At 72.7% G+C, this 55448-nt stretch carries 57 protein-coding genes (1 of these 57 running past the window's edge); 35 read left to right on the forward strand and 22 right to left on the reverse strand.

All coding sequences use genetic code 11. The features are described from left to right. Positions 1–545, forward strand: partial view of an SDR family NAD(P)-dependent oxidoreductase gene (locus tag AB0C03_RS25875; RefSeq protein ID WP_357639386.1) — the 3' portion only. Its footprint begins 370 nt before the window's first position; 545 of the gene's 915 nt are visible here — the last part of the coding sequence; its start codon lies beyond the left edge, outside the window; its stop codon occupies positions 543–545. A 74-nt stretch (positions 546–619) separates the two neighbouring features. On the opposite strand, the gene AB0C03_RS25880 is transcribed toward AB0C03_RS25875, so the two are convergent. The 3 genes from AB0C03_RS25880 to AB0C03_RS25890 all read right to left on the reverse strand — a co-directional run bounded on the left by AB0C03_RS25880 (position 620) and on the right by AB0C03_RS25890 (position 4314). Next, entirely contained in the window at positions 620–763 is a 144-nt protein-coding gene (locus AB0C03_RS25880; RefSeq protein WP_210858489.1) for a hypothetical protein, read from the reverse strand. Positions 764–822: 59 nt separating this feature from the next. After that, on the reverse strand, positions 823–3435 hold the full coding sequence (gene rph / locus AB0C03_RS25885; protein WP_210866891.1) for a rifamycin-inactivating phosphotransferase: 2613 nt from the start codon (positions 3433–3435) through the stop codon (positions 823–825). A 183-nt stretch (positions 3436–3618) separates the two neighbouring features. Next, on the reverse strand, positions 3619–4314 hold the full coding sequence (locus tag AB0C03_RS25890; RefSeq protein WP_210866892.1) for a DUF4396 domain-containing protein: 696 nt from the start codon (positions 4312–4314) through the stop codon (positions 3619–3621). 193 nt (positions 4315–4507) lie between these two features. On the opposite strand from AB0C03_RS25890, the gene AB0C03_RS25895 reads away from it, so the two are divergent. Further along, on the forward strand, positions 4508–5146 hold the full coding sequence (locus AB0C03_RS25895; protein ID WP_210858436.1) for a TMEM175 family protein: 639 nt from the start codon (positions 4508–4510) through the stop codon (positions 5144–5146). Here AB0C03_RS25895 and AB0C03_RS25900 read toward each other — a convergent pair. Next, on the reverse strand, positions 5143–6234 hold the full coding sequence (locus tag AB0C03_RS25900; protein ID WP_357639392.1) for a winged helix DNA-binding domain-containing protein: 1092 nt from the start codon (positions 6232–6234) through the stop codon (positions 5143–5145). The genes AB0C03_RS25895 and AB0C03_RS25900 overlap by 4 nt on opposite strands. A gap of 218 nt (positions 6235–6452) precedes the next feature. On the opposite strand from AB0C03_RS25900, the gene AB0C03_RS25905 reads away from it, so the two are divergent. Continuing rightward, the gene (locus AB0C03_RS25905; protein WP_210858438.1) at positions 6453–7055 is read left to right on the forward strand and encodes a hypothetical protein; all 603 of its coding nucleotides are present in this window, start codon (positions 6453–6455) and stop codon (positions 7053–7055) included. A 33-nt stretch (positions 7056–7088) separates the two neighbouring features. Next, positions 7089–7595 carry a hypothetical protein gene (locus AB0C03_RS25910; protein ID WP_357639396.1) on the forward strand — a complete coding sequence of 169 codons (507 nt, stop codon included), beginning with the start codon at positions 7089–7091 and terminating at the stop codon, positions 7593–7595. Between the two features lie 87 nt (positions 7596–7682). Here AB0C03_RS25910 and AB0C03_RS25915 read toward each other — a convergent pair whose 3' ends face one another. Next, on the reverse strand, positions 7683–8693 hold the full coding sequence (locus AB0C03_RS25915; RefSeq protein ID WP_357639398.1) for a saccharopine dehydrogenase family protein: 1011 nt from the start codon (positions 8691–8693) through the stop codon (positions 7683–7685). A gap of 94 nt (positions 8694–8787) precedes the next feature. Here AB0C03_RS25915 and AB0C03_RS25920 point away from each other — a divergent pair, with 94 nt between their 5' ends. Continuing rightward, positions 8788–9729 (forward strand): helix-turn-helix domain-containing protein, encoded by a 942-nt coding sequence (locus AB0C03_RS25920; RefSeq protein ID WP_357639401.1) that lies wholly within the window; start codon positions 8788–8790, stop codon positions 9727–9729. 30 nt (positions 9730–9759) lie between these two features. Here AB0C03_RS25920 and AB0C03_RS25925 read toward each other — a convergent pair whose 3' ends face one another. The 5 genes from AB0C03_RS25925 to AB0C03_RS25945 all read right to left on the reverse strand — a co-directional run bounded on the left by AB0C03_RS25925 (position 9760) and on the right by AB0C03_RS25945 (position 15081). Next, positions 9760–11826, reverse strand: a complete 2067-nt coding sequence (locus AB0C03_RS25925; RefSeq protein WP_435823383.1) for an amylo-alpha-1,6-glucosidase — start codon at positions 11824–11826, stop codon at positions 9760–9762. A 3-nt stretch (positions 11827–11829) separates the two neighbouring features. Next, positions 11830–12186, reverse strand: a complete 357-nt coding sequence (locus AB0C03_RS25930) for an SCP2 sterol-binding domain-containing protein (RefSeq protein WP_210866898.1) — start codon at positions 12184–12186, stop codon at positions 11830–11832. Between the two features lie 80 nt (positions 12187–12266). Then, the gene (locus tag AB0C03_RS25935; RefSeq protein ID WP_357639405.1) at positions 12267–13475 is read right to left on the reverse strand and encodes a WD40/YVTN/BNR-like repeat-containing protein; all 1209 of its coding nucleotides are present in this window, start codon (positions 13473–13475) and stop codon (positions 12267–12269) included. Beyond that, entirely contained in the window at positions 13462–13998 is a 537-nt protein-coding gene (locus AB0C03_RS25940; RefSeq protein ID WP_210866900.1) for a sigma-70 family RNA polymerase sigma factor, read from the reverse strand. The genes AB0C03_RS25935 and AB0C03_RS25940 overlap by 14 nt, the downstream gene beginning before the upstream one ends. Positions 13999–14070: 72 nt before the next feature. Then, positions 14071–15081 (reverse strand): carboxypeptidase regulatory-like domain-containing protein, encoded by a 1011-nt coding sequence (locus AB0C03_RS25945; RefSeq protein WP_357639409.1) that lies wholly within the window; start codon positions 15079–15081, stop codon positions 14071–14073. A 238-nt stretch (positions 15082–15319) separates the two neighbouring features. Here AB0C03_RS25945 and AB0C03_RS25950 point away from each other — a divergent pair, with 238 nt between their 5' ends. The 3 genes from AB0C03_RS25950 to AB0C03_RS25960 are packed head-to-tail and all read left to right on the forward strand — an operon-like array spanning position 15320 to position 18105. After that, positions 15320–16270 carry an SRPBCC family protein gene (locus AB0C03_RS25950; RefSeq protein WP_051708526.1) on the forward strand — a complete coding sequence of 317 codons (951 nt, stop codon included), beginning with the start codon at positions 15320–15322 and terminating at the stop codon, positions 16268–16270. A 27-nt stretch (positions 16271–16297) separates the two neighbouring features. Further along, positions 16298–17470 carry a zinc-dependent alcohol dehydrogenase gene (locus AB0C03_RS25955; protein ID WP_030332667.1) on the forward strand — a complete coding sequence of 391 codons (1173 nt, stop codon included), beginning with the start codon at positions 16298–16300 and terminating at the stop codon, positions 17468–17470. A 59-nt stretch (positions 17471–17529) separates the two neighbouring features. Continuing rightward, positions 17530–18105 (forward strand): GNAT family N-acetyltransferase, encoded by a 576-nt coding sequence (locus tag AB0C03_RS25960; RefSeq protein WP_357639413.1) that lies wholly within the window; start codon positions 17530–17532, stop codon positions 18103–18105. On the opposite strand, the gene AB0C03_RS25965 is transcribed toward AB0C03_RS25960, so the two are convergent. Continuing rightward, entirely contained in the window at positions 18102–19121 is a 1020-nt protein-coding gene (locus AB0C03_RS25965; RefSeq protein ID WP_357639416.1) for a S66 peptidase family protein, read from the reverse strand. The two genes, AB0C03_RS25960 and AB0C03_RS25965, sit on opposite strands and share 4 nt — an antisense overlap. A gap of 364 nt (positions 19122–19485) precedes the next feature. Between AB0C03_RS25965 and AB0C03_RS25970 the strand changes: the two genes are divergently transcribed. Beyond that, positions 19486–19872 carry a DUF2267 domain-containing protein gene (locus AB0C03_RS25970; RefSeq protein WP_051708528.1) on the forward strand — a complete coding sequence of 129 codons (387 nt, stop codon included), beginning with the start codon at positions 19486–19488 and terminating at the stop codon, positions 19870–19872. A 30-nt stretch (positions 19873–19902) separates the two neighbouring features. Here the strand turns inward: AB0C03_RS25970 and AB0C03_RS25975 are convergent, their stop codons facing one another. Next, positions 19903–21381 carry a glutamate-cysteine ligase family protein gene (locus AB0C03_RS25975; RefSeq protein ID WP_357639419.1) on the reverse strand — a complete coding sequence of 493 codons (1479 nt, stop codon included), beginning with the start codon at positions 21379–21381 and terminating at the stop codon, positions 19903–19905. A 152-nt stretch (positions 21382–21533) separates the two neighbouring features. On the opposite strand from AB0C03_RS25975, the gene AB0C03_RS25980 reads away from it, so the two are divergent. After that, positions 21534–21872 carry a DUF3817 domain-containing protein gene (locus AB0C03_RS25980; protein WP_357594204.1) on the forward strand — a complete coding sequence of 113 codons (339 nt, stop codon included), beginning with the start codon at positions 21534–21536 and terminating at the stop codon, positions 21870–21872. A gap of 34 nt (positions 21873–21906) precedes the next feature. On the opposite strand, the gene AB0C03_RS25985 is transcribed toward AB0C03_RS25980, so the two are convergent. Next, on the reverse strand, positions 21907–22455 hold the full coding sequence (locus tag AB0C03_RS25985; RefSeq protein WP_030332677.1) for a hypothetical protein: 549 nt from the start codon (positions 22453–22455) through the stop codon (positions 21907–21909). 142 nt (positions 22456–22597) lie between these two features. Here AB0C03_RS25985 and AB0C03_RS25990 point away from each other — a divergent pair, with 142 nt between their 5' ends. Genes AB0C03_RS25990 through AB0C03_RS26000 form a run of 3 tightly spaced genes read left to right on the forward strand, consistent with a single transcriptional unit; the run spans position 22598 to position 26616 of the window. Next, complete coding sequence (locus AB0C03_RS25990; RefSeq protein ID WP_030332679.1) at positions 22598–23722, forward strand: baeRF2 domain-containing protein; 1125 nt, start codon at positions 22598–22600, stop codon at positions 23720–23722. Then, the gene (locus AB0C03_RS25995; protein ID WP_357639423.1) at positions 23715–25469 is read left to right on the forward strand and encodes a thiamine pyrophosphate-binding protein; all 1755 of its coding nucleotides are present in this window, start codon (positions 23715–23717) and stop codon (positions 25467–25469) included. Before AB0C03_RS25990 ends, AB0C03_RS25995 begins: the two co-directional genes overlap by 8 nt. 49 nt (positions 25470–25518) lie before the next feature. Beyond that, positions 25519–26616, forward strand: coding sequence for an iron-containing redox enzyme family protein (locus AB0C03_RS26000; RefSeq protein ID WP_357639425.1), 1098 nt, complete (start codon positions 25519–25521; stop codon positions 26614–26616). A 176-nt stretch (positions 26617–26792) separates the two neighbouring features. Here AB0C03_RS26000 and AB0C03_RS26005 read toward each other — a convergent pair whose 3' ends face one another. Beyond that, positions 26793–27023 carry a CDGSH iron-sulfur domain-containing protein gene (locus AB0C03_RS26005; RefSeq protein WP_030332684.1) on the reverse strand — a complete coding sequence of 77 codons (231 nt, stop codon included), beginning with the start codon at positions 27021–27023 and terminating at the stop codon, positions 26793–26795. Between the two features lie 145 nt (positions 27024–27168). On the opposite strand from AB0C03_RS26005, the gene AB0C03_RS26010 reads away from it, so the two are divergent. Together AB0C03_RS26010 and AB0C03_RS26015 are read left to right on the forward strand one after the other, a co-directional pair. After that, a complete protein-coding gene (locus AB0C03_RS26010) occupies positions 27169–28611 on the forward strand; it encodes a hypothetical protein (protein ID WP_374224342.1) in 1443 nt (480 codons plus the stop codon). Positions 28612–28833: 222 nt separating this feature from the next. Further along, positions 28834–29976, forward strand: a complete 1143-nt coding sequence (locus AB0C03_RS26015; RefSeq protein ID WP_030332689.1) for a SigB/SigF/SigG family RNA polymerase sigma factor — start codon at positions 28834–28836, stop codon at positions 29974–29976. A gap of 96 nt (positions 29977–30072) precedes the next feature. Here AB0C03_RS26015 and ctaD read toward each other — a convergent pair whose 3' ends face one another. From ctaD to AB0C03_RS26040, 5 genes are all read right to left on the reverse strand, one after another. Beyond that, entirely contained in the window at positions 30073–32064 is a 1992-nt protein-coding gene (gene ctaD, locus AB0C03_RS26020; protein WP_210866908.1) for an aa3-type cytochrome oxidase subunit I, read from the reverse strand. 125 nt (positions 32065–32189) lie between these two features. Then, a complete protein-coding gene (locus AB0C03_RS26025; RefSeq protein WP_030332694.1) occupies positions 32190–32918 on the reverse strand; it encodes an ATP-binding protein in 729 nt (242 codons plus the stop codon). A 108-nt stretch (positions 32919–33026) separates the two neighbouring features. Then, positions 33027–33485: a DUF4383 domain-containing protein gene (locus AB0C03_RS26030; RefSeq protein ID WP_400445795.1), complete on the reverse strand. Its 459-nt coding sequence runs from the start codon at positions 33483–33485 to the stop codon at positions 33027–33029. A 100-nt stretch (positions 33486–33585) separates the two neighbouring features. Then, positions 33586–34725, reverse strand: coding sequence for a glycosyltransferase (locus AB0C03_RS26035; protein WP_357639539.1), 1140 nt, complete (start codon positions 34723–34725; stop codon positions 33586–33588). A gap of 23 nt (positions 34726–34748) precedes the next feature. After that, complete coding sequence (locus tag AB0C03_RS26040) at positions 34749–35732, reverse strand: glucosyl-3-phosphoglycerate synthase (protein ID WP_357639542.1); 984 nt, start codon at positions 35730–35732, stop codon at positions 34749–34751. A gap of 227 nt (positions 35733–35959) precedes the next feature. On the opposite strand from AB0C03_RS26040, the gene AB0C03_RS26045 reads away from it, so the two are divergent. From AB0C03_RS26045 to AB0C03_RS26080, 8 genes are all read left to right on the forward strand, one after another. Continuing rightward, positions 35960–36970, forward strand: coding sequence for a Gfo/Idh/MocA family protein (locus AB0C03_RS26045; protein WP_357639429.1), 1011 nt, complete (start codon positions 35960–35962; stop codon positions 36968–36970). Then, positions 36963–38051, forward strand: a complete 1089-nt coding sequence (locus AB0C03_RS26050; RefSeq protein ID WP_030332703.1) for a zinc-dependent alcohol dehydrogenase — start codon at positions 36963–36965, stop codon at positions 38049–38051. The genes AB0C03_RS26045 and AB0C03_RS26050 overlap by 8 nt, the downstream gene beginning before the upstream one ends. 55 nt (positions 38052–38106) lie before the next feature. Beyond that, positions 38107–39912 carry an ABC transporter ATP-binding protein gene (locus tag AB0C03_RS26055; protein ID WP_357639431.1) on the forward strand — a complete coding sequence of 602 codons (1806 nt, stop codon included), beginning with the start codon at positions 38107–38109 and terminating at the stop codon, positions 39910–39912. 75 nt (positions 39913–39987) lie between these two features. Beyond that, positions 39988–42279: an accessory Sec system translocase SecA2 gene (secA2, locus tag AB0C03_RS26060; protein WP_030332707.1), complete on the forward strand. Its 2292-nt coding sequence runs from the start codon at positions 39988–39990 to the stop codon at positions 42277–42279. 180 nt (positions 42280–42459) lie between these two features. Further along, positions 42460–43200, forward strand: a complete 741-nt coding sequence (locus AB0C03_RS26065; RefSeq protein ID WP_210860052.1) for a GAF and ANTAR domain-containing protein — start codon at positions 42460–42462, stop codon at positions 43198–43200. Between the two features lie 519 nt (positions 43201–43719). After that, a complete protein-coding gene (locus tag AB0C03_RS26070; protein WP_357639434.1) occupies positions 43720–44205 on the forward strand; it encodes a DUF2231 domain-containing protein in 486 nt (161 codons plus the stop codon). A 232-nt stretch (positions 44206–44437) separates the two neighbouring features. Further along, a complete protein-coding gene (locus AB0C03_RS26075) occupies positions 44438–44632 on the forward strand; it encodes a helix-hairpin-helix domain-containing protein (RefSeq protein ID WP_030332711.1) in 195 nt (64 codons plus the stop codon). A 69-nt stretch (positions 44633–44701) separates the two neighbouring features. Beyond that, positions 44702–45460 (forward strand): class I SAM-dependent methyltransferase, encoded by a 759-nt coding sequence (locus tag AB0C03_RS26080; RefSeq protein WP_357639436.1) that lies wholly within the window; start codon positions 44702–44704, stop codon positions 45458–45460. A 131-nt stretch (positions 45461–45591) separates the two neighbouring features. Here AB0C03_RS26080 and AB0C03_RS26085 read toward each other — a convergent pair whose 3' ends face one another. Both AB0C03_RS26085 and AB0C03_RS26090 read right to left on the reverse strand, forming a co-directional pair. Beyond that, entirely contained in the window at positions 45592–46542 is a 951-nt protein-coding gene (locus AB0C03_RS26085) for a DUF3500 domain-containing protein (protein WP_357639439.1), read from the reverse strand. A 31-nt stretch (positions 46543–46573) separates the two neighbouring features. After that, positions 46574–46921, reverse strand: coding sequence for an ankyrin repeat domain-containing protein (locus AB0C03_RS26090; protein ID WP_400446865.1), 348 nt, complete (start codon positions 46919–46921; stop codon positions 46574–46576). 109 nt (positions 46922–47030) lie between these two features. Between AB0C03_RS26090 and AB0C03_RS26095 the strand changes: the two genes are divergently transcribed. The 10 genes from AB0C03_RS26095 to AB0C03_RS26140 all read left to right on the forward strand — a co-directional run bounded on the left by AB0C03_RS26095 (position 47031) and on the right by AB0C03_RS26140 (position 52862). Further along, positions 47031–47408 (forward strand): signal peptidase I, encoded by a 378-nt coding sequence (locus tag AB0C03_RS26095; protein ID WP_030332718.1) that lies wholly within the window; start codon positions 47031–47033, stop codon positions 47406–47408. A gap of 112 nt (positions 47409–47520) precedes the next feature. Beyond that, positions 47521–47976 carry a cysteine dioxygenase gene (locus AB0C03_RS26100; protein WP_357639444.1) on the forward strand — a complete coding sequence of 152 codons (456 nt, stop codon included), beginning with the start codon at positions 47521–47523 and terminating at the stop codon, positions 47974–47976. A 41-nt stretch (positions 47977–48017) separates the two neighbouring features. Continuing rightward, the gene (locus AB0C03_RS26105; protein WP_030332722.1) at positions 48018–48506 is read left to right on the forward strand and encodes a rhodanese-like domain-containing protein; all 489 of its coding nucleotides are present in this window, start codon (positions 48018–48020) and stop codon (positions 48504–48506) included. Between the two features lie 121 nt (positions 48507–48627). Further along, positions 48628–49104 (forward strand): winged helix-turn-helix domain-containing protein, encoded by a 477-nt coding sequence (locus tag AB0C03_RS26110; protein ID WP_030332723.1) that lies wholly within the window; start codon positions 48628–48630, stop codon positions 49102–49104. A 247-nt stretch (positions 49105–49351) separates the two neighbouring features. Beyond that, the gene (locus AB0C03_RS26115; RefSeq protein WP_357639447.1) at positions 49352–49957 is read left to right on the forward strand and encodes a winged helix-turn-helix domain-containing protein; all 606 of its coding nucleotides are present in this window, start codon (positions 49352–49354) and stop codon (positions 49955–49957) included. A 41-nt stretch (positions 49958–49998) separates the two neighbouring features. Beyond that, on the forward strand, positions 49999–50661 hold the full coding sequence (locus AB0C03_RS26120) for a nucleoside/nucleotide kinase family protein (protein ID WP_030332727.1): 663 nt from the start codon (positions 49999–50001) through the stop codon (positions 50659–50661). 163 nt (positions 50662–50824) lie between these two features. After that, entirely contained in the window at positions 50825–51223 is a 399-nt protein-coding gene (locus AB0C03_RS26125) for a TraR/DksA family transcriptional regulator (protein WP_030332729.1), read from the forward strand. A gap of 48 nt (positions 51224–51271) precedes the next feature. Then, positions 51272–52144 carry a DUF72 domain-containing protein gene (locus AB0C03_RS26130; protein ID WP_030332731.1) on the forward strand — a complete coding sequence of 291 codons (873 nt, stop codon included), beginning with the start codon at positions 51272–51274 and terminating at the stop codon, positions 52142–52144. A 111-nt stretch (positions 52145–52255) separates the two neighbouring features. After that, positions 52256–52441, forward strand: a complete 186-nt coding sequence (locus AB0C03_RS26135) for a hypothetical protein (RefSeq protein ID WP_357639451.1) — start codon at positions 52256–52258, stop codon at positions 52439–52441. After that, on the forward strand, positions 52434–52862 hold the full coding sequence (locus tag AB0C03_RS26140; RefSeq protein WP_030332735.1) for a DUF2267 domain-containing protein: 429 nt from the start codon (positions 52434–52436) through the stop codon (positions 52860–52862). The genes AB0C03_RS26135 and AB0C03_RS26140 overlap by 8 nt, the downstream gene beginning before the upstream one ends. 42 nt (positions 52863–52904) lie before the next feature. Here AB0C03_RS26140 and AB0C03_RS26145 read toward each other — a convergent pair whose 3' ends face one another. After that, positions 52905–53684: a DUF72 domain-containing protein gene (locus AB0C03_RS26145; protein ID WP_209444563.1), complete on the reverse strand. Its 780-nt coding sequence runs from the start codon at positions 53682–53684 to the stop codon at positions 52905–52907. A gap of 157 nt (positions 53685–53841) precedes the next feature. Between AB0C03_RS26145 and AB0C03_RS26150 the strand changes: the two genes are divergently transcribed. Continuing rightward, positions 53842–54147 carry a hypothetical protein gene (locus AB0C03_RS26150; protein ID WP_357594092.1) on the forward strand — a complete coding sequence of 102 codons (306 nt, stop codon included), beginning with the start codon at positions 53842–53844 and terminating at the stop codon, positions 54145–54147. 9 nt (positions 54148–54156) lie between these two features. Beyond that, positions 54157–55443 (forward strand): cupin domain-containing protein, encoded by a 1287-nt coding sequence (locus AB0C03_RS26155; RefSeq protein ID WP_357639455.1) that lies wholly within the window; start codon positions 54157–54159, stop codon positions 55441–55443. Positions 55444–55448 lie beyond the last annotated feature (5 nt).

Raw genomic sequence — 55448 nt, forward strand, 5'->3', positions numbered from 1 at the left:
CCGGACTGCTGCTCGACCTGCTGCTGCCGGTGCCCGGCTCCCGGGTGGTCACGGTCAGCAGCGTCGGCCACCGCATCCGCGCCGCCATTCACTTCGACGACCTGCAGTGGCAGCGTTCCTACAGCCGCGTCGCCGCCTACGGCCAGTCGAAGCTCGCCAACCTGATGTTCACCTACGAGTTGCAGCGCCGGCTCGCCGCGCACGGCACCACCGTCGCGGTGGCCGCACACCCCGGCGTCTCCAACACCGAACTGGTCCGCAACGCCCCGGCGGTCGTCCGCGCGCCGATCACCTGGCTCGCCCCGGTGATCACCCAGCCCGCCGCGGCGGGCGCGCTGCCCACGCTGCGGGCCGCCACCGACCCGTCCGTCCTCGGCGGGCAGTACTACGGCCCCGACGGCCTCGGCGAGACGCGCGGCAACCCGAGACTGGTCACCTCCAGCCCCGAGTCCTACGACCTGGCCGTGCAGCAACGCCTCTGGGCCGTCTCGGAAGACCTCACCGGCGTGCGGTTCCCGCTCGGCCAGGCAGTCGCCGCAGCCTGACCGTGCCGAGGGTGCTGGCCGGCACTGCGCCGTTCGGGGAGGTGGGTCCCTGTGGAGCTGATATCACAGACGATTCAGCTCCACAGGGACCGAACGTCGCGGTGCCCGCCGGCCCGCTCGTCGCGCAGATACTGGCGCGTCCACTCCGCGAAGGTCGTGAGCGGAATGCCGAGGGCCCGCGCGTGCTCCGGGCGGGCGGGTCGCCCGATCGCGTTCATCTGTTCATGGGAGATGCCGGCACGTTCCGGCATTCCTGCGGCGATCGCCTCCTCCTCGGTCAGGACAGGATCTCGACGTACCCGTCGCTGCCGTGCACGCGGATCCGCTGCCCATCCTTGATCAGCCGGGTCGCGTCGAGCACGCTGACGACCGCCGGCAGGCCATACTCCCGCGCGATCACCGCGCCGTGCGTCATCAACCCGCCGACCTCCGTCACCAGGCCGGCGATGCCGACGAACAGGGGCGTCCAGCTGGGGTCGGTGTGGGTCGTGACGAGGATGTCACCCGCTTCGAGATCAGCCTGCGCCATGTCCAGGATGACGCGGGCGCGCCCGTCGACAGTCCCGGCGGACACCGGCACACCGACCAGCGCACCGGCCGGCACGTCGTCGCGCCGGTACGATCCGGTGATCATCTCGCCGTCCGAGGTGAGCACCCGGGGCGGGGTGAGCGCCTGGTCCGCCCGGAACGCGTCCCGCCGTCGCCGGATCAGGTCGACGTCCACCCGCTGCGACCGGACGACCTCGTGGAACTCCCCGAAGGTGAGGTAGAAGGCGTCTTCGGTAGCGGTGAGGACGCCGGCCCGTACCAGCCGCTCGGCCTCGGCCAGCAGGGCCTGCTTGTAGATGAAGTAGCGGGTGACGATGTCGTACTTCGGGTACTCCCGGTAGCCGATGAAGGTCCGTACCCGGTCGATCATCCGTTCGGTCTCGGCGGCCTTCTGCTCCCCGTCCGGCAGCGCCCGCAGGCGCGTCACCACCTCCTGCGCCTTGCGCTGCGCCTGCTGCCGGCCCTGCTCGAAGCGCCGCCGGGCGGCGCCCGGCTCGAAGAGCTTGACGTTGTCGAGGAGCACCGGCACGAGGGTGCTCGGGCGTTCGCTCCACCGCGGCCGGGTGATGTCGATCTCGCCGACGCAGCGCATCCCGTACCGGTCGAGGTACGCCTCGATGGCGGCGCGCGCCTCGGCCCCGCCGGCGACCTTCGGCAGCTCGTCGAGGAAGTCGTCGTCCGCGACGTCCTGCAGGAACGCCACCACCTCCGGGTGCGGACGGATCACGTCGGCGACGTCCAGCAACGCCAACCCCATCTCGGAGGTGATGTTGCCGGGGGCGGAGAGGGTGAGGGTGTCCGCCGCGTTCTTCTCGCCCAGCCATTCGTGCAGCCGGTCGTTGAGCCACCAGGTGGCCTCCATGCCCGCCATGATCGCCCGCATGTTCAGCGGATCGGCGAGGACCCGCTTGTGTTCCTGGAAGGCCTCCAGCAGGAAGTCGAACAGCGCCGTACCGGTCACCGTCGCGATGTCGCGCCGCAGGGTGGCGATGGACGCCTCGCTGCGCGCGATCAGCTCGGGCACGATCGCCGGATCGGCCTCGACCGACGCGCCGCCGGCCGGCAGCCTGGCCGGACCGGCACCGCTCGGGGGCGTCGTCGGAATGAAGCCGGGCCGGTCGAGGAGCGTCTCCAACGCGTCCTTCGTCAGCGGATCGGACTTCCCGACCATCTCCAGGAAATTGGCGCGGCTCGCCGGCGAGGCCAGCAGCCCGGTGGCGTCGACGAACAACCTGCCGCCGGCCTCCCGCATCTGGGCGATGGCCGTCAACTGCCACATGGACAGCCCCAGGGGCCGCATGGCGTCGGTCATCATCTGCTGGTGACCGACCGAGAGGTAGACGTGGTTCTCCTGGTCGTCGGCCTCGGGGACGGGGAACAGCGTGGTGATCGGTCGGCTCTGCACGATCTGGAAGTCGTCGTCGACCAGGCACCACTCGATGTCCTGCGGACGGCCGAAGTGCGCCTCGATCCGTCGCCCGAGCCGCACCAGCCGGAGGACCTGCGCCTGCGTCAGCGCCGGCTGGTCCCGCCGCTGCGCCTCGATCGCCACCTCCCGCGTTCCGCCGCCGGGCACGGCAGCGACGGCGCGCTGTTTGACGGCGACCGACCCGGCCACCACCTCCCCGTCGCGCACCCGGAAGACGTCCGGGTTCACCAGGCCGGACACCAGGGCCTCGCCGAGGCCGAAGCTGGCGTCCACCGTCGCGACCTTCCGGTTGCCCGTCACCGGGTCCGCCGTGAACAGGATGCCCGCCGCATCCGGAAAAACCATCTTCTGTACGACGACAGCCATCTGAACCGTCCGGTGGTCGACACCGTTGCGCAGGCGGTAGATGACGGCCCGCTCGGTGAACAGCGACGCCCAGCACCGGCTGACGTGCCGCAGGATCGCCGCCGACCCCACCACGTTCAGGTAGGTGTCCTGCTGCCCGGCAAAGGACGCCGTCGGTGTGTCCTCCGCCGTCGCGCTGGAGCGCACGGCGTACGCGGCCCGATCGCCGAACCGGGCGAGCGCGCCGGTGATCGCGGCGGCCAGGTCGCCCGGGATCGCGCTCTCCTCGATGCTGCGGCGGATCGCCGCGCTGAGCGTCCGAATCGCCTCCGCGTCGTCCGGGCTCAGCCGCGACAGCTGTTCGAGCTGGTCGTCGACCGCCGGCACCTGCGCCATGACCTGCCGGAAGGCGGCTGTCGTCACGCAGAATCCGGCGGGCACCCGGATGCCGTCGACCCGGGCCAGCGCGCCCAGGTGCGCCGCCTTGCCGCCGACCACCGACACCTGCGTCTCGTCCACCTCTCGAAGATCCACCAGCGGTACCCGGTCGCCGCGGTCCTCGCCCATCGACAACACACCCACGTCGCGCCCCCGTCACCTCGTTTGTGCTGGTCCGGCCGCCGATTCTGCGCCACGACCGGGGTCTTGCGGCAAGCCCCCAGGTGCGATATACGTTAGAAGTGGCAGGGAGTGTGATCTCCTTGCCGCTTGTTTTTTGGGCGGCCGACCGTGGGCGGCCGATCGCGGCGCTCACTCGTCGGGGCGCGGCTCGATGCGCAGCCGTCGGCCGATCTGCCAGGAGGCGGTGGGCCAGGCCGCGACGAAGCCGGCTATCAGCCCGAGCTGACCGAGGAACCAGAACGTCGGGTTGTCGGGTCGCAGTGGTGGCTCCGGAAAGAACATGTGATGCGCGACCGTCAACCACGCGAACAACGCCGCCTCGAACACGGTGATGGTCAGCAGCTCGATCCTGCCCACGCCCGACAGCGCGTTCCCGACCTTCGCGAGGCCGCGCCCCGGCCCGGCGAAGTACCGGAAGAGCACGGCTATCGTCACCGCCGCCAGATAGTCGCCGGCGTAGCCGACCCAGAGCGGGTCCTTCGCCGGGTCGAATCTCACCGCGAACAGGGCGACCTCGGCGACGACGAAGCCGAGGGCGCAGTGGGCGCCACAGCGGGACACGTGGGTGACGACGATGCCCCGGCGGGGCCGTCGCGGTTGATCCTCCCGCCGACGCTGAGCGAACGCCTCGGGCCGGCCCCAGTTCCAGTAGAGGCGGACGGCGGCCAGGCCGACATAGAGGACGGTCACCAGCCAGACGATCTCCATGACCCTGACCGGCTGGCGGTGCCCGCGAAGATAGGTGTCGGCGAGCACGATCGCGAAACTGACCACGCCGACCGTGAGGGACGCCCACGAGAGCGCCACGAGCCACGTCGGTTGCATCCCCGCCCTCTCCGCACTCCGTTCCCAGGGCCTCCCGGAACCGAACGTGAGGGGGGATTCGCTGGCCGGCGTCGGCGGCCGAGGGCACCTCGCAGTCTGTCACGCCGTACCCGGACGGGCCGGAGGATCGGGTGTTGCGCAGGACGGCCGGCTCCGCCGACGAGAAAAGCTGACCTATAGCATAATTTTCGCCTTGCCCCCCAAAAGGGAAATTCCACGGCTAACCCGCGGTTCGGGCCGGTTACTGACCTTCAGCGACGGCGTCTTCGCGATCGCCGTGACACTTCTGGTGCTGGAGATCCAACCGCCGCATGACTTCGAGCACCTCGTCCAGGGGCTCAGGGCGCTGTGGCCGTCGTACCTGGCGTACACGCTGAGCTTCCTGCTCATCGGGCAGGTGTGGGTCAACCACCACGTGATGTTCGACCGGGTCCGGCACGTCGACCGAGGCGTCCTGTTCCTCAACACGCTGCTCCTGATGGTCATCGCGTTCCTGCCGTTCTCCACCTCACTGCTGGCCGACGCGTTGCGGGCAGAGCAGGGGCTGCGCGCGGCGGTCGTCGTCTACGGCGGCACACTGTGGACGGCGGCGGCCCTGTTCAACATCATTTGGGCTCACCTGCGCCGCGCCGGACTGCTGGACCCCGGCCTCGGCCCCTGCGGTGCGCGGGCCATCGGCCGCCGATTCCTCCTCGCGCTGGTCTGGATCGGATCCGGCGTCCTCGTCGGCGCGTTCGCGCCGATCGCCGGCGTCGTCATCATCGCCGGTTTCCTGCCCACCTACTACCTGCCCATCCGAGGCGAGTACGGCGAGGACGACCGCGCACCCTAGCTGCCGAACTCGACCCCGCTGAGGGAGACGGCGCGGTACGCGGCGAGGCGTTCGGCCTGCCCGGTGACGGCCTTACGGGTGGCGTCCGACAGTCGGCGCCACGGCTGGACGGCGACCGTGAACGTCCTGCCGGACTTGCGGGGGCGCCAGGTGCCGACCAGTTCGCCGTCGACCAGGACCGCGCCCGGGCGACCCAGCACCGGCCACAACTGTTTGGCGTGGGCGCTGTCCGGCACCAGCGTCGCCCGGTCCTTGGCCTGCAGGAAGAGGTCGTATGGGCCGAGCAGGCGGGTGCCGGTGCCGTCGGCCGACCCCAGCGCCTCCTCGTCCACGGCCAGCAGGGAACGCACCTCGCCGCCGACGGTCACCTCGATCACGTCGTCGGGCCAGCGTGCCTTGACATCCTTCAGCGGGGCGTCGAGATAGTCGGCCACCTGCTTCGGCGTGGCCGGGCCGAGCAGACGCAGGTACGCGCGGATGAGGTCGAACCTCTCACCCGCGGCGGCCGCCTTGCGGAACCTGGTGATGCGGTGCAGGACCGGCGGTGAGGTGTCGAGCCGCAACTCCAGTCCGGCCCGCACGGCGGCGAGACGGAACGGCATCTCGTAGAGGTGCGTGGCGTCGCACGGCCGGCAGAACCGCAGATACGGCTCGGGCAGCGCCGTGGCCAGGCGGCCGGAGACGTCCCCCTTCACCGTCGGTGTGCTGACGATGGCCCGCATCCGGGCGGCGATCTCGTCCAGGGCCGCGAGAGTGTCGATGCCGGCGGCCTTCAACGGCTTCGCGGCGTCGTAGACGCGCTTGCCCGCGTCGGCCTCGGAGAAGGGCTCGACAGCGGCCGCCACCTGTGCGATGTCGGGGCGGCGGTAGAGGTGCGGCGCGCCCCGCACGGTCCACAGCAGGACCACGTCCCGGTCGGACAGCGCCCTCACGTCGACCCCGCGCACCGCCAACGCCCACCGGGCGCCGTCCGGGCCGGTGTTCTGCACCCCGATGTCCAGGACAGCGGTGTCGGCGAGCGTGCCCTCATCCCGGTCGAGCTGTTGGGCCCGGACCCGGAAGTTCATCACCTGGTGCCGATCGACCATGTCTGCACAGTAGTTGCGGTGACGTCTGCGGTGGGTCCAGGCGCGCAGCCCGGCGTGCGGAGCGGGGCGCACCGCCGGGACGTGCTGTCGGCGCCGGACAGACAGCGTCCCCGGGCCGGGGGAGGGGACTCCCTCCGCGCGGCGATCCGTTCGTCGCGCCACTCAGCCACGGTGATCTCGGAAGGCCGACACCCGGCCAGAGACAGGGAGACGACACTGTGACTCGACACCCGCCCGCGCCCGCCCCGCCACCGACCTGGGCCCGCCGGGCCGGCCACGTGGCCTGGATCGCCCCCGTGCTGGGGTTCATCCCGTTGCACGTGCCGTGGATCCTGGGCATCCCGATGTTCGCCGATCCCGACCGGTTCCGCGAGTGGTACCACGGTCGCGGCCCCGGGGTGGGGGAGCACCCCGTCGACGGGTTCCTGGGCCTGCCGGCAGGTGCGTTCTACCTGGGTCTGCTGTGCGTCCTCGCCGGACTCGGCGGGGTTCTGGCGCTGGGACTCATCAAGGACTGGGGTGTGGTCTTCCCCCACTGGGTGCCGTGGCTGCGCGGACGTCGGGTTCCGCCGTGGGTGCCGCTGACCCCGACGGTGCTCGGCTCCGCCCTGATGATCGGCTACTCGGCGACGCTGCCCTGGCAGTTCGCCGCTGACCTGTCGGAACCCGGCCGGGAGGACATCTTCACCCCGACCGGTGTCCTGATCGGTCTCCCGCTCCTGCTGGCCTGGACGTTCGCGTTGCCGGTGGCCGGCTGGTCCTACTACCGCCGTACCCGACCTGCTGGACCTGTCGCACCACGAGGGTCGCGGGCGAATTGATCACCGATGGGACATCGGCTATCGTGCGCGTCCGTGAAGCAATCTCGTCTGACCTCCGCCCTGTTGATCCTTGCCGCCACCACGGCGCTCGCCGCCTGCGGCGACGGCGACAAGGCGACGAACGCCGGATCCACCACCCCCGCCCCGACGTCCGCGGCCCCGTCCTCGGCGGCCACCTCCGCCGCCGCCACGCCGGCCTCGTCCGCCGCGGCGGGCGGCGCGAACGACAAGCAGGTCTGCGAGTCGGTGAAGAAGGCCAACGACGAGATGCGGGCCGAGTTGGTGAAGGTCGCCACCACCGGCGACGCCTCGGCGGCGGACTTCAAGAAGATCCTGACCGAGCTGGAGCAGAAGGTGAGCGCGGTCGCCGCCACCGGCGACGGCAAGCTGGCCGATGCCCTGCGGGCCTTCGGCGCCGAGGCCGCGAAGGCCGCCGCCGCGGCGGACCCGGCGACCGCCGCCGACAACCCGGCCTTCGAGAAGGCCGGCAAGGACATCAGCACCGCGTGCAAGGCCGCCGGAATCAATGTGATCCTCTGACCGACGTAATGCGATGACGGACGGCCCCCACGCCTGAGCGGGGGCCGTCCGTCGACAACGGAGGCGATGGTCAGCCGCAGGCGGGCCTCAGTCGCTGACCGGCTCGACGCGGATGGCCGGCGACAGCGCGCGCAGGAAGTCGGGAGCGTCGAACATCTCACCGGCGGAGGCGACCCCGCTCGCCTTCGTCTGACCATCGAGGATGCGCCGGACCGCCTCCACCGCCAGGGGTGCGCTGACGGCGTAGATGTCGCGGCCACTGGCGACGACGCGGCGGCGCGCGTCGCCGCGACGGACGATGACGTCGACAGTGAACGTCTGCGCCGACCGGCCCAGCCCGTCGACAGCGACCGGCGCCGCCCCAGCAGCCAGGTCGGTGGTGGCGTCGACGGTCATGTAGGTCCGGACCTCGGGAATGACCAGGTGACGGGGGATGGTGACGACGTCGGCCATGCTGAACTCGCCGAGGACGGTGCGCCGGCCCAGCGGCGCGGGGAAGTCCCAGTCCATCCTCGGCAGCTCCCCGCCGGGGTGGTACTCCAACCGGCCCCCGGTGTAGCGGACCCGACGGCCGGCGCGGCGCTCGCGGGACACGACACCCGCGGCGACCGTCCCGGCCGTCGGGTGCCAGCTGCTCAGTCCGTACGCGACGTGCGCCTCGTCGGCCGACGTCCAGTCGCCCATGGCCGTCGTCGCGAGCAGGTCGCCGAGCCCGCCGAAGAAGGCCATCGCCGGGACCACCGCGACACCGGCAGCCCGGGCGCGCTCGGTGAAGTGCGTGAACGTGTCGAGGTTGGCCTCGATCTCTGCGGCCACGTCCACGTACGGGATCCCGGCGCGCAGCGCGGCCTCGATCACCCCGGCGGCGGTCGACGCGAACGGGCCGGCGCAGTTGATGACCGCGTCCACACCGGTCAGCGCCGCGTCGAGCGAGGCCGGGTCGTCGACCGACGCCACCCGGAAGGGGAGTCCGAGAGACGCCAGCCGGCCCGCGTCGCGACCCACCGGCAACGCATCGAACCCGCGTTCGCTCAATTCCGTCACCACGAACCGTCCGGTGTGCCCGTACGCACCGAACACCGCCACGCTGTGGCCCATCACTGCCCCCTCGAAAGATCGACTGAGCCCAGCCTTCCGCAGCGGCCCGCTACCGACCAGTGTCGGGAACGCCAACGCGCGTACAGTTTCGGACATGGCCCTTGTCGCGATCGCCGCCACCGACGGGATGCTGCACCTCGAGTTGGCGCTGGCCTGTGAGGTCTTCGCCCACGACCCCTCCGGCCTGGCCGACCCCTGGTACGACCTGATGGTCTGCGGCCCCGGCCCGGTCCGCGTCGGCCGCTTCCTGCTGGAGCCCGACGACGGGTTGGACCGTCTCACCCACGCCGACACGGTGATCATCCCGTCCGTCGAGGACGTCGACGTGGACGTACCCCCCGACCTGCTCGACGCGGTCCGCGCGGCCCACCGGGCGGGCGCCCGGATGGTTGCGCTCTGCACCGGCGCGTTCGTGCTCGCCGCCGCCGGGGTGCTCGACGGGCTGCGGGCCACCACCCACTGGGCCCACACCGACACGCTGGCCGCCCGTTATCCGCGGGTCCGGGTCGACCCGGATGTGCTCTACGTCGACAACGGCACCGTGCTCGCCTCCGCCGGCAAGGCCGCCGCGATCGACCTGTGCCTGCACCTGATCCGCCGCGACCACGGCCCGACCGTCGCCAACGCCGTCGCGCGCCGCCTGGTCGTGCCACCGCACCGCGCCGGCGGTCAGGCCCAGTACGTCACCACACCGGTACCCGCCCGCGACGACCACCCGCTCACCACCCTGTTCCCCTGGGTGCTGGCCCGCCTCGACCGGCCGCTGACAGTCGAGGACCTGGCCCGGCAGGCGAACATGAGCTCGCGCAACCTGGCCCGCCACTTCCGGTCGGCCACCGGCACCACCCCACTGTCGTGGCTGTCGACGCAGCGGATCCGCCGCGCCCAGGAGTTGCTGGAGAACACCGACGACAGCATCGACGCCATCGCCCAGGCAGCCGGCCTGGGCACCGCCACGACGTTGCGTCGACACTTCCACCGCACCGTCGGCGTCCCGCCGGACGCCTACCGGCGTACCTTCCGGGCCACCGGGTGATCCTTCAGAGCCCGCGCGCCGGCTTCGCCGTCAGCTGACCGTGCCGTCAGCGCTGGTCGGGCGTTGCCGGGCGAACGCGTCGCGCCTGCCCCACCGGCCGGGGATGTCCAGCAGCGCGATCCGCCCGAAGGTGGCGGGCAACGCCGGGTCCACGGCCAGGTGGTCCTCGTGTGGGTTGATACCGAGCATGGTGCGGAGCAGCAGCATGGTCGCCCCGCTGGACCACGCCTGCGGACTGCCCGCGGTCGGGTACCGGATCGGGAACTTGGTGGTGTCACGGTCGAACCCGCCGAACGCCTCCGGGAGTCGACCCTCGAAGTAGGTGGCCGCGGACAGGATGCCCTCGGCGATGCGGGCCGCCTCGTTGCCGAACCCGTACCGGCGCAGTCCCCAGGCGATGAAGGAGTTGTCGAACGGCCAGACCGTACCGTTGTGGTAGCCGAGCGGGTTGTAGCGGCGCTGCCCGTCGGCGAACGTCCGCACACCCCAACCGGAGAAGAGCGCCGGACCCATCAGGTGCTCCACCACCCGGGGCGCCCGCTCCGGCGGCACGATGCCGCTCCACAACAGATGCCCGATGTTGGACGACAGGCTGTCCACGGCCGTGCCGTCGTGGTCGAGCGCGAGGGCGTAGAAGCCGCGGTCCTCAAGCCAGAAGTCCCGGTTGAACCGCTCGTACAGCGCCGCCGCCTCGCCCTCCAGCCGTTCGGCGTAGGCCGGATCACCCCACACGGTACGGGCCAGCCGCGCCCCTCTGATCTTGGCGTCGTAGGCGTACCCCTGGGTTTCGCAGGTCGCCCTCGGGAAGCCCGGCAGCCGCCCGTCGGCGTAGGAAATGCTGTCCCAGGAGTCCTTCCAGCACTGGTTGTCCAGGCCAGTGGCCCGGTTACGTCGCTGGTACCAGACGTAGCCGGTGGAGGTCAGGTCCGCGTACCTGTCGATCCAGGTCAGCGCCGCGCGGGCCTCCTGCTCCAACTCCAACACCAGCGCGCTGTCGCCGCTCCACCGTTCGTACTCGTCGAGCAGCACCACGAACAGCGGTGAGGCGTCCACAGTGCCGTAGTAGGGGGAGTGCGGCTGCTCCTCGAACGCGGCGGACTCTCCGTAGCGCAACTCGTGCAGGATCCGGCCCGGGTCCTCCTCCAACACGTCGTCGGTCCGGGCGCCCTGCAACGACGCGAGAATCCGCAACGTCGGTGGGGTCAGCGACGGGGTGACGGGCAGGGTCTGCAAGCAGGTCAACAGGCTGTCGCGGCCGAACAGGGTCATGAACCAGGGCAACCCGGCCGCGGGCACGCTCGCGCCGCCGAGCGACAGCGGGGCGAAGCGCAGCGCCGCCAGGTCCACGAGGCTGCGGTGGTAGACCTGCTGGAGGCCGACGCTGTCGGTGTCCAGGGTCGGGGCCGCCGCGACCCAGTCCCGCATGCTCGTGGGCAGGGTGGAGTCGTCCGGCCGTTGGACCCGCAGGGCGGAGCGCAGGTCGACACCGTCCGGACGCAACGCCAGCATGACGGCCTGCAACCGGGTCGACCACTGCTGCCCCGGGCGCAGCCGGACCGCGAACCGAAGGCCGCCCGGGTCGAACTGCGCGGGCTCACTCGCCGACACGACAACCTCACGCTGGTAGGTGCCCCGCCGGTAGCCCAGGCGCAACTCGTTCCTGCCGACCTTGGTGTAGTAGGTGCCGGCCTTCTCCTCGATGTCGAACTTGATCTCGAAGATGTCGGCGAAGTCCGCTTCCACCTCCAGGCGCACGTCGAGCGTCATGTCCTCCTCGCCGTAGTTGAAGATCGTGAGCGATTCGGTGAGGTCCGGGCCGATGCGCCGCCGCCGGATGGCCGACACGTCCGCCTCCACGTAGTCCACCGCCCGACCCGGCACCGCGAAGAACGTCACCTCGAAGTACTGGCTGTCGTCCACCGACAGCGCCGTCATGCACTCACCGTCGACGGTGAGCCGCCAGCGGGACAGGAAGCGCGTGTCGGCGGCGAAGAGGCCGACCGGGGTGCTCGGGGACGACTCCACGTCCCCGCTGGCGTCGGAGACCATGAAGGTGTTCCCGTCGATGCACGCCACGGTGCCCGCGATGTCCCTCACCGGTCACGCCCCACTGTCAGGATCGTCGGGCCGGCCAGACGCTCGCGGAAACAGCCGCCCGATGCGCAACGCCAGGGCGAGATCTCCGTCGACGATGATCTCGCCCCGGGTGATCGCCGCCAGCCCGTTCACCTCGCCCCGCGCCATCGCGTCCGCGACCTGCGCCGACACCTTGACCACGGTGGTGGCCGGACCACCACTTTTGATCACCCGCATCTGACCATGGTCGATGTTCAGCAGCCACTGCTCCAGACGGCCGCCGTCTCGGATGTCGAACCGGACGCTCCCACGGACCTTGCTGAACCGCGGATCCTGGCAGGCGGCCGCCAACCGCTCGAAGAAGTCGCTGGTCTCCGACATCCCACCTCCTCGGGCGCTGGTTGCAGCCGATGCCGGCTACCCGGTTCGGGTAACTCCTAACACCGGGCGGCACCAGTGGTTCAGGGAGCGAGCGCGAAGCGGGTCCAGGTGCTCCCGTCCGTGGTGATCAGGACGTGGTCCGGCTCGCCTGTCGAGCCGTCGTCGCTAGCGAAGAGCCAGGCGAAGCCGGGCGCGACGCTGACCGAACCGACGAGTTGGCCGTACTCCCGGGCGACTGTGAAGTGCCGCCCGTCGTCCCGGCTGACCAGCAGCCGCGCGCGACGGTCGGTTTCGGTGCCTCCACCGGGCGTGGTCACCAGCAGGGACCCGTCCGACCCCACAGTGAGGTCGTAGTGGATCTGATTCGACAGTTCGGCGCCGGTGTCCGTCCAGGTCTTCGCGCCGTCAGTGGTCCGCAACAGCCGCACCCCGCCACCGGTGGCCGACGGTTCGGTCAACACGTACCCTTCCCGGTCGTTCAGCCCGACCGCCGTGATCACCCCGGCGTCGTCACCCACCTCCCAGCTGGTCCAGGTCGCGCCCCGGTCGGCGCTGCGGGCGACAGTCGATCCCTGGGCGCCTCCCATCCGGTAGGTGGCCCAGATGCTGCCGTCGGCCGCCGGGTAGAGGCTGAACAGCGGACGCCACGACGGTGCCGCGGCGGTGAGGCGGTACACCGTTCCGCTCGACGGATCCACCGCCAGCGGCTCCGCCACCGGCCCACAGCCGAACCCACAGAGCACCGGCCGAGCCGTCACCGGGAACGCCGGCACGGCAACGATCGCGGAGTTGCCGTCGCGCCAGGTGCGGCCGTAGTCGGTGGACAGGTGGGTCACCCCCGAGTCGGTGACCAGATAGGACCGCTCACCGAGGACGGAGAAGTCGGTGCCACTGCCAGGTGTCCCGGCCGCCGTGCCGGCCGCGCACCTGGTGCCCTCGAAGCGCGCCGCGTCCCAGTCCGACCAGCTGCGGCCGCCGTCGCCGGTGTACGCGAAGCGCACCACGCAGCCGTCGTGGCGCACGTCGACCCCGGAGGTCGGCCCGGTCAGCGTGAGTTGGCTGACCGACCCACCCGACGGTGGCAGCGGTTCGGCCGGCGTGGCCCGCTCCGGCCCGGACACCATCGGTACGACCGCCAGCCCGACCAGTGCGACCAACGCGGTCGCCACCACCCCGACCGACCGGCGTCGACGGGACCGGGCCGTGGCGTGCAGCTCGTCGAGAGGCGGCTGCGACACGGCCTCGGTGATCGTGTCCAGGTCGAATCCGGAGAACTTACGATTGGACATCGATCCTCCCGGCTTGGGTAGCGTCGGTTTCCCCCGTGGTGGTGTCGTCGGTGTCGGCGAGCAGCGCCGCCAGGGCGACCCGGCCCCGCGACAGCCGAGACTTCACCGTCCCGGACGACACGCCCAGCGTGGCGGCGACCTCGTCCACCGGCAGGTCGACGAGGTAGTGCAGGGCCAGCGCCTGCCGCTGCCCCTCCGGCAGCACGCGCAGCGCGGCGAGCAGGGCGAGGTGCTCCGGGGAGTGGTCGGCGACGGCCGGCGGCGGGCCGATCCGGCGCAGCAGCCCGTCCAGCACCCGACGGCGGCGGTACCGGCTGCGGGCCCAGTTCACCGCGACCCGACGCAACCACGCCTCCGGGTTGTCCAGCCCGGCGAACCGCCCCGGCGACACCAGCGCACGGGTGAACGCCTCCTGAACCGCCTCCTGCGCCTCGGTCAGGTCGCCGGTCACCGCGTACAGCTGGACCACCAGGCGCCGGAAACAGCCGGCGTACAGCTCGGAGATCAGATCGCCGTCGGACACCGCCACCTCCCTTCTCCACCACTCCCACCAACGGGCCGGGGAGAAGGTTCCGGTGGCTGGCCAGAATCCCTGTCAGTCGAGGTTGAAGTCCACCACGACCGGGGCCCGCCCGACGCGCACGCCGGCCGCGGCGTCGAAGCCGGCGGCGTCGCGGTGCCAGACCGGCGGGGCGTACGCGCAGTCGCAGCGCAGCTTCACCCGCTGCCCGGGGAGCAGGCGCAGGTCGTAACCGCTGCCCACGTCCGCCACACCGGCCAGGTCCCCGGTGGCCGCGTCGAACGCGATCACCTGGGCGTAGGTGAGCAACTCGTCGACCCGTACCGCCCCACTGAGCGGTGTCCCGGCGGGCAGCGCCTGATTCAGGGTCGCCGTCTGCTGGGCGCGTACCCGCACCGGACGCGCCTGCTGCCGGCTGCCCACCCCACCGGACCAGACGGTCGCCAGGCCGGCGGCGGCGAACTGGACCGGCCAGTGGTACGGGCCGAGACCGGTGATCGTGTAGCGGCCGTCGTCGTCGGTGGTCGGGCCGTGGTCGCCGTACTTCGGATCCGGCACGTACGGCACCACCATGACCCGGGCGCGGGGGACCGGCGCGCCCGTCGCCGCGTCGGTCACCACCCCGACGACGGTGCCGGGCGGGTCGAGTCGGACGTCCGGCACAGCGGTCACCGCGCCGGCGCGCACCTGGACCACCCGGGCCCGCTCGCGCTCACCGGTGCCGCCGTGCCGGCCGACCCACTGCCAGCCGTGCGTCGTCGTGTCGTAGGGGCGCACCAGCAGCCGGTACCGCCCCGGTGCGACATCGCCGGTCACCAGGACACCCTGCTCGTCGGCGCAGCCCCCGTACCGCCCGAGCTGATCCTCGCCGAGGGTGACCGCCGCCAACGCCGCGGCGTCCACCGGGACGAGCGCGGCGCAGGCCCGGGGGACCGGCGCGCCGCTCGTCGCGTCGCGCACCACCGTCCGGACGCCGCCGGGCGCGGACGACCCGGGGGGAGCCGCGGCGGCCGGCGCGGCGGCCTCCACGACGAGCAGGGCGACGGCGGCGGTGGCGGTCAGCTGGCGCAGGAGTGCGCGGCTCATGGGGTGTCCTTCCGACGGCGCCACGGGTGGGCCGACGGTAACCGCAGACAGTGATCCATTTCGGTCAATGTCGCCATGTCGACCGTCGCCGGTCGGGTAACCGGCCACCCCCTCCCGGATCGGACGTTCTCCCCCGAACCCGGCGCGTACGGCACCGGTACGACATAGCGTCACGGGGGCGGGACCACCGCCGCCCCGGCAGCGGACCGGCGGCGACGTCCACCTGAGAGGACCGGACATGAGTCGTGTCGACACTGTGCTCCTGCCCGAGCTGGACGGGCCGGTGCCGGCGACGTTGCCGCGCGCGCTCGGCCTGCTGAGCCTGGCCCTGGGCGTGGGCGCCCTGGCCGCGCCCGGTCCTGTCGCGCGGATGACGGGCGTGGACGACAGCCCGGCCGCCCGGTCCGTGCTCCCCGCCATCGGCCTGCGGGAGTTGGGCAGCGCCGCCGGCCTGCTCAGCGGCCGCCGCCCGGCCGGCTGGGCCTGGAGTCGGGTGGCCGGCGACGCGATGGACCTCGCGGTGCTCGGGCGGGCCCTGGCCGACCGTGCTGGTGACCGCCGCCGCCGGGTCGCGCTGACCACCCTCGCCATCGCCGGCATCACCGCCGTGGACGTGCTCGCCGCCGTCCGCACCGGCCGGGCCCGACGGGCCCGCGCCCGGGTGATCCAGATGGAGATCGCGGTGACGGTGAACCGGTCGCCCGCCGAGGCGTACCGGTTCTGGCGGGACATGGAGAACCTGCCCCGGTTCATGGCCCACCTGGAATCCGTCCGCGCCGACGACCTGCGCCGCTCGCACTGGATCGCCAGGGGACCGGCCGGGCACCGCGTCGAGTGGGACGCCGAGATCATCGACGACCAGCCGAACAAGTCGATCACCTGGCGGTCGCTGCCGGGAAGCCGGGTGCCCAACGCCGGCCGGGTCCGGTTCGTGCCCGCCCCCGGTGACCGGGGCACCGAGGTGCGGGTGGAGTTGCGCTACGCGCCGCCAGCAGGGGCGCTGGGTCGAGCGGTGGCGAAGCTCTTCGGCGAGGAACCCGAGCAGCAGGTCCGTGACGACCTGCGCCGGTTCAAGCAGGTGCTGGAGACCGGCGAGGTCGTCCGCTCCGAGGGCAGCCCCAACGGCATCTCCGTCCGCCAACAGGCCATGCAGCGTCCCGCCCAGCCGCTGCCGCCGTCGCGTCGCTGACCGTCCACGCTCCGAAAGGGACCGATAATGAAGGCCACCGCCTGGATGGGCGCCGACAGCGTCAAGGTCATCGACGTACCCGACCCGAAGATCATGAACGCCCGGGACGCGATCGTGCGGATCAGCACCACCGCGATCTGCGGCTCCGACCTGCACCTCTACCACGGCTACATTCCCGCGATGCGCAAGGGCGACATCCTCGGCCACGAGTTCATGGGCGAGGTGGTGGAGGTGGGCCCGCAGGTCCGCAACCTCGCCCCCGGCGACCGGGTGGTGGTGCCCTTCCCGATCGCCTGCGGGCACTGCGCCTCCTGCCAGCGCGGCCTCTACTCGGTCTGCGAGAACTCCAACCCGAACGCCGGCATCGCCGAGAAGATCATGGGGCACTCGCCGGCCGGCATCTTCGGCTACTCGCACCTGCTCGGCGGGTACGCGGGCGGCCAGGCCGAGTACGCCCGGGTGCCGTTCGCCGACGTCGGCCCGATCAAGGTGCCCGACGAGATCAGCGACGACCAGGCGGTCATGCTCGCCGACGTGTTCCCCACCGGCTACATGGGCGCCGAGATGTGCGACATCAAACCCGGTCAGGTGATCGCCGTCTGGGGCGCCGGGCCGGTCGGGCTGCTCGCCGCCGCCAGCGCCCGGCTGCTCGGCGCGGAGCGGGTCATCATCATCGACCGGTTCCCGTACCGGCTGCGGCTGGCCGAGAAGCACATCGGCGCCGAGACGATCAACTACGAGTCCGTCGACGTGCTGGACACGCTCAACGCGATGACCGCCGGCCGGGGCCCCGACGCGTGCATCGACGCGGTGGGCATGGAGAGCCACCACGGCAACACCGCCATGTACGCGTACGACCGGGCCAAGCAGGCCGCGCGGGTCGAGACGGAACGGCCGTTCGCCCTTCGGCAGGCGATCCTGGCCTGCCGCTCCGGAGGGGTGGTATCGGTCATCGGCGCGTACGGCGGCTTCGTCGACAAGTTCCCGATGGGCGCGTTCATGAACCGGTCGCTGGTCATGCGGACCGGCCAGTGCCACGTTCAGCGCTACACCCGACCGCTGCTGGAGCGCATCCAGCGCGGCGAGATCGACCCGAGCTTCATCGTCAGCCACCGGATGCCGCTGCGCGACGCCCCGAAGGGCTACAAGATCTTCCAGAAGAAGCAGGACGACTGTACGAAGGTGCTGCTCAAGGTCTGACCAGGCGCGGAGGTGCTGGCGGGGCGCCCCTCCCAGCGTCCGGCAGCTAGCGTGTCGCCATGGACAGTGGTGACACGTCGCTGCCGACCTCGGCCGACCTCGCTATCCGCCTGCGGCCGGTTGCCGAGCCCGACCTGGCGATGTTCCGACGGTTACGCACCGAGCCGGGCCTGATCGGTCTGGACTGGCCCGGCTTCACGGACGCCGGCGCGCCGGCGCGGCGGTTCGCCATGGACGGTTACCTCGGAGAGGACGACGGGCGGCTCATCGTCGAGGCCGAACAGGAGCGGGCCGCCGCCGGCATCGTCAGCTACACCGCGGGGTGCTACGCGGGTCGGGCGTCGTACTGGTCGATCGGTATCGTCCTGCTGCCACCGTGGCGGGGGAGGGGCATCGGCTGGCGCGCGCAGGCGCTGCTCTGCGACTACCTCTTCCAGCACACCCCGGCGCAGCGCATCCAGGCCGGCACCCACCCGGAGAACGTGGCCGAGCAGCGGGCGCTGGAAAAGGCCGGCTTCCAGTTGGAGGGCATCGTGCGGGCCAGCGAGTTCCGGGCCGGTCGGTGGCGCGACGGGTACCTCTACAGCCGGCTGCGCGACGACCCTTCCCCCTGGGACGCGGTAACCGGAGGCTAACGCGGGCGGACTCCCGGCTCCACCGTCAAGGTCCCGGCCTCGGCGTCGATGGTGGCCCGCGCGCCGAGCGGAACGGTGAGCTGCCCGTTGCCGTGTCCCAGCCGTAACCCGCCCAGGACCGGTACGCCGAGGTCGTACAGGCGGTCCTTCAGCACCGCCGCCGCGTCCCACTCACCGGGGCCACCGACGCTGTTGGTGATCTGGCCGATGGCCACCCCGGCGACCCGGGACAGCACACCCACCCGGCGCAGCTCGGTCACCATTCTGTCGATGCTGTACGGAGCCTCGTCCACGTCCTCGAAGAACAGGATCGCGTCGTCGAACCTCGGGGCGTCCTCCGCGCCGAGCGAGGTGGAGATCAACGTCAGGCAGCCGCCGAGCAGGGGACCGGACGCCCGCCCGGGCACCAGGACAGGGGCTGCCGTCTCGGCCGGATCCCTGGTGATCGTGACGGGCTCGGTGGTCATCACCGCCCTGCGCAGCGCCTCGGCCGACTCGGGGCCGGTGCGGGCGTCGTTCCAGTTGACCATCGGGCCGTAGAAGGTGACCAGGCCGATCTCGCGCCAGAGCTTGCCCTGGATGCTGGTGATGTCGCTGAAGCCGACGACCACCCGAGGGTCCCGGCGCAGACCGGAGACGTCGATCTGGTCGACGATCCGCTGGGTGCCGTACCCGCCACGGGCGGCGAAGACAGCACGAACCCCCGGGTCGTTGAGTGCGGCGTTCAGGTCGGCCAGCCGCTGCGCGTCGGTGCCGGCGAGGTAGCCGTACCTGGCGAACACGTTCGTGCCCAGCTCGACCTCCAGGCCCCAGCCGCGCAGGATCTCGATGCCGCGGGCCATGGCGGTGGGGTTGGGGGTGCCGCCGGGCGACACGACCCGGACCCGGTCACCGGGTGACAGCACCGGCGCCCGCAGGACGCGCTTCGCACCACCCGGCGCGGTCTGCGCGGACGCGGCCTCCGCCGAGCCGACGAGCGCCGCGCCACCGGCCGCCGCCGCTCCCATCCGCAGCATGCGTCGACGGGACACGGGCACCCGCGCGGACCCCTGGATCGTGGCGCGGTCTGTTCCAGAAACGGTCACCGGCGCGTCCCCTCATCGTGATCAGACGATGTGCGAGCGGCCCCAGCCTACGACAGTCATCAGTGCGATGCGGGGTCCACAAAGGACCGCGTTCATCCCGGCGGGCGCGCGGTGCCCCGGTATTGGAGGGCACCGGTGACCCGTCCGGTTCGCGGCGGCTTGCGAGGCCTCGGGCGTCGACGGCGGGAAGTCCGGGTCCGCGCGCGACCCGTTTGTGGCCAGAGAGCGTGGGAACTCGCCCCGTTCGTCCGCAGGCGCGCCTGACGGCATGCCGACGAGACCGAAGGAGCGGGGCATGGAGTACGAGCAGATGATCGCCACGGTACGACAGCGCGCGGGCCTCGGTGAGAACGAGGCCGTCCGGTCCATCCAGGCCGTCCTGTCGGTGCTCGGTGAACGGCTCGCCGGCCAGGAGGCCGACAACCTGGCGGCCCAGCTACCGGACGGGCTGGACGCGTCCGTCACCCGCAATCCCCAGGGTCGCCGGTGGGACGTCGGTGAGTTTCTCAAACACGTCGGCGACCGGGAGCAGGTCGCGAACGCGGACCAGGTGCGCCAGCACGCCCAGGCGGTGTTGCGAACCGTCGCCGATGCGCTGAATGACGACGAGCGACACGACCTGTTCGCCCAGCTTCCCGGTGGCATCACCGATCTCTTCGGTGTTCCCACCCCGCGCGGCTGAGCCCCGCGCCGATCGGGCCACCCGGGGCGCTCACGGGATCGGCCACTCGTGCACCGGCCGGTTGCTGTGCATCAGGTCCACGTAGTGCCGGACCACCTCGCGCAGCGCCGCCGGCCGGTCCAGGTGGTCGGCGGACTCCAGCCGGTGCAGTGTCTCCACCTGCCAGGTCGCCCCGTTGCGGCCGGTCAGGCAGCGCTGCTCGATGATGCCGAGCAATCGGTCGCGCTCGCCCGGGTCGAGCCCCCACCGGTCCAGGCCGTGGTGCGCCATCGGCAGCAACCGGCGCAGCACGAGCTCGGTGACCGGCAGGTAGCCCAGACCGGGCCAGAAGACCTGCGCGTCGATGCCGTGCCGGGCGCAACTGGTGAAGTTCTCCTCGGCGGCGCTGAACGACATCTGCGACCACAGTGGCCGGTCCGATTCGGCCAGGGCGCGTACCAACCCGAAGTAGAAGGCGCCGTTGGCGATGGTGTCCAGCACGGTCGGCCCGGCGGGCAGCACCCGATTCTCCACCCGCAGGTGCGGACGACCACGCGACACGTCGTACACCGGGCGGTTCCACCGGTAGACGGTGCCGTTGTGCAGGCGCAGCTCGGCCAGATTGGGCACCTCGCCGGCCGCGAGCGCCTGCGCCGGGTCCTCCGGGTCGCAGACCGGAAGCAGCGCCGGGAAGTAGCGCACGTTCTCCTCGAACAGGTCGAACACGCTGGTGATCCAGCGTTCGCCGAACCAGACGCGGGGGCGTACCCCCTGGGCTTTGATCTCTTCCGACCGGGTGTCGGTGGCCTGCTGGAACAGCGGAATGCGGGTCTCGCGCCACAGCTCCCGGCCGAAGAACAGCGGCGAGTTCGCGCCGACAGCGACCTGGATGCCGGCCACCGCCTGCGCGGCGTTCCAGTAGTCGGCGAACTGGGCCGGACTGACCTGCAGGTGGAACTGGGTGCTGGTGCAGGCCGCCTCCGGGGTGATCGTGTCGGCGGTGACCGCCAGGCGTTCCACCCCACTGATGGCGATCGGCAGATCCTCACCGCGGGCCGCGAAGATCTGCTCGTTGAGCAGCTTGTAGCGCGGATTGGCCGACAGCGTCTCGGCGGTCAGGTGCTCGGGGCGCAACGTCGGCAGGATGCCGATCATGACCATGTGCGCGCCGATCGCCCGGGCCTTCACCTCGGCGGCGTTGAGGCTGGCCCGTACGTACTCCTCGAACTCGGCGGTGCCGGTGCCGGTCAGCCGGCGCGGCGGCACGTTGATCTCGATGTTGAACTGGCCCAGCTCGGTCTGGAAGCTCTCATCGGCGATGGCCGCCAGCACGTCGGCGTTGCGCATTGCCGGGTTCGACGCCTCGTCGACCAGATTCAGCTCGATCTCGACGCCGGTCATCGGCCGGTCGAGGTCGAAACGGGACTCGCGCAGCATCTCGGCGAAGACGTCCAGGCAGCGGCGGACCTTGTCGCGATAGCGGGCCCGATCCTCCCGACTGAAGGTCCGCACGCCGACGTCCTCGCCCATGGTCACCACCCCGTCACCGCTGGTCCCCCTAACCTCGCACTGATCGGCGGGCAGGGGAAGACCCGATGGTCCTTTCCTACCCAGTCGCCCGCCCCGCCACCCCGACCAGAGCCGACCGATAGCATTGCGGCCCGAGAGGTGGTGGCGTGCGAATGCGCGAGAAGGTGACCCGGCTGTTCGTCGCGGCGGCGATCGCCGAGGCCTGCTCCTGGCTGGCCCTGCTGGTCGGCATGCTGGTCAAGTACGGCCCGACCGACAACGAGCTGGGCGTCAAGATTTTCGGGCCGATCCACGGCGGCCTGTTCGTCGCGTACGTCGTGTTGGTGCTCGCCGTGGCCCGGCTGCACCGGTGGAGCCTGCTGGCCACGGCGGTGGCCCTGGCGAGCGCGGTGCCGCCGTTCGCCACCCTGGCCTTCGAGCGCTGGGCTCGCCGCCGGGCGATGCTCGGCGTCGACCGGCAGTCGGTCCGCGAGCCCGCCCCCGTCGGCTGAACCACCGGCCGGCGGACGAGCCCGCCGGGACCGATCAGGTCAGCGCGGAGCAGGCCACCACGCCGGCCAGCAGCAGCGAGCCCACCAACGCCTGCAACAGCAGCGGTGGCCCGAGGTGCGACCAGAGCGTCGCGGTCCGTGGGGTCAGCAGCTGCCCGGTGGTGAGGTTGACGATCCGCTCGATCCGGGGCGGCAGCTCCGGGTCGCGTTGCGGGCGCACCGTGAGCTGCACCTGATCCGCCGGGTGCAGGGCGCTCTGCGGCAGGTGACCGTGCAGCTCCACCTCGCAGAGCTGACCGGCGGCGTTGCGCAGCCGCACCGGTGTGACCAGGTATTCCGGGCCCTGCTTCAGCTCCTTCCAGCGGCGCCGGGTGCCGCCGCCGCCGAAGGAGAAGAGCGAGCGCAGCAGCAGGGCGGGCAACCGGGCGAAGGCCGCTGCGGCGAGCACCGCCACCAGCACCGGCTGACCGATGCGTACCTCCCGGGTGTAGCCGTCGAGCAGGCGGATCAGCCGCCCGGTGACGATCCGTTCCGTCGGGTACACGATCCGTCGGGTATCGAGTCCGCTGTCCATTTCCACCACCGAGAGTTCGCGTGTGTTCACAGATCGTATCGACGTCTTCGGTTGAACGACGTGAATGAAACCTGGTCACGGGCTCACGGCCGCGAGGTGACATCCCCGACGACCCGGGTAAGCGGGGGGCCGAGCTGGAAAGGGGTCGAGCATGCAGCTGTCCTTCCTGCGCCCGCTCTACGACCGTCCCGGGCCGTGGTGCTCGGTGTATCTGGACGCCTCCGCGGACACGGAGGACGCCCACCCCGCCCTGGATCTGCGCTGGCGTGCCCTGGAACGCCGCCTGGCCGAACAGGGGGCGGACGAGGCGAGCATCGCCGCGCTGGACCGGGTGGTCCGAGGTCACGACCCGATGGTCGGGGACTACGGCCTGGCCGTCTTCGCCAGTCACGGCCGGGTGGTGCTCTCCGAGTACCTGTCCGCGCCACCACTGCGCGACCTGGCCCACGTCGGCCCGCTGCCGCACGTGATGCCGCTGCTCGCCCAGCGCGGCGAGCAGGTGGCCTGGGTGCGGGTGGTCGCCGACCGGGTCGGCGCCGACGCGATGGCGGTCAGCGCCGGCGGGGTGCCCCGGCGGGCGCACGTCGCCGGCCGGGACGAGTACCCGCTGCGGCGGGCGAAGCCCGGTGGCTGGTCCCAGTCGCGCTACCAGCGGGCCGCCATGGAGGCGTGGCACCAGAACGCCGGCGACGTCACCGCGGCGACGGTGCAACTGGCTGACCGGGTCGGCGCGGACGTGGTGGTGGTGGCCGGCGACGTCCGGGCCACCGGCATGATCGCCGCCCAGATGCCGGAGCGCTGGCAGGACCTGGTGGTGCGCACCGATGCCGGGTCCCGGGCCGGCGGCGCCGACCAGACGATGTTGGACGACCTCACCGTGCAGACCATCGCGGAGATCGCCGACCAGCGGATCAGCGCCGCGCTGGACAAGTTCGGCGTGCAGGAGGACGTCGGCGGCGGCCTCGACGCGGTCGTCTCGGCCCTGCAACGCAACCAGGTGGACATGATGCTCATCGTGGACGACCCGTCGGCCAACGGTGAGCTGTGGATCGGGGCGGAACCCACCGAGATCGCCGTCGACCCGGGGCAGCTGGCCGCCATGTCGGTGGCCGACCCGCAGCGGGTACGCGCCGACGCGGCACTGGTCCGGGCGCTCGTCGGCACCGACGCGGCACTGACCGTGCTCGGCCCGGACGAGGCGCCGGACCTGACCGACGGCGTGGGCGCGGTACTGCGCTACGTCGATCCCAGCACACCGGGGCGCGGCAATGGTTGACCGCTCGGTGGCCGACGTGGTGGTCGAGCGGCTTCTGGCCTGGCGGGTGCCCCGCGCCTTCGGGTACCCGGGGGAGGCAATCGCCCCGCTGGTCGACGCGCTGGACCGCACCGGCGGGGAGCCGGCGTTCATCCCGGCCCGGCACGAGGAGACCGCCTCGTTCATGGCCACCGGGCACGCCAAGTTCACCGGCGGCATCGGGGTCTGCCTCGCCACCCAGGGGCCCAGCGCCGTCCAGCTGCTCAACGGCCTCTACGACGCCAAGCTGGACAGCAAGCCGGTGGTGGCCATCGTCGGTGAGGACATCTCCGGGCCGCTCGGCGGGGCGCACCAGGAGATCGGGCTGAGTCGGCTCTTCGCTGACGTGTGCAACCAGTTCGTCCGGTACGGTCGCCGCCCCGAGGAGGTGGGGGCGCTGCTGGACCAGGCGTTCCGGACGGCGGCGGCGACCCGCAGCCCGACCTGCGTGGTGCTGCCCCGGCAGTTGCAGGAGGCGCTGGTGCCCGACCTCCAGTCGTACAGCGCCGGGGTGATCACGGCGACCCCCGGCGAGCCGCTGGCCCGGGTGCTGCCGCACGAGGCGGACCTGGACGCCGCCGCGCAGCTGCTCAGCGGCGGCCAGCGGACCGCGATCCTGGTGGGCCAGGGTGGTCGGGACGCCGCCGCCGAGATCATCGAGATGGCCGACCGGCTCGGCGCCGGGGTGGCCACCTCACTGCTGGGCAAGCCGGTGCTCGACGAGCGGTTGCCGTTTCACACCGGGGTGCTCGGCGAGGTCGGCACACCGGCGGCGGCCGAGCTGATGGGTGGCTGCGACACCCTGCTGATGGTCGGCACCAACGACCCGTGGACCGACTACTTCCCGATGCCGGAACAGGCGCGCACGGTGCAGATCGACATCGACGGCCGCCGGATCGGCACCCGGTACCCGGCCGACGTGCCGCTGGTCGGTGACGCCGCCGAGACCCTACGGGCGCTGCTGAGCCGGGTGCGCGGTCGGCCCGAGCAGCAGTGGCGGGCCACCGTGGAGAGTTCGGTGGACCGGTGGCGGGAGGTCGCCGCCGAGCGGGCCGCCGCCGCGGCGGACCCGGTCAACCCGCAGCTCGTCCTGCAGGAGTTGTCCGCCCGGCTGCCCGGCACCGGCGCGGTGGCTGTCGACGTCGGCTCGGTCCTCTACTGGTACGCCCGGCACCTCACCCTGCCACCCGGGGTCAACGCGCAGCTGTGCGGCACCCTCGGGTCGATGGGCTGCGCGCTGCCGTACGCGGTGGCGGCCAAGCTCGCCGCCCCGGACCAGCCGGTGGTCGCGCTGGTCGGCGACGGGGCGATGCAGCTCAACGGGCTCGCCGAGCTGATCACCGTGTCGCACCTCTGGCAGCGGTGGCGCGACCCCCGGCTGGTGGTGCTGGTGCTCAACAACCGGGACCAGAACGGGATGGGTGGCGGGCGGCAGCCGTGGTCCGACCCGACCCACCGCCGGCCCGACGTGCCGTACGCCGGATGGGCCCGGCTGCTGGGGCTGCACGGGGTGCGGGTGGACCGTCCGGAGCTGGTCGGCGCGGCCTGGGACGAGGCCCTCGCCGCGGACCGCCCCTGCGTACTGGAGGCGGTCGTCGACCCGGCGGTGTCGCTGGCGCCGCCGGAGCCGGCGTTCGCCGACCTCCGCGGCCTGTACGCCGAGGGCGCCGCGGCCCGGAAGGTCCGCGAGCAGGTGGAGGTCACGGTGACCGCGGATGATCTCGTTTAGCGACCCTGGACCAGGGCATCAGTAGCGGCCCGACGACGCTGGAGGTTCGATGTCCGTACCCGCCGACCGCCGCTACGGTCCCGCGACCCTGCCGAGGGCGCGGGGTCCGCTCTCCACGGCGGTCATCGAGGCGCTGCGGCGTCCGCCGCACGACCTGCCGACCGATCTCGGCGTCGGCCTCGACCCGGCGGACCCGATCGTCGACGAGGACCTTCAGCTGACGCTGTTCCTCTGCTACGAGCTGCACTACCGGGGTTGGCTCGGGGTGGACGAGTCGTGGGAGTGGCAGCCGACACTGCTGGCGTTGCGGGCCCGCTGCGAACGCGTCTTCGAGGCGGCGCTGCGCCGGCTGGTCGGGGCGCCGTCGGTGCCTGCCGCCGGGGTGGCGGCCGGCCTGGCCGAGCTGGTCGCGGCCGACGACGGACCGGCGCTCGCCTCGCGGCTGCAACGACGCGCCGACCTCGCCCAGTTCCGCGAGTTCGTCGCCCACCGCTCCGTGTACCACCTGCGCGAAGCGGACCCGCACAGCTGGGCGCTGCCCCGCCTCGGCGGTCCCGCCAAGGCCGCGCTCGTGGAGATCCAGACCGACGAGTACGGCAACGGGCGGCTGGACCGGATGCACGCCGAGCTGTTCCGGCGCACCCTCGACCGGCTGGGCCTGGACACCAGTTACGGCGCCCACGTCGACGTGGTGCCGGCGGTGACGTTGGCGACCAACAACCTGATGTCGCTGTTCGGGCTGCACCGACGGTTGCGCGGCGCGCTGCTCGGGCACCTGGCCGCGTTCGAGATGACCTCCTCGCTGCCCAACCGCCGCTACGGCAACGGGCTGCGCCGGCTCGGCTTCGACGAGGTGGCCACCCGCTTCTACGACGAGCACGTCGAGGCCGACGCGGTGCACGAGCAGATCGCCGCGCACGACATGTGCGGCGGCCTGGTCGCCGTGGAGCCGGCCCTCGCCGGCGACGTGCTCTTCGGCGCGGCGGCCGGGCTCGCGGTGGACCGGCTGTTCGCCGCGCACCTGCTGGACAGCTGGGCCGACGGCCGTAGCTCGCTGCGGACACCAGCCCCGCCGGACCTGCCGCCCACGGTGTCGCTCGTCGCGTTGCCCGCGGTGGCCCCGCCGTCTCCGCCCGCGCTCGTCTGATCCACACCGCCGGCTGTCGGGGTGGGGCCTGCCGCGCGGAATCCGTCCTTTGCTCTGCACCCGCCTGCGCACCACGCACGCTGCGTAACTGGCGCGTGGGCGGGTGCAGAGCAAAGGCGGCGTGACTCTGGTGTGGCCCGACCGTGCGCCTGCGCGGCGTGACGCGACGACCTGGGTCAGCGCTCGCGGGTGGTGCCCGCCCGGAAGTTGATCGCCTTGTGGGTGCCGTCGCAGAACGGCTTGAGCGCCGACTTGCCGCACCGGCACAACGCCACCGTGCCCCGCCGCGCGTCGATGCGTTCGCCGTCCGGGGTGACCAGCGCGAAGTCGCCACGGACCAGCAGCGGTCCGTCCTCGTACGGGGTGATCGTGGCGGCGGCGGGCTCGCTGGTGTCGTCGGTGTGCATGGCCCCGGAAGTGCCCGCCCTGACCCTGCCGAAACCCGCGCGACCGAACGCCGGTGATGACCGGGGCACCCCGCTGACCAGCGGAATGTGCCGCCGGGTGGGTGATGCCCCGTTTGAACCCCATCGGGACGGGAAGCCGGGCCGCGTGGTGAGCGAACGAGGCAAGGTGGGGCCGGTGCACAAGGTGCGCAAGGGGCTCACGGCCGATGGCGCCGGTCTCGCCGGCGACCGGGTCGTGGCAGCGGGCAGTAGCGCCCGGGTGCTGGTCGCCGCCACCGCGCGGGCGCTGCGCGGGGTCGACTGCGCCGACCTCGGGCACACCGGGCCGACGTCGCGCTTCCCCGGCGCCCCCGAGCCGGTACGCCGCGCGGCCGCCACCCGCGCCGCCGGCCGGGTCGCGCTGACAGTGGCCCAGACCGACGAGGTGGACGCCGCCCGGGTGGCCCGCTGGTTCGTCGACCAGTACCCCCGGCGGCGCTACCCCGGGGTGCTGATCGGCTCCCCGCACGGCGCGGTGGCCCACCTCGCGGTGGCTCTCGGCGTGCCGTGGCTGCCCGCGGGATTCGAAATGACGGTGCACTGGTCCGAGGGTGGGGTGGACCGCCCGGCGGACGCCGCGGAGCACGGCGCGGCACTCGCCACCCGGTTGCTCGCCGGCAACGCCGACCTGCACCTGCGTCAGGTGCACTGCCCGGCCAGCCGTGGCGCGCTGACCGGGGCGACCGTGTCGCTGACCGCCGCGTGGCGGGCCCTACCGGCCGCGTACGCGACGTTTCTGGCCGACCGGCTGATGCCGGGTGCGCCGGTGCTGCTCGTCCGCGACGCGCGCACCTGGCCGGCGCTGGAGCGCGCCCCGGGGCACAGCTTCCAGGTCGGCTGCCCGGGCAGCGGGCTGGACCCGGTGGACTTCCACCCGGACAGCCACGCCCTGCGGCAGGTGCTGCGCTCCGTCGGCGGCGACGCGACCCGGTGGGAGCCACCGGAGGTGTCCGTACCGTCGGCGGACGCCGAGCACGGCGTCGACCCGGGCTTCGAGCTGGCCGCGCGGGACTGGACCGCCCAGCACCAGCACCCGCTCCACCGGGTGCTGGTGCCCCGGCCGGCGGCGCTGAGCGCGGGCGTGGCCGACCTGTACCGGCGGTGGCTGCGGCGCGCCGGCAAGACCGGTGACCGGTTGGTGGTGGAATGCGGCCGGCTGCTCGACCCGTGGCAGGTGGTGCGGGCGGGGCTGGTGCCGTACTGGTGCGAGAACGCCACCCGCCGCAGTGTCGACGAGGCCGAGTGGTGGTTGGCCGGCAGCGAGGCGTTCAGCTCGGTGGACGTGCTGCCCGAGCCGCCCGGGGTGCGCTCGCCCGCGCTGGCCGGGTTGCCGCAGTGGCTGGCCGTCGCCGGGTTCGGCCGGCGGCGTCGGGCGCTGGACCGCACCACCGCCCGGGGCTACCCGGTCACCTCGGTGCCCACCCGCCGGGCCACCGAGGTGCTGCGGGCCCAGCCGTACGACCTGCCCGCGCCGCCCCCTCTGGGGGTCGCCGAGGCGTTGGCAGTGCTCCGCGACAGCGGCGGCCACCAGGGGTTGTTGGTCTCCTGAGACGGAGGACGCCGAAACATCCTCGCGAACCCGGGGTCCCGTGATTGAGTACCTACGGAGCGGGAACATCGCTGGCTGCGACGGCCTAATTGCGCTGCGTAGAGGCGGTGTCGCCCGCTGGCATCCCAGTCACTGACCCACTTTCCGGCCCGGTGCGTGGCTCGACCACGCGCACGACCGGTTTCCCGATCCGGGCGGGGGACCTTCCTGAGGGAGGCGCGGATGTTCGGACAGACGAGCACGACCACGACCACACCACCACCCACCGATCGAGGTCTGGAGGATCTCGACGCGGCGGCGATGGCGTACGCGGCCCGGATCGCCGGGCTGCCGCCGGAGCGGCGGGGGGAGGCTCGGGACGACCTGGTGCGCTTCGCGCTGCCGTTCGCCGGGCGGTTGGCCCGCCGCTACCGGGGGCGCGGAGAGCCGCTGGAAGACCTGGAGCAGGTGGCCCGGCTGGGGCTGGTCAACGCCGTCGACCGCTATGACCCGGAACGGGGCTCGTTCACGGCGTACGCCGCGATCACCATCGTGGGCGAGATCAAACGACACTTCCGGGACCGGACCTGGGGCGTGCACGTGCCCCGCCGGCTGCGGGACCTGATCCTCGAGGTGGGGCAGGCCACCGCCGCGCTGACCAGTGAGCTGTCCCGGGCCCCGTCGGTGGCCGAGCTGTCGGCCCGGCTGGAGACCCCGGAGGAGGAGATCCTCGCCGCCCTGGAGTCGGCGGCCGGCTACAGCCCGGCCTCGCTGAACGCCCCGGTGGGTGGGGAGAGCTCCGCCGAGTTCGGCGACCTGGTCGGCGAGTCGGACAACGCGTTGGAGTCGGTCGACGACCGGGTGACGGTGAGCGGCCTGCTGCACCGACTGCCCTGGCGGGAACGGCGGATCCTCGCGATGCGCTTCTACGGCAACCAGACCCAGGCGGAGATCGCCGCCCGGTTCGGCATCTCGCAGATGCACGTGTCCCGGCTGCTGTCGCGGGCGCTCACCTGGCTGCGCCAGGCGATGCTCGCCGACGCGCCGCCGCCGTGGCAGAACGGCGCCGCCGAACCCGACCCGGGCAAGACCCGGATCTCGGTCAAGCAGAACGGCGACTCGGTGGTCGTCGAGGTGGGCGGCGAGATCGACCGCGACGGCGCGGACCAGCTGCGTCGGGCCATGCTGGAGGCGGTCACCGGTCAGCCCAGCGAGGTGGTCGTCGACCTGGTCGGCGCGGGCGGCTTCGACGCCGGTGGGATCGCCGCGCTGATGGCCGGGCGGGAGGCCGCGGAGCGGACCGGGGTGCCGCTGCGGCTGACCCGGGTCCAGCCCGCGGTACGCCGTTCGCTCACCGCCGCCGGACTGGCACCGGCCCGGGACTGACCGCACCACGTACCCGCACCGCACGCACGAGGTACCCGCACAGGCGCAGGGCCGACACCCGGCTGGGTGTCGGCCCCGCTGCTCGCGTACCCCCGGTCAGTGCTCTTCGGGGTTGCCGTCGCTGTGCGGGTGCCGCCAGCGCTCGTGCGGCTTCGGCGCGTCCTCGGCGTCCTGCGGCGGGTCGCTCTGCTCGAAGCTCGGCCGGCGGACGCCCTCGGGCTCCGGCACGTCCACCGGGCGCGCGCCGGAGCGCGGCGCCGGCTGGTAGTCGGCCGCTTCGCGGGCGCCGTGCGCGCCCTCGGCGGCCGGCGACTCCGGGACGTGGTGTTCCAACCGCAGTTCGTCGCTGAACTGCTGCGGCGGTTTCGTGGTGCGTTGGGGCAGGTCGCGGCCGAGATCGGCGACGAGCGGACCGTACTTCAGGTCGAAGGCGGGGCGCTCGGAGCGGATCCGCGGCATCCGGTCGAAGTTGCGCAGCGGCGGCGGGCAGCTGGTGGCCCATTCCAGGGAGTTGCCGAAGCCCCACGGGTCGTCCACCGTCACCATCGCCCCGTACCGCCAGGACTTCCAGGCGTTGTAGATGAAGAAGAGGGTGGACAGGCCGAGGATGAACGCGAAGACGGTGGAGATCGTGTTCAGGGTGGTGAAACCGTCGGTGGGCAGGTAGTCGGCGTACCGGCGGGGCATGCCCTCGTTGCCCAGCCAGTGGTGCACCAGGAAGGTGCCGTGGAAGCCGATGAACATGGTCCAGAAATGCGCCTTGCCGAGCCGCTCGTCGAGCAGCCGCCCGGTCATCTTCGGCCACCAGAAGTAGTAGCCGCCGAAGAGGGCGAAGACCACGGTGCCGAACACCACGTAGTGGAAGTGCGCCACCACGAAGTAGCTGTCGTGGGTGTGCCAGTCCACCGGCGGGCTGGCCAGCAGGACGCCGGTGAGCCCGCCGAGCAGGAAGGTGACCAGGAAGCCGATGGCGAACAGCATCGGCGTCTCGAAGGTGAGTTGCCCCTTCCACATCGTGCCGATCCAGTTGAAGAACTTCACACCGGTCGGCACCGCGATCAGGTAGCTCAGGATGCTGAAGAACGGCAGCAGCACCTGACCGGTGGCGAACATGTGGTGCGCCCACACCGTCATCGACAGCACGGTGATGGCGACGGTGGCCAGCACGATCCCGGTGTAGCCGAACAGCGGCTTGCGGGAGAACACCGGAATGATCTCGGTGATGATGCCGAAGAACGGCAACGCGATGATGTAGACCTCGGGATGGCCGAAGAACCAGAACAGGTGCTGCCAGAGCATCGGGCCGCCGGTGGCCGCGTCGTACACGTGCGCGTTGAGCAACCGGTCGGCGGAGAGCGCCAGCAACGCGGCGGCCAGCAGCGGGAAGACGAGGATCACCAGCAGGCTGGTGAACAGCATGTTCCAGGTGAACAGCGGCATCCGGAACATGGTCATGCCGGGCGCGCGCAGGGTGAGGATCGTGGTGATCAGGTTGACCGCGCCGAGGATGGTGCCGAGCCCGGAGACGACCAGGCCGAGCACCCACATGTTCGCGCCCACCCCGGGGGAGTTCTCGACGCTGCTCAGCGGGGTGTAGGCGGTCCAGCCGAAGTCGGCCGAGCCCTGCGGTGTGATCAGCCCGCCGATCACCATCAGCCCGCCGAACAGGTACAACCAGTAGGCCAGCGCGTTGAGGCGGGGGAACGACACGTCCGGCGCGCCGATCTGGATCGGCACGATGTAGTTGCCGAACCCGAAGGCCGCGGGCGTGGCGAACAGCAGCAGCATCACCGCGCCGTGCGAGGTGAAGAGCTGGTTGTACTGCTCGGGGGAGAGGAACTGCATCCCCGGGCGGGCCAGCTCGGCCCGCATCATCATCGCCTCCAGGCCGGCCAGTATGTAGAAGCCGAAGGAGGTCAGCAGATACAGCAGGCCGATCTGCTTGTGGTCGGTGGTGGCCAGGAACTTGATCAAGGTGTTGCCGGGTATCGGTGTCCGTACCGGCCCCGGGAACCCTCCGAACCGGGCCGGTGCCAGGATCGCCGGGCCCCGATCGCGACCGGGTTCCGTGGTTACCCGCTTGGGCATGGCTGCTCACCCCGTCGTGACGGCAGAAAGGACGGGCGTGCCTACCCGACCCTCGCACCATGTAACCAGGCCAGAGCGGTAAATTCGGTCAGAACGCTGGTACCGGGCGCAAGCGCCTCGAACCGTCAGGTCGCCGGCAGCATCGCCCAGACGGCCTTGCCCTGGCCGGCCGGCACGCTGCCCCACCGCTGGGCCAGCTCCCGGACCAGCATCAGCCCGCGTCCGCCCTCGGCGCGCAGGTCCGTGCCGCCCGCCCGCGCCTGGGCGCTGCTGCCGTCCACCACCGCCAGGTGCAGGTACGGTCGGCGCAGGGTCACCGTCACCTGCATGGGCGTGCCGGCGTGCCGGACCACGTTGCCGACCAGCTCGCTGAGCACCAACGCGGCCGGGCCGGACGCGTCGGGCAGGTTCCACCGCGTGCACGCGTCGGTGACCAACTCCCGGGCCCGCCGGCAGGCCTCGGCCACCGGCTCCAGCCGGGCCCGCATCCGCGGCGCGGACGACGCGTCGGCCAACCGGGTCGCCTCCGCGCAGTCCGCGGACACCGGGAGCACCCGGCAGGTGCTCGACTCGGCCAGCCACCGCGCCGCCACCGGCGACGGGGCGCAGAGCAGCACCGGCACGGCCGGCCACTCCTCGGCCCGCCGGGCGGTCGCGGCGAACACCGACAGCGCCAGTCGGTCCTCGACGGTCACCCCGGCCATGTCGACCACCAGCGCCTCCGGCTGGTCGACGAGCGCGTCGCTGAGCATCTGATGCACCGAACGCATCGTGCCGAGGTGCAGCGGGCCGGTGAGCCGGACGACCGCCACCGGTGCCGTGGTGCGCACCTCGCAGGTGATCCCGCTCGACATCGGCGCCTCAATTCGCTGCTGGGTCGGGATCTGCCAACTACCCGACGCCGTTCCCGGTCAAACCGGACCGACGGCGGAGGCGAGACAGGTCACCCGCCGCAACCCCGGTCAGCGACGCGACCGGCCGGTCAGCGCACCCGATGCGATCATGACCACGCCGAGGCCCAGGTGCAGCCAGCCGTCGGCGTCGTTGACCGGTAGCACGTTCGCCCCGGTGTCCTGGTCCACCACCAGCCCGTAGAGCCAGAGCACCAGGAGCACCGCGCCGCCGCCGACCAGGAACGCCCGCGCGCCGGTGACCGTCCGCGCCAGCAGCAGACCCGCCACCCCGAACGCCAGGTGCACCAGGTTGTGCAGCACCGACACCTGGAAGACACCGAACAGGTACGCGCCCGAAGCGCGGCCGGCGAAGCGCAGCGCGTCCGTGCCGCTGGTGATCCCCGGCACGAAGCCGAGCGCGCCGAGCAGCAGGAACAGCACCGCCACCGTCGCCGCCGCCCGCCGGACCGGCGGTTTACCGTCCGCCGGGTTGGCCCGGGCCCGGGAGTGCGCCATCGGTCCGACCATTCCCGGCTCCTCGTCGCACGGCGGGCATGAGCGCTGCGGGCTACCCGCTGCCGCTACCGGCAAACCGGCTGGCCGCGCGCGCCGTGGTTGCCGCCGTCGGTCAGGCCGGCAGCAACCGCGGCGCGCGCGCCGACTGCCGGACCCGCTCGTACAGCTCGACGTAGCGCTGCGCCATCACCGCGGGCGTGAAGCGCTGCGCGGCCACCCGCCGGCACTCGTCCGGGTCGAGCAACTCGGCGGCGAGCAGAAGATCGCCCAACTCCTCCTCGTCGGTGGTGAGCAGTCCGGTGCGACCGTGCTCGATCAGCTCCGGCAGGCAACCCCGGGCCGTCGCCACCACCGGTGTCCCCAGGGCGAGCGACTCGACGACAGCCGTGCCGCCCGGCTCCTCCCACCGCAGCGGGAACAGCGACGCGCGGGCGCTGGCCAGCAGGTCGTCGCGCTCCTGGCCAGCCACGGTGCCGACCCAGCGGACCAGGTCACCGTCGACGTGCGGGGCCACCTCGTCGAGGAAGAACCGCACGTCCGGGTTCTGCCGGGCCTCGTCGCCCGCCGCGGCCAGATCGGCCGGCCGATGGTACGGCCCGACCGGGCCGGCCAGCACCAGCGGAAGACCGACCCGGTGCGCGAGCCGGGCACCCACGTCCTGCCCCTTGCCGGGGTTGATCCGACCCAGGATGAGCAGGTGCTCGCCCTTCTCCGGCCGGGGCCGCCGGTCGGCGTCGACCGCCAGCGGGGTGGACAGGTGCACGTGCCCCACCGAGTGCTCCCGCAGCGCCAGCGGGGCGCGAGCCAGCTGCGACGCGGAGACGCCGTTGACCCGGACCCGGTCGCCGCCGTCCAGGCTGCCGTAGAGCGCCGGGTGCTTGGCCAGGTCCCAGTGCAGGGTGTGCAGGGTCGGCGGCCCCGCCGGCCCCATCGCGGCGAGGGTGGCCAGCCCGACCGCCTCGACATGATCGTGCACCAGATCGATGTCGTCGCGGGAGTGCAGCTCACGGACCACCCCGGCCAGGTGCGCCTGGGCGATCCCACAGACCTGGTTGTACGGCCGTTGCAACGCGGCGAACTGCCCGTCGGCGAAGACCGAGACCCGCTCGTCGACCGGCAGCGTGCTGCTGCCCACCGAGGCGAGCACCACCCGTACGCCCAGTCGCCGCAGCTCCGGCACCAGGGTGGCGATCACGTTCTCGATGCCGCCGTAGCCGGGCGGTGGCACCGACAGCCACGGACCGGCGTTCATCAGCACGGTGAGGCTCTGCGCGCTCACGCGGCGGCCACCCGGCGACGGGGAACCCGGTGACGCAGTTCGGCCAACGGCGGGCGTTCCTCGATGGAAACGTCGCTGACCACGATCTCGCGGTCCAGGTTCGGCAGGGTGTCCGAACCGCCACGACGGAACTGGGTCAGCAACGCCTCCGGCGCCAACCCGGGGGTGGCCCACCCACGCCGTTGCAACCGGGACCAGGCGGTCAACATGATCTGCGCGGACATCCGACCCAGGGCGGCGGTGTCCTGGTGCCGGTGCTTGCGCTCACCGAGATCGACCTGCGCCAGCGCGTCCAGGCCGACCAGATCGAGCAGGTCGATCATCATGGCCGTCTCCACCCCGTACCCGGAGACGAACGGCACCTGGGCCAGCACGTCGCGGCGGCCCGCGTACTCGCCGGCCAGCGGCTGCACGAAACCGGCCAGCTCCGGCCAGAAGAGGTTGAGCAGCGGACGGGCCATCAACTCGGTCACCCGGCCCCCACCGTCCTGTTCCACGTTGGCGGTGCCCACCAGGGGCCGGTGGTAGAAGCCCTTCACGAAGTCGACCGACGGGTCGGTCAGCAGCGGGCCGAGCAGCCCACTGACGAAGTGCGGCCGGAACTCCCGCAGGTCGGCGTCGATGAACGCCACCACGTCCCCCTCGGCGGCGGCCAGCCCGGCCCAGAGCGCGTCGCCCTTGCCGGTGAGCCGGGGCAACCCGCGGGTCATCGCGTCCTGGCTGACCACCTCCGCGCCGGCGGCGCGGGCCACCTGAGCGGTCCGGTCCGTCGATCGGGAATCCACCACGATCAGCTCGTCGACCAGCGCGACCCGATCCATCAGGTGTTCGCGGATCGTCGACACGATCGCGCCGACGGTGGCCTCCTCGTTGCGCGCCGGCAGCACCACGCTGACCCGGGTCCCACCCTTGGCGCGCATCAGCCGACGGGTCGGCCAGTCCGCAGCCGACGTCGTCCGGTACGTGGCCCACGCCTCCACCACCGGTGACACGCTCGATGTCGTATCCCGCACGGGCACCCCTCCATTCGTGCGTGGAAAAACCGAATTTGGTTGTTCCCATTCCGCATCACGCGCTAACCGCTTTCCTGGCAACAGCTTGATCACAGAGGGGACGTCAGTGCGTTCCCGGGGGATGAACGTTTGATTGCGCACACCCCAGGGGACTGCTCCCAGCGCAGCTGAAAAGTCTTCGAAGGGGTGTCGGGATGCGGAAATGCCGGGTGGGTCTGGTCGGAGCCGGCGGCGTGGCACAGCGCCACGCACGGGTGCTGGCCGGGTTCGACGACGTCGAACTGGTCGGCGTCACCGACGTCGCACCGGAGGCCGCGTCCGCGCTGGCCGCCCAGCACGGCGGGCGGGCCTGCGCCGACGTCGGCGAACTGCTGGCCACCGGCCTGGACGCCGTGTACGTCTGCGTGCCCCCGTTCGCGCACGGCCCCGCCGAGGAGGCGATCATCGAGGCCGGGGTGCCGATGTTCGTGGAGAAGCCCGTCGCTGTCGACCTGGACACCGCCGAGCGGATCGCCGACCTGGTCGCGCGGCGCGGACTGCGCACCGCCGTCGGCCACCACTGGCGCTACCTGAGCGTGCTCGACCAGGCCCGCGACCTGCTCGCCGACCGCCCGGTGCGGATGGTCAGCGGCACCTGGCTGGACAAGGTGCCCCCGGTGGCGTGGTGGTCGCGGCGGGACCGCTCCGGCGGCCCGGTGGTCGAGCAGGCCGCCCACGTGCTCGACCTGATCCGCGTGCTGGCCGGCGAGGTCACCGAGGTCACCGCGTACGGCAACGGCACACCGCCGCCGGTCGACGGCGCCGACATCGACTCGGTGACCACCGCCGCACTGCGCTTCACCGACGGTGCGGTCGGCACGCTCAGCGCCGCCTGCGTCCTCGGCTGGAAGCACCGCGCCGGCCTGGAGATCCTCGCCGACGGGTTGGCCCTCGCGATCACCGAGGACGGGCTGTCGATCCGCGACGCCGACGGCGAACGACACCTCCCCGCCGACCCGGAAGCCGCCCGGGTGGCGGTGGACCGCGCCTTCGTCGACGCCGTCCGCGGCATCGGCGACGACGTGCGCGTCCCGTACGCCGAGGCCCTCGCGACCCAACGTCTGGCCCTCGCGGTGGCCGACTCGGCCCGTACCGGCACGACCGTGCGGCTCGCCACCGCGACCGCGCCGGCGGTGCTCGCCAGCGGGGTGACCGTCGATGCGTGACAAGGTCGTGGTGGTCACCGGTCCCGGCCAGGTCGATCTGGTCGACCAGGACGCCGCGCCGCTGCGTCCCGGCACGTTCCGGGTCGAGACGCTGTTCAGCGGTGTCTCCGCCGGCACCGAGCTGAGCTACGTCAAGGGCACGAACCCCTACCTGAACGTCACCTGGAACGCCGACCTGGGGCTGTTCCAGCCGGGCCCGGCCAGCACTCCCTACCCGGTGACGCGACTGGGGTACATGCAGGTCGGCCGGGTGGTGGAGAGCGAAACACCGGCCGTCGCGGTGGGCACTGTCGGTGCCATGACGTACGGGCACCGCACCGGGTGGCTGGCCGACCCGGTCGCCGAACGGTTCGTGGCGCTGCCCGACGACCTGGACCCACTGCTCGGCGTGTACGTCGCGCACATGGGCCCGATCTGCGCCAACGGGCTGCTGCACGCCGCCGCCGACCTGCACGGCACCGACGTCCGGGCGCTCGGCGACGGGGTACGCGGCCGACGGGTCGCCGTCATCGGCGCCGGTGTCGTGGCGTTGCTGACGGCGTTGTTCGCCCGGCGCAACGGGGCCGCGTCGGTGGTGGTGCTCGACCCGACCCCGCACCGCCGGCAGGTCGCCGAGGCGCTCGGCCTGGAAACCCTCGACCCGGACGCGGACGACCCGGCGGTCGTGCTCAAGACCCGCTGGGCGCACACCGCCGGCGACCGGGGCGCCGACGTGGTGTTCCAGTGCCGGGGGCAGGCGTGGGCGTTGCACCTCGCCCTGCGCCTGCTGCGCCCCCAGGGCACCGTCATCGACCTCGCCTTCTACCAGGGCGGCGCGGACGCGGTCCGCCTCGGTGAGGAGTTCCACCACAACGGGTTGTCGCTGCGCTGCGCCCAGATCGGCCGGGTGCCGCGCGGGCTCGCACCCACCTGGGACCGCGAACGGCTCTCCGCCGAGACCATCGACCTGCTCCGGGCGTACGGCGACACGATCCGCAAGCACCTCGTCTCGGCGGTGGTGCCGTTCGACGAGGCCCCCGCCCTCCTCACCGACCTGGCCGACCGTCGCCGCCAGGAACTCCAGGTGGTGCTCGCCACCTGACCCGCCGGGCCGGAGCGCGCCCGCCCTGGTGACACGGCGGACTACCGTTCCCGGCATGAGCACCTCGACGCACCGGCCGGCCGGCGGCACCGCGACAGACCGGCCGGGCGGCGGGGCCGCCGCGGGCCGGCCGGTCGGCCTGGGCGCGCTGCTGCCGTACCTGCGGGAGCACCGCGGCACCCTGGTCGTGGTGGGCGTCCTGTCGCTGGTCGGCTCGGCGGCGTCGTTGGCGCAGCCGCTGCTCACCCGGTCCGTGCTCGACCGGATCGGCGCCGAGCAGGGGGTGTCCGAGCTGGTGGCGGTGCTGGTGGCCCTCGTGGTGCTCGGCGCGGCGATCGGCGGGCTGCGCGACTACCTGCTGCAACGCACCGCCGAAGGGCTGGTGCTGGGCACCCGGCGCCGGCTGGCCGGTCACCTGCTGCGGCTGCCCATCGCCGAGTACGACCGCCGGCGCACCGGCGACCTGCTCTCCCGGGTCGGCTCGGACACCACACTGCTGCGCGCCGTCGTCACCTCCGGTCTCTTCGAGACGGTCACCGGGGCGGTGACGGTGGTCGGCGCCGGCACGGCCATGGTGCTGCTCGACCCGCTACTGTTCGGCGTCACCCTGCTCGGGGTGGCGCTGGGGCTGGCCTTCGCCGCCACCTTCGCCCGTCGGGTCCGGGCGCTGGCCCGGACCGCCCAGGAGCGGATCGGTGAGATGACCTCGGCGGTGGAACGGGCCATCTCGGCGGCGCGGACCATCCGGGCCAGCCGCGCCGAGGCCCGGGAGACGCAGACCGTCACCGGCAGCGCCCGGGAGGCGTACACGGCGGGGCTGCGGGTGGCCCGGGTGCAGGCGCTGGTCGGCCCGATCGGCTCGGTCACCGTGCAGGGCGCCTTCCTGCTGGTGCTCGGCATCGGAGGGGCGCGGGTCGCCGCCGGGGCGATCTCCGTCGGTGACCTGGTCGCGTTCGTCATGTACCTGTTCCTGCTGGCCCTGCCGCTGGGCCAGGTGCTGCGGGCGTACACCCAGTTGCAGTCCGGCCTGGGCGCCCTGCAGCGGATCGAGGAGATCCTCGCCGTGCCCGCCGAGGGCGCTGACGACCGGCCGGCGCCCGCCACCGCGACGGCGACCCCGCGCCGCCCGACGCCGATGATCGAGTTCGACCGGGTGGGTTTCGGCTACCCGGGTGGCGAGACGGTGCTGCACGAGGTCACCTTCGCGGTGCCCGCCGGCACCCGGACCGCCCTGGTCGGCCCCTCCGGCGCCGGGAAGTCCACACTGCTGGCCCTGGTCGAGCGGTTCTACGAGGTCAGCGCCGGCGCGATCCGACTCGACGGCACCGACGTGCGGGACCTGCCCCGCGACGCGCTGCGGGCCCGGCTCGGCTACGTCGAGCAGGAGGCCCCCGTGCTGGCCGGCACGCTGCGGGAGAACCTGCTGATCACCACCCCGGACGCCGCCGACGACCGGCTGCGCGAGGTCCTCGACGCTGTCAACCTGGGACACCTGGCGCAGCGCACCCCGCAGGGCCTCGGCGTGCAGGTGGGGGAGGGCGGCGTCCTGCTCTCCGGGGGTGAACGGCAGCGACTGGCCATCGCCCGCGCGCTGCTCGCCGGCCCGCCGGTGCTGCTGCTGGACGAGCCGACCAGCAACCTCGACTCCCGCAACGAGGTCGCGCTGCGCCGCGCCATCGACGCGGTGGCCGTCCGCCGGACGCTGCTGATCGTGGCGCACCGGCTCGCCACGGTGGTCGACGCCGACCAGATCGTCGTCCTCGACGGTGGCCGGGTGGTGGCCGTCGGCACCCACGCCGAACTGACCGCCACCGACCCGCTGTACCGGGAGCTCGCCAGCCACCAGCTGCTGGTCGGCTGACTCCGTCCCGGTGCCGCCGACTTGCCGGGCGGCCGGGCCGCACATGGTGCCCCGAATCGCGTACCGTTGCCGCTCATGGGTGTGTCTCAACGGTTCAAGAGCAAGTTCCGGCGGTTCCTCCAGCGCCCCGGCTCGACCGTGGATCTTGCTCCGCTGGAGAAACTGCTCCCGGCGATCGAGGCGCGCGAGGCTGAGCTCGCCGCGCTCGACGACGCCGAGCTGACCCAGGCCGCGGGTGCCGCCGCCGACTACGAGGAGATCTGCGCCGTCGGCCGCGAGGCCGCCCGCCGTGGCCTCGACCAGCGGCCGTACGACGTGCAGCTGCTGGGCGCGATGTCGCTGCTCTCCGGCAAGGTCGCCGAAATGGCCACCGGTGAGGGCAAGACACTGACCGCCACGATCGCCGCGTACGGGCACGTCCGGCTCGGCAACGGGCCGGTGCACGTGCTCACCATCAACGACTACCTGGCCCGCCGCGACGCCCAGTGGATGGAGCCGGTCTACACCCTGCTCGGCCTCACCGTCGGCTGGGTCAACGAGGCGTCCACCCCGCAGGAGCGGCGCGACGCGTACGCCTGCGACGTCACCTACGTCTCGGTCAGCGAGGCGGGCTTCGACTACCTGCGCGACCAGCTGGCCACCGACGTGGAAGACCGGGTGCAGCCCGCGCTGAGCACCGCCATCGTCGACGAGGCCGACTCGATCATGATCGACGAGGCCCGGGTGCCGATGGTCCTGGCCGGCGCGGTGCCGGGCGAGCAGGACCCGGTGCACGCCGCCGCCGCACTGGTCCGTGGCCTGCGCAAGGGCAAGCACTACACGGTCGCCGAGGACGGGCGGAGCGTGGCGTTCACCTCCGCCGGCCTGGCCGCCATCGAGGCCAAGCTCGGCATCGACCTGTACGACGAGGAGCACGTCGCGCAGCTCTCCGCTGTCAACGTGGCGCTGCACGCCCACGCCCTGCTGCACCGCGACGTGGACTACATCGTCCGCGACGGCACCGTCGAGCTGGTCGACGAGATGCGCGGCCGGGTGGCCCAGCGCCGCCGCTGGCCGGACGGCCTCCAGGCCGCTGTCGAGGCCAAGGAGGGGCTGGACGCCACCGCCGAGGGCGAGGTGCTCGGCACCATCGCCATGCAGGCGTACATCGCGCTCTACCCGAAGGTGTGCGGGATGACCGCCACCGCCGTGCACGTCGGCGACCAGCTGCGGGAGTTCTTCAACCTCGAGGTCGCGGTGATCCCGCCGAACACCCCGTGCATCCGCGAGGACGAGCCGGACCGCATCTACGCCACCCGGGCCGAGAAGGACGAGGCGCTCGTCGACGAGATCCAGCGCGCGCACGCCAAGGGACGGCCGGTGCTGGTCGGCACCCTGGACGTCAAGGAGTCCGAAGGGCTGGCCGCCGGGCTGAACGCTGCCGGCGTGCCCTGCGTCGTGCTGAACGCCAAGAACGACGACGAGGAGGCGGCGATCATCGCCGAGGCCGGCGCGTACGGCGCGGTCACCGTCTCCACCCAGATGGCCGGCCGGGGCGTCGACATCCGGCTCGGCGGCAGCGACCAGAGCGACAGGGAGCGGGTCGCCGAGCTGGGCGGGCTCTACGTGATCGGCAGCGGCCGGCACGACAGCCGCCGGGTGGACGACCAGCTGCGCGGCCGGGCCGGCCGGCAGGGCGACCCCGGTGGCTCGGTCTTCTTCGTCAGCCTGGAGGACGACCTCGTGGTCCGGCACGCCGCCGACTCGGTGCCGGCCTCGCCGCGGATGAACGCCGACGGCCTGGTGACCGACGACCAGGTCGACTACGCGGTGGAGCACGCCCAGCGGGTCGCCGAGGGCGTCAACCACGAGATCCACCGCAACACCTGGCGCTACAGCGTGGTGATCGAGCAGCAGCGCAAGGCCCTCGCCGCGCGCCGGGAGCGATTGCTGACCAGCGACGTGGCAGCGGTGATGCTGCTGGAGAAGGAGCCCGAGAAGGCCGGCGAGATGGACGAGGACCTGCTCGCCCGTGCCGCGCGGTCGATCGCGCTCTACCACCTGGACCGGCTCTGGGCCGAGCACCTGGCCGAGCTGTCGGAGGTCCGTGAGGGCGTGCACCTGCGCGCCCTGGGCCGGCTCGACCCGCTGGACGAGTTCCACCGGGCCGCGGTGCCCGCGTTCAACGACCTGATCCCGGAGATCGAGGCCCGCACCATCGCCACCTTCAACGAGACCGAATTCGATGAGGATTGGCAGCCCGACGACGGCACCCTGGTCCGGCCCACCGCCACGTGGACGTACCTGGTGCACGACAACCCGTTCGGGTCCGAGCTCGACCGCCTGATCGCGTCGATCGGGCGGCGGCTCAGCGGCACCTCGCGCTGAGTTACCGGACGTCGGGGCCCCGTCGCGCCTTCCGGCGCGACAGGGGCCCCGATTTACGCCGTTTCGACCCGGGTTTCCGAGGGTAGTAGGGCTGGTCGGTCGAGTCGGGAGAGAGCAGACGATGACACAGGTGACGATGCGTGCCGGGCAGGCGCGAAACGGCACGGAGGCTGCACACCGGTGAACCTCGACACGCGGGAACCGGTGGTGCAGACACTCGGCGTCCTGGAAGCAGCCGCGCTGTTACGGGAGCTGACCGCCGGGCTGATCGCCCTGACCGACTTTGATGAGGCTCTGCTGGCCCTGGTCCGGGTCACCCGGGACGCCGTCGCCGGGGTGCGCTGGTGCGGGTTCACCGCGCTGCGGGCCGGCGAGCCGGCCGGGGTGGCCGCCTCCGACGAAGGGCTGGCCGGGCTCGACGACCTGCGACACGGTCCGGACTCGCCGGCGATGAGCGCGATCCGTCGCCGCGAGATGATCCTCGCCGCCGACCTGGACGGTGAGCCCCGCTGGCCGGCCTGGACGGCGCGCGCCCGCGACCTCGGCGTACGCGGGGTGATCTCCGCGCCGGTCGACATCGACGACCAGGTGATCGGCGCGATCAACCTGTACGCCGCCGCGCCGGACCTGTTGACCCCGCAACACCAGTTGACCGCGATGCTGCTCGCCGAACACGCCGGACTGCTGCTCGCCGCCGTCCGCGACCGCAGCCGGCAGCTCACCCTCGCAGGTGTTCGGGACGCCTCGCTCCTGCAGGACGGAGTGGTCGACCAGGCCGTCGGCGTGATCATGACGCAGCGCGGTTGCCCGCCGGCCGAGGCCCTCGACGTGCTGCGGACCGCCGCGTCGTCACTGGACATACCGCTGCGCGAGGTGGCCGAACGGCTGGTCCGGACAGTCTCCCGCTCACGCGACACCTGACCACCCCGGCCCGGCGTCCCGCGCGGTCCCCGCATTCCGGCGTCCCCGCGTTCCGCGCGGTCCTGGCGTTCCGCGCGGTCCTGGCGTTCCGCGCGGTCCTGGCGTTCCGCGCGGTCCTGGCGTTCCGCGCGGTCCTGGCGTTCCGCGCGGTCCCCGCGTCCTGGCGTTCGGCGCGGTCCCGCGTCCCCGCGTCCCCGCGTCCCCGCGTCCGCGCGTCCCCGCGTCCCGGCGTCCCGGCGTCCCCGCGTCCGCGCGGTCCCCGCTTGATCGACTCGCGTTTCTTGAAGTCGGGGTGCCCGGGTCGGTGGGACGGCGCGGTTTTCTGAAACCCGAGTGGATCACTCCTGATGTCGGGGTGTCCCGGCCGCCCGGATGGCGCGGTTTCCTGAAACGCGAGTGGATCAGGGCGGGTGGTGTCCGTTCGCCCGGTCAGCGACGAGTCGGACCGTTTCGTTTCGTCTCGACCGACCCCGGGTAGCACTCTGGTCAGGTGAGCTGCGCCGACCCGGGGGAGGACCGATGCAGAGCCGGCTGCGGGTGCAGGGGCATGCGATCCAACCGATGCTGGTGACGTTCCCGCTCGGGCTGTTCGTCAGTGCCACCGTCTTCGATCTCACCGACGTCGTCGGCGGGCCCGCGTTCTTCGGCGAGGTCGGCTACTGGACGGGCATCGCCGCGCTCGTCGCTGCCGCGCTGACCGCCGTGGCCGGCATGGTCGACCTGTGGGACGTTCCGGGTGACCGTACCCGCCGCACCGCAGTCGCCTTCAACCTGGTGAACGCGGTCATGGCCGCCATGTTCCTGCTCACCTGCCTGGTCCGGTCACATTCCCCGCAGCGCGGCGCGTCGGTCGCGATCCTGGTCACCGAGCTGGTCGCGTTGGCCGTCGGCGGGGTCGGCGTGCACCTGGGCGCCCGGCTGATGCGTCAGTTCGACAGCGGCCGTGTCGAGGCTGGCGGCCTGGACGCGCTCGCCGGCTCCACCGGCGAGATCGCCCGCCCCTGACCGACCCGCCCGCCGGGACCGCCGGGCGCGTGAGCCGGGCCCCTGGTCACCCGCACGGGCGTCGAGTCACCCGCACGACGTCTGGTCACCCGCACGACGTCTGGTCACCCGCACGACGTCTGGTCATCCGCACGGCGTCTGGTCACCCCCACTGCGTCTGGTCACCCGCACGGCGTCGAGTCGCCCGCACCGGGGTCGAGCATCCGGGCGGTTTGCGGTCTACCATCCGCGGATGACCTCCTCGCTGGACACGCTGCCGAAGATCGGTGCGCCGGCCACCCGGGCCCTGCACGGCGCCGGCTACACCGCGTTGCGTCAGCTCGCGGGCGTCCCCCGGGCGGATCTGGCCAGGCTGCACGGCATGGGCCCGAAGGCGCTCGACATCCTGCAGTCCGCCCTCGAAGAGCACAGGCTCGGTCTCGGCTGAGGCACCGCCGCCGCTCAGCCGGCGGCAAATGGGTTGCCGCCCGGGTGACCGGCCGCGAGGCTGACCGCCATGACTGTCGAGCGTGACGCCGAGGACCTGATAGCGGAGGCCGCCGCGGCGCCCGTCGATGGTTGGGGCTTCGGTTGGCTGGCCGGCCGGGCCACCGAGGAACGTCCACCCTGGGGGTACGCGCGGCTCGTCGCCGACCGGATGGCGTACGCCGATGCGGCACTGGACGTGGACACCGGCGGCGGGGAGGTGCTCGCCGAGGTGCCGCGTCGACCGAGGCTGCTGACGGCGACCGAGGCGTGGCCGCCGAACGTCGAGGTCGCCCGACGGACCCTGCGTCGGATCGGTGCGTCGGTGGTGGCGGTCGCGCCGGACGGGCCGCTGCCGTTTCGCGACGCCTCGTTCGACCTGGTGGTCAGTCGGCATCCGGTGCGTACCGACTGGGTGCAGACGGCCCGGGTGCTGCGGCCGGGCGGGACGTTCCTGTCGCAGCAGATCGGGGCCGGCACCATGCGGGAGTTGAGTGAGGCGATGCTCGGGCCGTTGCCGCCGCCGGCGCAGCGCCACCCCGAGCAGGCGGCCGCCGCTGCCGAAGCCGCTGGCCTGCGGGTGGTCGACCTGCGTCGGGCCACAGTGCGGGCGACCTTCGCCGACATCGGCGCGGTGGTCTGGTTCCTGCGCAAGGTGATCTGGACGGTGCCCGGGTTCACTGTCGAGCGCTACCGCGCACCCCTGGCCAACCTGCACCGCCGCATCGTCGACGAGGGCCCCTTCGTCGCCCACGCCCACCGTTTCCTCATCGAGGCCACCCACCCCTGACCCCCCTGAACATGCGCCGATCTTGCACTTTCGGTCGCCGCAAAAGCCGCCTACCCGGACAGACCGACCACCGAAACTGCAAGATCGGCGGGAGTGGGAGTGGGAGTGGGGCGCGGGTGGGGGCGCGGGGGTCAGTGGGGGTGGGTGTGGTGGTGGGTGGCCAGGACGTCGGCGCCGAAGTCGCTGGCGGGGCGGCGCAGCACCGTGTGCGCGTGGTTGCCGTCCGCTGTGGTGTTGTCGTACTCGATCAGCAGGTCGTCGCCCTGCACCCGGTAGTAGTGCCGCCGCCCGGGTTGGGTCGGGCCGGCCCAGGCGAAGTGCAGCGCGCCGGCGTCCAGTCGGGTCGCCTCCCGGATGGCCAGCTCGGGCGGCAGCCGGTCGAGGTAGAGGGCGACCACCTGGTCGAGCAGCGCGCGGCCGGTCGGTCCGAGCCGCCGCGCCGGTACGCCGAGCGGCTCCAGCGGCCCGTCGACCCGCCCACGGGTGGCGCTGATGATGTCCGCCGGCGCCTCGTCGGCGATGATGGCGGCGGCCCGTTCGGCCGGGCCCAGCGCGTCGAGCAGGGCGCGGGCCAGGTCCTCCTCGACGCCCAGTGGGCGGGAGACCGGCCGGCCGGCGTAGCGGACGGCGGCCGGGTTGGCGCCGAAGAAGATCGGCGCGGGGGAGACCTGACCGTCCACCACTGTCATGTTCACCGACAGGTGGTGGCCTTCGAGTCGCCACGCCCAGCGGTCGTCGCGCGCCGGGTCGCCGAACACGGCCACCCAGTAGTCGGCGCTGTGCCGCCCGCGCTGCCAGCCCTCGGCCCGGTCCAGCACCTCCTCCAGGGAGATGATGGCCATGGCCTGCGCGTACGCCGAGGGGCTGAGCGCGGTGGCCAGCAGCCGGTGCGCGGCCTTGCGGGCGGTGACGTCGAGGTCGGCGAGGCAGACGCCCGGTCGGGGTCGGGGCCGGTATTCCAGCCAGCGGCGGGCCGCCTCGTCGTCGAACGAGTGCGCGGCGCGCTCGCGGGCGGCGGGGTCGAGCGCGGTCAGCAGCGCGGTGCCGGCGGCCCGCATCTGCTCCGGCAAGGGATCTTCCACCGCCCCTGTATACCGCCAGGCCGGGCCGGTGTCAGCCGACGCGCAGCAGCTCGGTCATCTCCGGCAGGTCGAAGAAGCGCGCGGTTTCGAGGGCCGACGGGTTGCCGTGTGCCGGGTCGGCGCCGGCGGCGAGCAGCGCGCGGACCGCTTCGGTGCTGCTGCGGAAGACCGCCGCGGCCAGCGCGGTCTGACCCCGGTCGTTGGCCCGGGTGTGGTCGGCGCCGCGGCTGAGCAGGGCGGCCACCGTGTCCGGGTGGGCGTGGTACGCGGCGAGGATGAGCAGCGTGTCGCCCTTGTCGTTGGTGAGGTTGACCGGCAGGCCGGCGTCGAGTTGTGCCGCCAGTTCGTCGGTGGAGCCGGCCCGGGCCAGGTCGAACATCCGGTGCGCGAACGCCAGCGTCTCGGCGTCGAGGTCCTCGGTCACCGCCCCAGGTTAGTCGCACCGCTGCTGATAGGTTGCTCGGCCGGCGCGCTGGGGGAGGGATCCGATGGGTGAGACGGTGTACGTGGGCAACGCGGGTGTCGACGGCGCCACCAACGCCGGTTGGCTGCTCGGGCATTTCGCGCCGCCGGGAGAGATCCGGCACAGCACCGACGTCGAGGTGAAGTGGGGTGTGCATCCGCCCGGGCAGGCGCGGTCGCGGTGGGCGACCGGCGAGCTGCGCACCACGCTGCTCGTCCTCGTCGAGGGGTGTTTCCGGGTGGAGCTGCCGGACCGGACGGTACGGCTGGCCGCGCCGGGCGACTACGTGGTGTGGGCTCGTGGGGTCGACCATTCCTGGTTCGCCGAGAGCGCGTCGGTGGTGTTGACAGTGCGGTGGCCGTCGTTGCCGGGCTACCGGGTGGACCCGCCCGTGCTGCGCTGATCGACCCGTGGGGCTGACCGGCGTCCCAACAGGCGGAATTACCTACTAAACCTATAGGCTTTGCCGTCTAGAGTACGAGGGCACCCCGCCGAACGACCCGCGAGGAACCGCCATGACGCACCACCGTCCGGAGCCCGACCTGCTCACCGTTGCCGCCGGGTGGGCCGACCCGGCCGGCTGGCCGGTGGCGCTGCGGTTCGACCCCGCCGAGCGCTGGTACGCCCGCCTCGCCGTCACCGACGAGCACGAGGTGTGGGCGCTGAGCTGGCTGCCCGGGCAGGGCACCGACCTGCACGACCACGGCGGCTCCTCCGGAGCGTTCCGGGTGGTCGCCGGCGTGCTCACCGAGGAGACGGTCAGCACCGGCCGCCTCCGCCCCCGACTGCTGCCCGCCGGTGCCGGCCGGCGCTTCGGCCCCCGGCACGTGCACCAGGTGACCAACCGGGGCGCGGACCCGGCGGTCAGCGTGCACGTCTACCGACCGGCACTGCTGCGCATGACCCGCTACCACCTGCGGGACGGTCGGCTGCGGGTCGCCGAGATCGCCGAGGCCGGCCGGTCCTGGTAGGTCGGCGCACCGAGATCCCCTGTCACCGGAAGGAACCGAGAATGCAGATGACCGCCGAGCACTGTCCCGCCCCCGTGCCGCCGCCGGGCTCCCGGGGCATCGACGAGATCCTGGCCGCCGCCCGGGCCCGGCTGCGCCGACTGGACCCGGAGCGGGCGCACCTGGCGTACCGGAGCGGTGCGCTGCTGGTCGACATCCGCCCGGCCGCCCAGCGGGCCGCGCACGGCGTGGTGCCGGGCTCGCTCATCGTCGAGCGCAACGTGCTGGAGTGGCGCTTCGACCCGCGCTGCCCAGCCCGGCTGCCGCAGGCCGTCGACTACGACGTACCGGTGGTGATCCTCTGCCAGGAGGGTTACACCTCGTCGCTGGCCGCCGCCGCGTTGCAGGACGTCGGCCTGCACCGGGCCACCGACGTGGTCGGTGGGTTCGCGGCCTGGCGGATCGCCGGCCTGCCCGCCCTCGGCCCGACCCCCCTGCACCACCGCGCACCCCACGCGTCCCCGGTCAACGCCGGCCGGACGCGCCGCTGACCGTCACGCCACACCCGGCGTGGCGGCCCACCGCCACTCAGGAGGCACCATGTCCGTCGTCGCCATCCCCACCCGCCGCCACCCGGGGGTACGCCCGGCCCGCCCGCGCACCGGCCCGACCCTGACCATCACCCTCGACCTCGCCCCGGGGCCGCTGAGCCCGCGGTTGGCCCGGCTGGTGCAGCTGCTCGGTGAGCTGGCCGAGTCGGGGGAGGGTCAACTGCGTGCCGTGCGGGACGCCACGCCGGGGCCGCACCCGGTCCCATCTCCCGCCACCGCCGAGCCGTCCGCCGACGAGGACCATGTCCGCATCCTGGCCGGGTCGCGGACGGTCCGCCGGGGCGACCACGTCATCGCGCTGACGCGCATCGAGTACGAGCTGCTGCTGTTCCTGGCCGAGCGGCCGCGCCGGGTCTTCACGCGCCTGCAACTGCTCTCCAGCGTCTGGGGCTACGAGCACGCGGTGGCGCGGACTGTGGACGTGCACGTCCGTCGGCTGCGCGCCAAGCTGGACGGCTCGGAGGTGATCACCACGGTCTACGGGGTCGGTTACCGGCTGGCCGACGCGGCGGCGATCAGCGTGGACCACAGCGGCTGAGCGCTGGTCCGGCGGCACGTGACCGGCCTGGTGAACCGGTCGGGGACCCCCGTATCGGGGCATCTCGGCGACTCTGCTGTAATCATCAGGCCTCGTACGCAGAGCGAGCATCTGGCTCCGATGTGTTCGTCAATTGTCACATTCATGCAACGCAGCCGCCTCTTGACCCTCGCCCAGGCGCCGGGAAGCATCGATGAAGCGGCGTCCCGGGCCGTGGGGAGATACCCGGACCAGCCCAAGGAGGACCATGTCGGTCAGCCCCGCCTCGTCGCGCGCCGGATGGCATACGTCCCAGCCCGCGGTGCCCGGTCGACCTCCCGGCGGGCAGCGTCGCCCGGCGAACACCGCCGCGCCCGTGCTCACCGTGACGCTGTCCATCCCGCTGGCCTGTGAGGAGTCGCTGACCCCGGCGGCACGGCGGCTGCTCGAGGCCGCTCGGGAGATGCTGGAACGGGGCGAAGGCGTCATCATCGGTTCGGTCCCGGCCGAACGCCGCCCCGACCAGGCGCCCGCCGCCCGGTCGGCGGCCCGCCCGATCAGCCCGACCATTCCCGCCCTGCACATCCTCGCGTCGTCGCGCTCGGTGCTGCGCGACGACGAGCCGCTGCCGTTGACCCGGCTGGAGTTCGACCTGCTGCTGCACCTGGTCGCGCACCCGCGTCGGGTGTTCACCCGGCTGCAACTGCTCAACGCTGTCTGGGGCTACGAGCACGCCGGCGTGCGTACCGTCGACGTGCACGTGCGTCGGCTGCGCGGCAAGGTCGGCGTGGACGTTCCGCTGGTCACCACCGTCTACGGCGTCGGCTACCGGCTGGCCGACGACGCCCGGGTCACCATCGACCGCACCGGCTGACCGGCGTCGCCGAGCCGCCCGGCGCGGGGCAGGATGGTCCGGTGCGCATCCGCCCCATCTCGCCCGACCTGCTCGTCACCGAGCTGACCGGTCGGCTGGCCGACGCGGCCACCCGCGTCGCGAGCGCCGCCGCCGGGCCCGCGCGGCTACGGGTGGCAGTGGATGGCGCTCCCGCCGCCGGCGCCGACGAACTGGCCGCGGCGCTCGTCGACCCGCTGCGCGCCCAGGGCCACCCGGTGCTGCACGTCCGCGCCACCGACTTCCTGCGCCCGGCGTCGCTGCGCTTCGAGTTGGGCCGCACCAACCCGGACTCCTTCTACGAGGCATGGGTCGACGAGGCCGGGCTGCGCCGCGAGGTGCTGGACCCGGCCGGTCCGGGCGGCAGCGGCCGACTGCTCCCGTCGCTCTGGGACGCCGACGCCGACCGGGCCAGCCGCGCCCGCTACGTCGACCTGGCACCCGGCGGCGTCGTCCTGGTCAGCGGCCCCCTGCTGCTCGGCGGCGGCCTGCCCTTCGACGTGACCGTCCACCTGGAGCTGTCCCCGGCGGCACTGCGCCGGCGTACCGAAGCAGCCCAGGAGTGGGCGCTGCCGGCCTTCGACAGGTACGCCGAGGAGGTCGTCCCGGCGAGCTTCGCCGACGTGGTGGTACGCGCCGACGACCCCCGCCGACCGGCGCTCGTGGAGCCCGACCAGGACGGCTGACAACAACCGAGAATCTGTCGGTTTGCGCGGCTGATCGGGCGGGTACTCGCCCGGCTCACAGAGCGCGGGTGATCGCCCGCGCACCGAACGCGACCGTGACCGAGGCCCCGTGCCGCCGGCATCCGGTTCAGCTTGAGGCAGAGGCCCAGAAAGGCAGGCAGCGATGCTCGTCCACGACACGGTCGGTACGACCCGGTCCCAGACGGAGATCGACCAGATCCGGCAGTCGCTCCAGGCGCGCTACGACGAGCTGACCGGCGAGTACGACCAGGCGGTGCTCCAGAGCCAGGTGCTGCGGCTGGTGGAGGTCGGCGACACCGCCGGCGACGACCAGGCCGACAGCGGCACCAAGACGGCCGAGCGGGACACCGCCCAGTCCCTGTTGCGCACCATCCTCGACCGCCGCGCCCAGTACGAGCACGCCCTCGGCCGGCTCGAGGAGGGCACCTACGGCTGGTGCGAGGGCTGCTCGGCGGCGATCCCGGTGGAGCGGTTGGAGATCTTCCCGTCCGCCACCACGTGCGTGACGTGCAAGCAGACGCGCGAGCGGCGGGCGGCCTGAGCCACGCCAGCGGTTGCCGGTCGGTCCGCGACGCGATGGACTGCACCAATGGGTGACATCCTGGTGGGCACCGCGTCCTGGACCGACCGCACACTGCTGGACTCGGGGTGGTACCCGCAGACCGCTGACACCCCGGAGAAGCGGTTGGCGTACTACGCCCGGCAGTTCCCACTCGTCGAAGTGGACGCCACCTACTACTCGCCGCCGGCGGAGGCGACCGCCCGGCTGTGGGCCGAGCGCACCCCGCCCGGCTTCACCTTCAACATCAAGGCGTTCAGCCTGCTCACCGGGCACCCCACCCGGGTCAGCGCGCTCTACAAGGACCTGCGCCCCGAGACCGACAAGAAGAACGTCTACCCCGACGACCTGCCCGCGCAGTCGTACGAGGAGGTGTGGACGCGCTTCCTGTCCGCGTTGGACCCGCTGGTCGAGGCCGGCAAACTGGGCGCGCTGCTGTTCCAGTTCCCGCCCTGGTTCACCATCAAGCGGGCCAACAAGCAGTACCTGCTGGAGGTGGCGAAGCGCTGCGCGCCCCTGCGCCCGGTGTACGAGTTCCGGCACGCCTCCTGGTTCGACGGTGACAACGCCGACGAGACCCTGGCCTTCCTGCGCGAGCACCACCTGCCGTACGTGTGCGTGGACATGCCGCAGGGCCACCGCTCGTCGCTCCCCCCGGTGCTGGCCGCCACCGCGGACCTCGCGGTGATGCGTTTCCACGGCCACAGCGACAAGTGGACCAGCAAGGACATCCACGAGAAGTTCGGCTACCACTACTCCAAGCGGGAGTTGGCCGACTGGGCGCCGAAGCTGCGCGAGCTGGCCGACGAGGCCGGGCAGACCCACGTTCTCATGAACAATTGCTACCGCGACTATGCGCAGACCAACGCGAAGACCCTCGCCGGTCTCCTCGACGTGGACTGACCTCACCCGATCCGGGTGGTGCCACATCACCCGCCCCGCGGCGAGGGTGGACGCGGTGGGTACGGCCGTCCGCGGACGGTCGACGCCGGAGACGACACGGAGGTGACGGGGATGACGGTTCGACTGGTGACGGATCGACGGCGTGGTGCCGTCCTGCACGTGGTCGGCTCGGCCGACAACGCCCGACGAGCACCGCAGGGCAGCCCGGTGCGGGCCCGCCGTGGGCCGGTGGGGCCGCCGCGCCGCGCCGATGACCGACGGTGGGACACCATGGAACGGGGGTCGACCAATGGCTGACTCGATGATCTCGGCGTTCGAGTCCTCGCTGGACAAGACGAACATCATTCTCAAGGACATCGAGGACGCCTACGGTTGGCCGAAGGAGCGACGCAACCAGTCGTACGCGGCCCTGCGCACGGTGCTGCACCTGCTGCGCGACCGGCTGCCGGTGAACGAGAGCGTGGAGTTCGCCCAGCAGTTGCCGGTGCTGGTCCGGGGCATCTACTTCGACGGCTGGGTGCCGTCGGACGTGCCGATCAAGCTCAACCGCGACGACTTCCTGTACGAGGTGCGGCAGGGCTTCCCGTACGACGCGGAGGGTGGCCCGGAGCGGGTGACGCAGGTGGTGCTGGACACGCTGCGCCGCCACGTCACCCAGGGTGAGTGGCAGGACGTGAAGGACACCATGCCCAGGGATCTCGCGGTGATGATGCCGTGACGGCCTGACAGCGTGGGCCCGCCCGACCATCGTCGGGCGGGCTCAGTCGTCGGTGCCGGCTGCCTCGGCAGCGGTGGGCACCCGCGACACCGGGTGCCCGGCCCGGCGGGCCAGCGCGGCGAACGCGACAGCGTCCACGACCGCCGCGCCGCCCGGATCGTTGTTGAAATAGACGTACGCCGGCTCGTCCGGGCCGAAGTCGTCGGTCAGCCGGCGCACCCAGGACCGCAGCGCGGCGCGACCATAGCGGGGCCAGGGCCGCGCCCGCCCCTCGTGCAGCCGCAGGTAGCCGAAGTCGGTGGTGCGCCAGCGGGGGGCGACCGGCCGTCCGAGCCGGTCCGCCCACACCAGCGCGGCCCGACGCCGTTCCAGCACCGCCCGGGTGGCGTCGGTCCACCAGGAGGGGTGCCGGGGCTCGACAGCGACCCGCACCTGCGCCGGGAACAGTCGCAGCGTCGCGTCCAGCGCCTCGACGTCCGCCCGCAGGTTCGGTGGTAGTTGCAGCAGCACCGGGCCGAGCCGGTCACCGAGCGCGGTGGCCCGGCCGAGGAACCGGGCCACCGGCTCCGCCGGGTCGCGCAGTCGCTTGATGTGGGTGAGGTAGCGGCTCATCTTCACCGCCACGCAGAAGTCCGCCGGGGTCCGCGCCCGCCAGGCGGCGAAGGTGTCCCGCTCGGGAAGCCGGTAGAAGGCGTTGTTGACCTCGACAGTGGCGAACCCGGCCGCGAAGTGCTCCAGCCAGAGCCGCTGGGGCAGACCCCGCGGGTAGAAACGGCCGCGCCAGTCCCGGTACTGCCAGCCGGACGTGCCCACCACGATCACCAGCCCATCCTGGCACTCTGCGCCGCCGCTCGCGAACCGCCCGTGTCGCCCCGGTTCGGCGTCTACGGTGAGGGTTAGAGAAGATCGCGCGTGGGGTACCACCCGCAGCACGACGGACCCCGGCGCACGGCGGGGCGGCACACCCGAGGGAGTACCGATGGCACTCAACGATGACGACATGCAGACCACCGGCGGCGGCGGCGTGGAGGGCCCGGCCGACGGTGGCGCGACCCCCGGTCAGCACGACGGTGGCGCCGACGGTGGCGCGGAGGGTCCCGCCGACGGTGGTGCCACCCCGGGTCAGCACGACGGTGGCGCTGACGGCGGCGCGGAGGGCCCCGCTGACGGCGGTGCCACCCCGGGTCAGCACGACGGTGGCGCCGACGGCAGCGCGGAGGGCCCCGCCGACGGCGGTGCCACCCCGGGCCAGCAGGACGGTGGCGCTGACGGCAGCGCCCGGTAGCGGCACGCCATGACGTACCTCGACCCGCCGGGCGGCCACCACGGCCGCCCGGCGGTTCCGTCCGCCGAGGCCACCGCCGCGTTGGCCCGCTGCGTCTCGGTCGAACCGGCCAAGTTCGCCGCCGCGCACTGGGGGCACACCCCGCTGCTGTCGCGCGCCGCCGACCTGCCCGACCCGTCCGGCTTCACCGACCTGCTCAGCCCCGCCGACGCCGACGAACTGCTGAGTCGGCGCGGTCTGCGTACCCCGTTCCTGCGCGTGGCCAAGGACGGCCAGTTGGTCGCGGCGTCGCGCTGGACCGGCGGCGGCGGTGCGGGCGCCGAGATCGGCGACCAGGTCCTCGACGAGCGGGTCCTGGAGCAGTACGCCTCTGGGGCCACCCTGGTGTTGCAGGGTCTGCACCGGATCTGGCCGCCGCTCGTCGACTTCGCCCGCGATCTGGGCCTCGCGCTCAACCAGCCGTTGCAGATCAACGCCTACCTGACCCCGGCCGGCAGTCAGGGCTTCGCCACCCACTACGACACCCACGACGTGTTCGTGCTCCAGGTCGACGGCCGCAAGCACTGGCGCATCCACCCGCCGGTGCTGCCCGACCCGCTGGAGAAGCAGCAGTGGGGTGGCCGCGCCGACGAGGTTGCCGCCACCGCACAGGGCCCGGCCGCGCTGGACGTGGTGCTCGCCCCCGGTGACGCCCTCTACCTGCCCCGGGGGTGGCTGCACAGCGCGCAGGCGCAGGACGCCAGCTCGCTGCACCTGACCGTGGGCATCCGCGCGCTCACCCGCTACGCCCTGGTCGAGGAGTTGTTGGCGCTGGCCGCCGAGGACCAGCGACTGCGAGCCAGCCTGCCGTTCGGCACCGACGTCGCCGACCCGGACGCCATCGAGCCGGAGCTGACCGAGACCGTGGAGGCGTTGCGGGACTGGCTGCTGCGCGTCGACCCGGGCGCGGTCGCCGCGCGGCTGCGCCAGCGCGCCTGGCCGGCCGCCCGCCCGGCGCCGATCCGGCCGCTCGCCCAGGCCGACGCGCTGGCCACCCTGGACGCCGACTCCCGGCTCACACTGCGGCCGGGCCTGCGCTGGCAGCTGGTGCCGCACGATCCGGAGACGGTGGCGGTGCGGCTTTTCGATCGCACCATCACCCTGCCGGCGAGCTGCGAGCCGGCCACCCGCGCCCTGCTCACCGGCACCGTCACCCGGGTCGGTGACCTGCCGGGTCTACCCGACGACGCCGACCGGGTCACCCTGGCCCGACGGCTGCTCCGCGAGGCAGTGCTCGTCCCGGCTCTGACCGGCTGATCGAG

The organism is Micromonospora parva, from assembly GCF_040649675.1.
GTDB lineage: Bacteria > Actinomycetota > Actinomycetes > Mycobacteriales > Micromonosporaceae > Micromonospora > Micromonospora parva.

Coding starts and splice junctions, on each gene's coding strand:
- AB0C03_RS25880 (WP_210858489.1), bottom strand. CDS start 763: ATGAACGCGATCGGGCGACCCGCCCGCCCGGAGCACGCGCGGGCCCTC.
- rph (WP_210866891.1), bottom strand. CDS start 3,435: ATGGGCGAGGACCGCGGCGACCGGGTACCGCTGGTGGATCTTCGAGAG.
- AB0C03_RS25890 (WP_210866892.1), bottom strand. CDS start 4,314: ATGCAACCGACGTGGCTCGTGGCGCTCTCGTGGGCGTCCCTCACGGTC.
- AB0C03_RS25900 (WP_357639392.1), bottom strand. CDS start 6,234: ATGGTCGATCGGCACCAGGTGATGAACTTCCGGGTCCGGGCCCAACAG.
- AB0C03_RS25915 (WP_357639398.1), bottom strand. CDS start 8,693: ATGGGCCACAGCGTGGCGGTGTTCGGTGCGTACGGGCACACCGGACGG.
- AB0C03_RS25920 (WP_357639401.1), top strand. CDS start 8,788: ATGGCCCTTGTCGCGATCGCCGCCACCGACGGGATGCTGCACCTCGAG.
- AB0C03_RS25930 (WP_210866898.1), bottom strand. CDS start 12,186: ATGTCGGAGACCAGCGACTTCTTCGAGCGGTTGGCGGCCGCCTGCCAG.
- AB0C03_RS25935 (WP_357639405.1), bottom strand. CDS start 13,475: ATGTCCAATCGTAAGTTCTCCGGATTCGACCTGGACACGATCACCGAG.
- AB0C03_RS25945 (WP_357639409.1), bottom strand. CDS start 15,081: ATGAGCCGCGCACTCCTGCGCCAGCTGACCGCCACCGCCGCCGTCGCC.
- AB0C03_RS25950 (WP_051708526.1), top strand. CDS start 15,320: ATGAGTCGTGTCGACACTGTGCTCCTGCCCGAGCTGGACGGGCCGGTG.
- AB0C03_RS25955 (WP_030332667.1), top strand. CDS start 16,298: ATGAAGGCCACCGCCTGGATGGGCGCCGACAGCGTCAAGGTCATCGAC.
- AB0C03_RS25960 (WP_357639413.1), top strand. CDS start 17,530: ATGGACAGTGGTGACACGTCGCTGCCGACCTCGGCCGACCTCGCTATC.
- AB0C03_RS25965 (WP_357639416.1), bottom strand. CDS start 19,121: ATGCTGCGGATGGGAGCGGCGGCGGCCGGTGGCGCGGCGCTCGTCGGC.
- AB0C03_RS25970 (WP_051708528.1), top strand. CDS start 19,486: ATGGAGTACGAGCAGATGATCGCCACGGTACGACAGCGCGCGGGCCTC.
- AB0C03_RS25975 (WP_357639419.1), bottom strand. CDS start 21,381: ATGGGCGAGGACGTCGGCGTGCGGACCTTCAGTCGGGAGGATCGGGCC.
- AB0C03_RS25980 (WP_357594204.1), top strand. CDS start 21,534: ATGCGCGAGAAGGTGACCCGGCTGTTCGTCGCGGCGGCGATCGCCGAG.
- AB0C03_RS25990 (WP_030332679.1), top strand. CDS start 22,598: ATGCAGCTGTCCTTCCTGCGCCCGCTCTACGACCGTCCCGGGCCGTGG.
- AB0C03_RS25995 (WP_357639423.1), top strand. CDS start 23,715: ATGGTTGACCGCTCGGTGGCCGACGTGGTGGTCGAGCGGCTTCTGGCC.
- AB0C03_RS26000 (WP_357639425.1), top strand. CDS start 25,519: ATGTCCGTACCCGCCGACCGCCGCTACGGTCCCGCGACCCTGCCGAGG.
- AB0C03_RS26005 (WP_030332684.1), bottom strand. CDS start 27,023: ATGCACACCGACGACACCAGCGAGCCCGCCGCCGCCACGATCACCCCG.
- AB0C03_RS26015 (WP_030332689.1), top strand. CDS start 28,834: ATGTTCGGACAGACGAGCACGACCACGACCACACCACCACCCACCGAT.
- ctaD (WP_210866908.1), bottom strand. CDS start 32,064: ATGCCCAAGCGGGTAACCACGGAACCCGGTCGCGATCGGGGCCCGGCG.
- AB0C03_RS26025 (WP_030332694.1), bottom strand. CDS start 32,918: ATGTCGAGCGGGATCACCTGCGAGGTGCGCACCACGGCACCGGTGGCG.
- AB0C03_RS26030 (WP_400445795.1), bottom strand. CDS start 33,485: ATGGTCGGACCGATGGCGCACTCCCGGGCCCGGGCCAACCCGGCGGAC.
- AB0C03_RS26035 (WP_357639539.1), bottom strand. CDS start 34,725: ATGAACGCCGGTCCGTGGCTGTCGGTGCCACCGCCCGGCTACGGCGGC.
- AB0C03_RS26045 (WP_357639429.1), top strand. CDS start 35,960: ATGCGGAAATGCCGGGTGGGTCTGGTCGGAGCCGGCGGCGTGGCACAG.
- AB0C03_RS26050 (WP_030332703.1), top strand. CDS start 36,963: ATGCGTGACAAGGTCGTGGTGGTCACCGGTCCCGGCCAGGTCGATCTG.
- AB0C03_RS26055 (WP_357639431.1), top strand. CDS start 38,107: ATGAGCACCTCGACGCACCGGCCGGCCGGCGGCACCGCGACAGACCGG.
- secA2 (WP_030332707.1), top strand. CDS start 39,988: ATGGGTGTGTCTCAACGGTTCAAGAGCAAGTTCCGGCGGTTCCTCCAG.
- AB0C03_RS26070 (WP_357639434.1), top strand. CDS start 43,720: ATGCAGAGCCGGCTGCGGGTGCAGGGGCATGCGATCCAACCGATGCTG.
- AB0C03_RS26075 (WP_030332711.1), top strand. CDS start 44,438: ATGACCTCCTCGCTGGACACGCTGCCGAAGATCGGTGCGCCGGCCACC.
- AB0C03_RS26080 (WP_357639436.1), top strand. CDS start 44,702: ATGACTGTCGAGCGTGACGCCGAGGACCTGATAGCGGAGGCCGCCGCG.
- AB0C03_RS26090 (WP_400446865.1), bottom strand. CDS start 46,921: ATGTTCGACCTGGCCCGGGCCGGCTCCACCGACGAACTGGCGGCACAA.
- AB0C03_RS26095 (WP_030332718.1), top strand. CDS start 47,031: ATGGGTGAGACGGTGTACGTGGGCAACGCGGGTGTCGACGGCGCCACC.
- AB0C03_RS26100 (WP_357639444.1), top strand. CDS start 47,521: ATGACGCACCACCGTCCGGAGCCCGACCTGCTCACCGTTGCCGCCGGG.
- AB0C03_RS26105 (WP_030332722.1), top strand. CDS start 48,018: ATGCAGATGACCGCCGAGCACTGTCCCGCCCCCGTGCCGCCGCCGGGC.
- AB0C03_RS26115 (WP_357639447.1), top strand. CDS start 49,352: ATGTCGGTCAGCCCCGCCTCGTCGCGCGCCGGATGGCATACGTCCCAG.
- AB0C03_RS26125 (WP_030332729.1), top strand. CDS start 50,825: ATGCTCGTCCACGACACGGTCGGTACGACCCGGTCCCAGACGGAGATC.
- AB0C03_RS26130 (WP_030332731.1), top strand. CDS start 51,272: ATGGGTGACATCCTGGTGGGCACCGCGTCCTGGACCGACCGCACACTG.
- AB0C03_RS26135 (WP_357639451.1), top strand. CDS start 52,256: ATGACGGTTCGACTGGTGACGGATCGACGGCGTGGTGCCGTCCTGCAC.
- AB0C03_RS26140 (WP_030332735.1), top strand. CDS start 52,434: ATGGCTGACTCGATGATCTCGGCGTTCGAGTCCTCGCTGGACAAGACG.
- AB0C03_RS26150 (WP_357594092.1), top strand. CDS start 53,842: ATGGCACTCAACGATGACGACATGCAGACCACCGGCGGCGGCGGCGTG.
- AB0C03_RS26155 (WP_357639455.1), top strand. CDS start 54,157: ATGACGTACCTCGACCCGCCGGGCGGCCACCACGGCCGCCCGGCGGTT.